59 protein-coding genes (1 of these 59 cut by a window edge) are annotated in these 53,545 nt (G+C 69.6%); 28 read left to right on the top strand and 31 right to left on the bottom strand.

The window, feature by feature from the left end; all coding sequences use genetic code 11:
• The 3 genes from ACO057_RS08375 to ACO057_RS08365 form a co-directional block, all read right to left on the bottom strand.
• Positions 1-1,241, bottom strand: partial view of an amidohydrolase family protein gene (locus tag ACO057_RS08375; protein ID WP_421990524.1) — the 5' portion only. The gene continues 244 nt to the left of window position 1, outside the view; the window shows 1,241 of its 1,485 coding nt (coding positions 1-1,241); its start codon is at positions 1,239-1,241; its stop codon lies off the left edge, out of view.
• Positions 1,242-1,381: 140 nt separating this feature from the next.
• Positions 1,382-2,125, bottom strand: a complete 744-nt coding sequence (locus ACO057_RS08370) for a siderophore-interacting protein (protein WP_421990522.1) — start codon at positions 2,123-2,125, stop codon at positions 1,382-1,384.
• A complete protein-coding gene (locus ACO057_RS08365) occupies positions 2,125-2,727 on the bottom strand; it encodes a PadR family transcriptional regulator (protein ID WP_421990520.1) in 603 nt (200 codons plus the stop codon). The genes ACO057_RS08370 and ACO057_RS08365 overlap by 1 nt, the downstream gene beginning before the upstream one ends.
• Before the next feature lie 262 nt (positions 2,728-2,989).
• On the opposite strand from ACO057_RS08365, the gene ACO057_RS08360 reads away from it, so the two are divergent.
• From ACO057_RS08360 to ACO057_RS08325, 8 genes are all read left to right on the top strand, one after another.
• Positions 2,990-3,448, top strand: a complete 459-nt coding sequence (locus ACO057_RS08360) for a GNAT family N-acetyltransferase (protein WP_421990518.1) — start codon at positions 2,990-2,992, stop codon at positions 3,446-3,448.
• Positions 3,449-3,524: 76 nt separating this feature from the next.
• Positions 3,525-5,228: a gamma-glutamyltransferase family protein gene (locus ACO057_RS08355; RefSeq protein ID WP_421990516.1), complete on the top strand. Its 1,704-nt coding sequence runs from the start codon at positions 3,525-3,527 to the stop codon at positions 5,226-5,228.
• A gap of 58 nt (positions 5,229-5,286) precedes the next feature.
• Positions 5,287-6,261 carry a zinc-binding dehydrogenase gene (locus ACO057_RS08350; RefSeq protein WP_421990514.1) on the top strand — a complete coding sequence of 325 codons (975 nt, stop codon included), beginning with the start codon at positions 5,287-5,289 and terminating at the stop codon, positions 6,259-6,261.
• Between the two features lie 2 nt (positions 6,262-6,263).
• Entirely contained in the window at positions 6,264-8,114 is a 1,851-nt protein-coding gene (locus ACO057_RS08345) for an ABC transporter ATP-binding protein (protein WP_421990512.1), read from the top strand.
• Between the two features lie 46 nt (positions 8,115-8,160).
• On the top strand, positions 8,161-9,153 hold the full coding sequence (locus ACO057_RS08340) for a hypothetical protein (RefSeq protein ID WP_421990510.1): 993 nt from the start codon (positions 8,161-8,163) through the stop codon (positions 9,151-9,153).
• Positions 9,154-9,584: 431 nt separating this feature from the next.
• Positions 9,585-11,087: an OprO/OprP family phosphate-selective porin gene (locus ACO057_RS08335; RefSeq protein ID WP_421990508.1), complete on the top strand. Its 1,503-nt coding sequence runs from the start codon at positions 9,585-9,587 to the stop codon at positions 11,085-11,087.
• Positions 11,088-11,222: 135 nt separating this feature from the next.
• Complete coding sequence (locus tag ACO057_RS08330; RefSeq protein ID WP_421990506.1) at positions 11,223-12,191, top strand: Bug family tripartite tricarboxylate transporter substrate binding protein; 969 nt, start codon at positions 11,223-11,225, stop codon at positions 12,189-12,191.
• Between the two features lie 19 nt (positions 12,192-12,210).
• Positions 12,211-12,813, top strand: a complete 603-nt coding sequence (locus tag ACO057_RS08325) for a GrpB family protein (protein WP_421990504.1) — start codon at positions 12,211-12,213, stop codon at positions 12,811-12,813.
• Between the two features lie 83 nt (positions 12,814-12,896).
• On the opposite strand, the gene ACO057_RS08320 is transcribed toward ACO057_RS08325, so the two are convergent.
• Positions 12,897-14,210 carry an MFS family transporter gene (locus tag ACO057_RS08320; protein WP_421990502.1) on the bottom strand — a complete coding sequence of 438 codons (1,314 nt, stop codon included), beginning with the start codon at positions 14,208-14,210 and terminating at the stop codon, positions 12,897-12,899.
• Positions 14,211-14,522: 312 nt separating this feature from the next.
• Between ACO057_RS08320 and ACO057_RS08315 the strand changes: the two genes are divergently transcribed.
• On the top strand, positions 14,523-15,746 hold the full coding sequence (locus ACO057_RS08315) for an alpha-hydroxy acid oxidase (protein ID WP_421990500.1): 1,224 nt from the start codon (positions 14,523-14,525) through the stop codon (positions 15,744-15,746).
• Between the two features lie 100 nt (positions 15,747-15,846).
• Here ACO057_RS08315 and ACO057_RS08310 read toward each other — a convergent pair whose 3' ends face one another.
• Together ACO057_RS08310 and ACO057_RS08305 are read right to left on the bottom strand one after the other, a co-directional pair.
• Entirely contained in the window at positions 15,847-16,146 is a 300-nt protein-coding gene (locus ACO057_RS08310) for a thermonuclease family protein (RefSeq protein ID WP_421990498.1), read from the bottom strand.
• Positions 16,147-16,281: 135 nt separating this feature from the next.
• A complete protein-coding gene (locus ACO057_RS08305) occupies positions 16,282-17,586 on the bottom strand; it encodes an NtaA/DmoA family FMN-dependent monooxygenase (protein WP_421990496.1) in 1,305 nt (434 codons plus the stop codon).
• A gap of 108 nt (positions 17,587-17,694) precedes the next feature.
• On the opposite strand from ACO057_RS08305, the gene ACO057_RS08300 reads away from it, so the two are divergent.
• From ACO057_RS08300 to ACO057_RS08290, 3 genes are read left to right on the top strand one after another with little or no spacing between them, the layout of a single operon-like run.
• Positions 17,695-18,054, top strand: a complete 360-nt coding sequence (locus ACO057_RS08300) for a hypothetical protein (RefSeq protein ID WP_421990494.1) — start codon at positions 17,695-17,697, stop codon at positions 18,052-18,054.
• 29 nt (positions 18,055-18,083) lie between these two features.
• The gene (locus tag ACO057_RS08295; RefSeq protein WP_421990492.1) at positions 18,084-18,416 is read left to right on the top strand and encodes a hypothetical protein; all 333 of its coding nucleotides are present in this window, start codon (positions 18,084-18,086) and stop codon (positions 18,414-18,416) included.
• Between the two features lie 52 nt (positions 18,417-18,468).
• On the top strand, positions 18,469-18,849 hold the full coding sequence (locus tag ACO057_RS08290; protein WP_421990490.1) for a hypothetical protein: 381 nt from the start codon (positions 18,469-18,471) through the stop codon (positions 18,847-18,849).
• A gap of 43 nt (positions 18,850-18,892) precedes the next feature.
• Here the strand turns inward: ACO057_RS08290 and ACO057_RS08285 are convergent, their stop codons facing one another.
• Together ACO057_RS08285 and ACO057_RS08280 are read right to left on the bottom strand one after the other, a co-directional pair.
• A complete protein-coding gene (locus ACO057_RS08285) occupies positions 18,893-19,681 on the bottom strand; it encodes an N-acyl homoserine lactonase family protein (protein ID WP_421990488.1) in 789 nt (262 codons plus the stop codon).
• A 36-nt stretch (positions 19,682-19,717) separates the two neighbouring features.
• Positions 19,718-20,050 (bottom strand): carboxymuconolactone decarboxylase family protein, encoded by a 333-nt coding sequence (locus ACO057_RS08280; RefSeq protein WP_421990486.1) that lies wholly within the window; start codon positions 20,048-20,050, stop codon positions 19,718-19,720.
• A gap of 164 nt (positions 20,051-20,214) precedes the next feature.
• On the opposite strand from ACO057_RS08280, the gene ACO057_RS08275 reads away from it, so the two are divergent.
• Positions 20,215-21,186: a Bug family tripartite tricarboxylate transporter substrate binding protein gene (locus ACO057_RS08275; protein WP_421990484.1), complete on the top strand. Its 972-nt coding sequence runs from the start codon at positions 20,215-20,217 to the stop codon at positions 21,184-21,186.
• A 7-nt stretch (positions 21,187-21,193) separates the two neighbouring features.
• On the opposite strand, the gene ACO057_RS08270 is transcribed toward ACO057_RS08275, so the two are convergent.
• Both ACO057_RS08270 and ACO057_RS08265 read right to left on the bottom strand, forming a co-directional pair.
• Positions 21,194-21,496, bottom strand: coding sequence for a Bug family tripartite tricarboxylate transporter substrate binding protein (locus ACO057_RS08270; RefSeq protein WP_421990628.1), 303 nt, complete (start codon positions 21,494-21,496; stop codon positions 21,194-21,196).
• Positions 21,493-22,140: a Bug family tripartite tricarboxylate transporter substrate binding protein gene (locus tag ACO057_RS08265; RefSeq protein ID WP_421990482.1), complete on the bottom strand. Its 648-nt coding sequence runs from the start codon at positions 22,138-22,140 to the stop codon at positions 21,493-21,495. The genes ACO057_RS08270 and ACO057_RS08265 overlap by 4 nt, the downstream gene beginning before the upstream one ends.
• A 238-nt stretch (positions 22,141-22,378) precedes the next feature.
• Here ACO057_RS08265 and ACO057_RS08260 point away from each other — a divergent pair, with 238 nt between their 5' ends.
• A complete protein-coding gene (locus ACO057_RS08260; protein WP_421990480.1) occupies positions 22,379-23,398 on the top strand; it encodes a cysteine synthase A in 1,020 nt (339 codons plus the stop codon).
• On the top strand, positions 23,395-24,114 hold the full coding sequence (gene cysE / locus ACO057_RS08255) for a serine O-acetyltransferase (RefSeq protein ID WP_421990478.1): 720 nt from the start codon (positions 23,395-23,397) through the stop codon (positions 24,112-24,114). Before ACO057_RS08260 ends, cysE begins: the two co-directional genes overlap by 4 nt.
• Here the strand turns inward: cysE and ACO057_RS08250 are convergent.
• Both ACO057_RS08250 and ACO057_RS08245 read right to left on the bottom strand, forming a co-directional pair.
• A complete protein-coding gene (locus ACO057_RS08250; RefSeq protein ID WP_421990476.1) occupies positions 24,111-24,377 on the bottom strand; it encodes a hypothetical protein in 267 nt (88 codons plus the stop codon). The genes cysE and ACO057_RS08250 overlap by 4 nt on opposite strands.
• On the bottom strand, positions 24,377-24,508 hold the full coding sequence (locus ACO057_RS08245) for a hypothetical protein (protein WP_421990474.1): 132 nt from the start codon (positions 24,506-24,508) through the stop codon (positions 24,377-24,379). The genes ACO057_RS08250 and ACO057_RS08245 overlap by 1 nt, the downstream gene beginning before the upstream one ends.
• A gap of 41 nt (positions 24,509-24,549) precedes the next feature.
• Here ACO057_RS08245 and ACO057_RS08240 point away from each other — a divergent pair, with 41 nt between their 5' ends.
• Positions 24,550-25,239, top strand: coding sequence for an aspartate/glutamate racemase family protein (locus ACO057_RS08240; RefSeq protein WP_421990472.1), 690 nt, complete (start codon positions 24,550-24,552; stop codon positions 25,237-25,239).
• Positions 25,240-25,243: 4 nt separating this feature from the next.
• Here ACO057_RS08240 and ACO057_RS08235 read toward each other — a convergent pair whose 3' ends face one another.
• Positions 25,244-26,263: an NADP-dependent oxidoreductase gene (locus tag ACO057_RS08235; protein ID WP_421990470.1), complete on the bottom strand. Its 1,020-nt coding sequence runs from the start codon at positions 26,261-26,263 to the stop codon at positions 25,244-25,246.
• Entirely contained in the window at positions 26,260-27,912 is a 1,653-nt protein-coding gene (gene aroB, locus ACO057_RS08230; protein WP_421990468.1) for a 3-dehydroquinate synthase, read from the bottom strand. The genes ACO057_RS08235 and aroB overlap by 4 nt, the downstream gene beginning before the upstream one ends.
• A gap of 108 nt (positions 27,913-28,020) precedes the next feature.
• Here aroB and ACO057_RS08225 point away from each other — a divergent pair, with 108 nt between their 5' ends.
• Positions 28,021-28,149: a hypothetical protein gene (locus tag ACO057_RS08225; RefSeq protein ID WP_421990466.1), complete on the top strand. Its 129-nt coding sequence runs from the start codon at positions 28,021-28,023 to the stop codon at positions 28,147-28,149.
• A complete protein-coding gene (locus ACO057_RS08220; protein WP_421990464.1) occupies positions 28,146-29,033 on the top strand; it encodes a tyrosine recombinase in 888 nt (295 codons plus the stop codon). Before ACO057_RS08225 ends, ACO057_RS08220 begins: the two co-directional genes overlap by 4 nt.
• Positions 29,034-29,082: 49 nt before the next feature.
• Here the strand turns inward: ACO057_RS08220 and ACO057_RS08215 are convergent, their stop codons facing one another.
• Positions 29,083-29,958, bottom strand: coding sequence for a helix-turn-helix domain-containing protein (locus ACO057_RS08215; protein ID WP_421990462.1), 876 nt, complete (start codon positions 29,956-29,958; stop codon positions 29,083-29,085).
• A 162-nt stretch (positions 29,959-30,120) separates the two neighbouring features.
• On the opposite strand from ACO057_RS08215, the gene ACO057_RS08210 reads away from it, so the two are divergent.
• On the top strand, positions 30,121-31,299 hold the full coding sequence (locus tag ACO057_RS08210; RefSeq protein WP_421990460.1) for an amidohydrolase: 1,179 nt from the start codon (positions 30,121-30,123) through the stop codon (positions 31,297-31,299).
• A 1-nt stretch (position 31,300) separates the two neighbouring features.
• Positions 31,301-31,894: a cysteine dioxygenase gene (locus ACO057_RS08205; RefSeq protein ID WP_421990458.1), complete on the top strand. Its 594-nt coding sequence runs from the start codon at positions 31,301-31,303 to the stop codon at positions 31,892-31,894.
• Positions 31,895-32,044: 150 nt separating this feature from the next.
• Here the strand turns inward: ACO057_RS08205 and ACO057_RS08200 are convergent, their stop codons facing one another.
• The 7 genes from ACO057_RS08200 to ACO057_RS08170 all read right to left on the bottom strand — a co-directional run bounded on the left by ACO057_RS08200 (position 32,045) and on the right by ACO057_RS08170 (position 38,223).
• The gene (locus ACO057_RS08200; RefSeq protein WP_421990456.1) at positions 32,045-32,821 is read right to left on the bottom strand and encodes a CHAP domain-containing protein; all 777 of its coding nucleotides are present in this window, start codon (positions 32,819-32,821) and stop codon (positions 32,045-32,047) included.
• Positions 32,822-33,190: 369 nt separating this feature from the next.
• Positions 33,191-33,541: a RidA family protein gene (locus ACO057_RS08195; protein ID WP_421990454.1), complete on the bottom strand. Its 351-nt coding sequence runs from the start codon at positions 33,539-33,541 to the stop codon at positions 33,191-33,193.
• A 42-nt stretch (positions 33,542-33,583) separates the two neighbouring features.
• On the bottom strand, positions 33,584-34,564 hold the full coding sequence (locus ACO057_RS08190) for a Gfo/Idh/MocA family protein (RefSeq protein WP_421990452.1): 981 nt from the start codon (positions 34,562-34,564) through the stop codon (positions 33,584-33,586).
• 14 nt (positions 34,565-34,578) lie between these two features.
• Positions 34,579-35,814 carry an MFS transporter gene (locus ACO057_RS08185; RefSeq protein ID WP_421990626.1) on the bottom strand — a complete coding sequence of 412 codons (1,236 nt, stop codon included), beginning with the start codon at positions 35,812-35,814 and terminating at the stop codon, positions 34,579-34,581.
• A 1-nt stretch (position 35,815) separates the two neighbouring features.
• Positions 35,816-36,214, bottom strand: coding sequence for a hypothetical protein (locus tag ACO057_RS08180; RefSeq protein ID WP_421990450.1), 399 nt, complete (start codon positions 36,212-36,214; stop codon positions 35,816-35,818).
• Between the two features lie 16 nt (positions 36,215-36,230).
• The gene (locus tag ACO057_RS08175) at positions 36,231-36,710 is read right to left on the bottom strand and encodes a hypothetical protein (RefSeq protein ID WP_421990448.1); all 480 of its coding nucleotides are present in this window, start codon (positions 36,708-36,710) and stop codon (positions 36,231-36,233) included.
• Between the two features lie 40 nt (positions 36,711-36,750).
• Positions 36,751-38,223 carry a SulP family inorganic anion transporter gene (locus ACO057_RS08170; protein ID WP_421990446.1) on the bottom strand — a complete coding sequence of 491 codons (1,473 nt, stop codon included), beginning with the start codon at positions 38,221-38,223 and terminating at the stop codon, positions 36,751-36,753.
• Positions 38,224-38,350: 127 nt separating this feature from the next.
• On the opposite strand from ACO057_RS08170, the gene bla reads away from it, so the two are divergent.
• From bla to ACO057_RS08155, 3 genes are all read left to right on the top strand, one after another.
• Complete coding sequence (gene bla / locus ACO057_RS08165; RefSeq protein ID WP_421990444.1) at positions 38,351-39,199, top strand: class A beta-lactamase; 849 nt, start codon at positions 38,351-38,353, stop codon at positions 39,197-39,199.
• Positions 39,129-40,031, top strand: coding sequence for a response regulator transcription factor (locus ACO057_RS08160; protein ID WP_421990442.1), 903 nt, complete (start codon positions 39,129-39,131; stop codon positions 40,029-40,031). The genes bla and ACO057_RS08160 overlap by 71 nt, the downstream gene beginning before the upstream one ends.
• A 147-nt stretch (positions 40,032-40,178) precedes the next feature.
• Positions 40,179-41,462, top strand: a complete 1,284-nt coding sequence (locus ACO057_RS08155; RefSeq protein WP_421990440.1) for an amidase — start codon at positions 40,179-40,181, stop codon at positions 41,460-41,462.
• 1 nt (position 41,463) lies between these two features.
• Here the strand turns inward: ACO057_RS08155 and ACO057_RS08150 are convergent, their stop codons facing one another.
• The 3 genes from ACO057_RS08150 to ACO057_RS08140 are packed head-to-tail and all read right to left on the bottom strand — an operon-like array spanning position 41,464 to position 44,808.
• Positions 41,464-42,891, bottom strand: coding sequence for a UdgX family uracil-DNA binding protein (locus ACO057_RS08150; RefSeq protein ID WP_421990438.1), 1,428 nt, complete (start codon positions 42,889-42,891; stop codon positions 41,464-41,466).
• Positions 42,891-44,123 (bottom strand): putative DNA modification/repair radical SAM protein, encoded by a 1,233-nt coding sequence (locus ACO057_RS08145; RefSeq protein ID WP_421990436.1) that lies wholly within the window; start codon positions 44,121-44,123, stop codon positions 42,891-42,893. The genes ACO057_RS08150 and ACO057_RS08145 overlap by 1 nt, the downstream gene beginning before the upstream one ends.
• 46 nt (positions 44,124-44,169) lie before the next feature.
• Positions 44,170-44,808 (bottom strand): hypothetical protein, encoded by a 639-nt coding sequence (locus ACO057_RS08140; protein WP_421990434.1) that lies wholly within the window; start codon positions 44,806-44,808, stop codon positions 44,170-44,172.
• A gap of 112 nt (positions 44,809-44,920) precedes the next feature.
• Here ACO057_RS08140 and solA point away from each other — a divergent pair, with 112 nt between their 5' ends.
• Positions 44,921-46,102 carry an N-methyl-L-tryptophan oxidase gene (gene solA, locus ACO057_RS08135; RefSeq protein ID WP_421990432.1) on the top strand — a complete coding sequence of 394 codons (1,182 nt, stop codon included), beginning with the start codon at positions 44,921-44,923 and terminating at the stop codon, positions 46,100-46,102.
• Positions 46,103-46,170: 68 nt separating this feature from the next.
• Here solA and ACO057_RS08130 read toward each other — a convergent pair whose 3' ends face one another.
• A complete protein-coding gene (locus ACO057_RS08130; RefSeq protein WP_421990430.1) occupies positions 46,171-47,133 on the bottom strand; it encodes a hypothetical protein in 963 nt (320 codons plus the stop codon).
• A gap of 56 nt (positions 47,134-47,189) precedes the next feature.
• Between ACO057_RS08130 and ltnD the strand changes: the two genes are divergently transcribed.
• The 3 genes from ltnD (at position 47,190) to ACO057_RS08115 (ending at position 48,626) form a co-directional block, all read left to right on the top strand.
• Positions 47,190-48,101, top strand: coding sequence for an L-threonate dehydrogenase (gene ltnD, locus ACO057_RS08125; protein WP_421990428.1), 912 nt, complete (start codon positions 47,190-47,192; stop codon positions 48,099-48,101).
• Between the two features lie 64 nt (positions 48,102-48,165).
• Positions 48,166-48,330, top strand: a complete 165-nt coding sequence (locus ACO057_RS08120; protein ID WP_421990426.1) for a hypothetical protein — start codon at positions 48,166-48,168, stop codon at positions 48,328-48,330.
• 35 nt (positions 48,331-48,365) lie between these two features.
• Positions 48,366-48,626, top strand: coding sequence for a hypothetical protein (locus ACO057_RS08115; protein WP_421990424.1), 261 nt, complete (start codon positions 48,366-48,368; stop codon positions 48,624-48,626).
• Here the strand turns inward: ACO057_RS08115 and xth are convergent.
• On the bottom strand, positions 48,562-49,326 hold the full coding sequence (xth, locus tag ACO057_RS08110) for an exodeoxyribonuclease III (RefSeq protein ID WP_421990422.1): 765 nt from the start codon (positions 49,324-49,326) through the stop codon (positions 48,562-48,564). The two genes, ACO057_RS08115 and xth, sit on opposite strands and share 65 nt — an antisense overlap.
• A gap of 44 nt (positions 49,327-49,370) precedes the next feature.
• Positions 49,371-49,718, bottom strand: coding sequence for a HesB/IscA family protein (locus ACO057_RS08105; protein ID WP_421990420.1), 348 nt, complete (start codon positions 49,716-49,718; stop codon positions 49,371-49,373).
• An 81-nt stretch (positions 49,719-49,799) separates the two neighbouring features.
• Here ACO057_RS08105 and ACO057_RS08100 point away from each other — a divergent pair, with 81 nt between their 5' ends.
• The gene (locus ACO057_RS08100) at positions 49,800-50,948 is read left to right on the top strand and encodes a deoxyguanosinetriphosphate triphosphohydrolase (RefSeq protein ID WP_421990418.1); all 1,149 of its coding nucleotides are present in this window, start codon (positions 49,800-49,802) and stop codon (positions 50,946-50,948) included.
• Between the two features lie 72 nt (positions 50,949-51,020).
• On the opposite strand, the gene ACO057_RS08095 is transcribed toward ACO057_RS08100, so the two are convergent.
• The 3 genes from ACO057_RS08095 to ACO057_RS08085 form a co-directional block, all read right to left on the bottom strand.
• Positions 51,021-51,521, bottom strand: coding sequence for a hypothetical protein (locus tag ACO057_RS08095; protein ID WP_421990416.1), 501 nt, complete (start codon positions 51,519-51,521; stop codon positions 51,021-51,023).
• A 245-nt stretch (positions 51,522-51,766) separates the two neighbouring features.
• Positions 51,767-52,396 (bottom strand): tyrosine-protein phosphatase, encoded by a 630-nt coding sequence (locus ACO057_RS08090; protein ID WP_421990414.1) that lies wholly within the window; start codon positions 52,394-52,396, stop codon positions 51,767-51,769.
• 25 nt (positions 52,397-52,421) lie between these two features.
• Positions 52,422-53,534, bottom strand: a complete 1,113-nt coding sequence (locus ACO057_RS08085; RefSeq protein ID WP_421990412.1) for an S-(hydroxymethyl)glutathione dehydrogenase/class III alcohol dehydrogenase — start codon at positions 53,532-53,534, stop codon at positions 52,422-52,424.
• Positions 53,535-53,545: the final 11 nt, after the last annotated feature.

Genomic DNA, 53,545 nt, shown 5'->3' with positions numbered 1-53,545 from the left:
GGGATGAGTGAGCATTTCGCGACGCCCTCCATCAGCGAGACCGTCTGCCGCTCGCGCACCCAGTGGCGCATGAAGCGCGTGAAGCAGCCGGCCGAGCGCGGATGGGAGGTGGCCTCCGCCGGGAGCGGCCAGGCGTCGCCGGTGTAGCTGCTGCCGTCGGGCATGGACCAGGGCATGGCGTCGGAGGCGATGGCGCCGCCGGGGAAGAGCACGGCCATGTCCAGCAGGTCGCGATGATGGGCGTTGGTGTCGACGTCGAGCACGTGCCAGAGCACGAGGCTCGAGGGCTCCTCTGCCTGGGCGGCGAGCACCTCCGCGCGGTCGCGGAAGCGATGGCCGTCGGTCACGCGCTGGATGCTGTCATAGCCCATGCCGTTGCGCTCGATGAACTGCGGATCGGCGAAGAAGGCTGCGGCCATGACGGTCGAGCCGGTGCCGTAGGGATAGGCCTCCAGTGTGATCGGCAGGCCCTGTTCGATGGCCTTGCTGACGATCGCCGCGCAACGCTCGATGTCCGTCTTGGACGAGCTGTTGAAGTGGCAGATGTGCATGTGGCAGCCGGTGGCGCCGGCATAGCCGATGAGGCGGATATAGGCCTCGGCCGCGCTCTCGGGATCGATGCGCGACATATAGGCGACATGGGTGAAGGTGGGCACGTTGCGCCCGGCGGCGAGCTGGCACACGGCCGTCAGTTCCTGCACGCCCGCGCCGGGGGCATAGGCGTTGAGGATGCCCACGCCGATGCCGCCCTCGTCGAGCCCGCGCGCGATGCGCTCCAGGATGCCGTCCACCTCGGGCTCGGAGGCGATGTTGTCCATCCAGCGGCGGTCGCGCATGGCGCGGCCGAAGGCCTCCAGCGAGGATTCCTCGTTGGAGCCGGTCATGGAGCCGATGCGCGCGAAGGCCCAGTTGGTGGCCGCGCCGTAGTTCAGCACGCGCCCTGCCTTTTCCTGGCGCTTGTACCAGGCGCCGACCGGCAGGACGCCGGCCTCGAGGTCCAGCACGGTGGTGCAGCCGTCGAAGGCCTGCATGCGGTCGGCGGGCACGGACTGGCCATGGGCGTGCAGGTCGATGAAGCCCGGCGCGACCACGAGGCCGGTGGCGTCGATGACGCGTTCCGCGCCACCCAGGCCGGTGCCGACGGCGACGATCCTGCCGTCCATCAGCGCGACATCGGCGATGGCGTCCATGCCGCTCGCCGGATCCACCACGCGTCCGCCGCTGATCACCATGCCTGCCATTGCGCTGCTGTCCCACTCATGTGCCGGCGGCCCTCAGCGGACCGTCTTTCGCGAGGGAGTAGAGGCAGCTTCGCGCCGGGGCGCAATCGCCGGCGCAGATCGAATGCGCGGCGGTCCGGACCGCGCTGCCGCTTGCGCGCTCAATCCTCGATGCGCTCATGCGCGTCGGCCACGCCGCGCAGCCAGTAGCCGGCGGCCTTCACCCAGGCCTTCGGATGGCCGAGCGTCTCCACCACATGGCGGCGAAGGGCACGGGCGGCCGTCGCCTCGGCGGCGATCCAGACGAAGCCCTCGCCCGGGGGCGAGGCGAAGCCCCGCATCGCGGCCAGCAGCAGCCCGGCATCGTCCGTGGAGGCACCGCGCGCGATCCAATGGCCGGTCCAATTGGCGGCGGTCGCGAGATGCTGCGCGTCGTCCATTTCCGGTACCAGCACGAAGCTCGTCACCGACACGCCCGGGCGCAGTTCCTCGATCCGCCGGCCGATGGCGGGCAGGGCGGTCTCGTCGCCGATCAGCAGGTACCAATCGAAATCATCCGGCACGACGGCCGAGCCGCGCGGTCCGGCGATCTGCAAGGAATCGCCGGGCCTGGCCGCCATCGCCCAGGCCGTGGCGGGGCCGGCCTCGTGGATCGCGAAGTCGAGGGTGAGCGTGCCGGCCTCGGGATCGAAGCGGCGCGGCGTGTAGTCGCGCATCTCGCCGTCGAAGAAGAGCTTCACGTGGTCGTCCGGCCCGGCGCTGACGAAATCGCGCAGCTCGGGCGAGGTGAAGACGAGGCGCAGCATATGCGGCGTCAGCCGCTCGGCCGAGGCGAGGGTGACCACCCGACGGCGCAGCTCGTGCCGCAGGCGGGTGATCTGGTGACGGGGCGTCGAGCCGTCCATCACAGGCGCTCGATCTTGCGGGCGGTCTCGTCGATCAGCGCCACGGCCTCGTGGATCTTCTCGCCGTCGAGCGTGCCGGTGGCCATCCGGTGCATCAGCACGGTGCGCAGGTTGTGCACGGCGCGGCGCAGCGGCATGGCGTCGAGGTGGTCGCGCGCCTGGCCGAGCGCGTCCAGCCGGGCGAAGAGCGCCTCCACCTCGGCCGCGCGTTCCGCCAGATGCTGCGCGCCTTCGGGCGTGACGGCGTAGAGCTTGCGCGCGCCATCCGTATGCTGCTCGGCGATGAGGCCCATTTCCGCGAGCAGGGTGAGCGTCGGATAGACGACGCCGGGGCTGGGCGCATAGGCGCCGCCGGTGCGCTCCTCGATGGCGCGGATGAGGTCGTAGCCGTGGCGCGGCGTCTCGGCGATGAGCTTGAGCAGGACGAGGCGCAGCTCGTCGCCGCCGAAAACGCGCTGGCGGCGTCCGCCGTCGCGCTCGCCTTCCATGTCCCAGCCGCCGCCGCGCCCGCCGAAGAAGCCGCCGCCCCGCCGCATGGCATGGCGCCCTTCGCCGTGGGAGGCGCAGCCGTCGTGATGTCTGTGATGTCTGGATCCGAACATCGGATATTCCTTCTGGAGTGGTTAAGATGTGACTAAGATATATCTTGATTGCATCTTTTCAAGATAAATTTGCGTCATCCTTGCGCCGCGCCGCGCCACCACCCCAAGCTGGGGGCCGCATGAACGCCTCGCTGCTTCTCCGACGTCGCGTCCCCGCTTTGCGCCTGCCGGCGCGGCGACGATGACGCGCGGCTGACGCGCCCATCGACAGGCCGCGCCCCCAGCGCGGCCTTTTTTGTGTCCGGACGTTCGGAGCTTTCCCATGACGAGACTGCCACCCCTGCGGCGCGCCACCCTCGCGGATGCCGCCGCCGCGCGCGCGCTCACCCGCTCGGCCTATGCCCAATGGGTCCCGCTGATCGGGCGCGAGCCCCTGCCGATGCGCGCGGATTTCGAGCGCGCCGTCGCCGAGCATCTCATCGATCTCTGGGAGGAGGAGGGCGAGCTGGTCGCGCTGATCGAGACCATCCCCCAGCCGGACCACCTGCTCATCGAGAACCTCGCCGTCCGGCCCGACCAGCAGGGAAGGGGTAGAGGCGTGGTTCTGCTGCACCACGCCGAGGCGCTAGCGCGCTCGCTCAGCCTGCCGGAGCTGCGGCTCTACACCAACCCGCTCTTCGGCGGGAACGTCGCCTTCTATGGGCGGCGCGGCTTCGAGGAGACGGAGCGCAAGGAGGTCGTGCCGGGCGGCGTGACGGTGTTCATGCGGCGATCCTTATAAGGAGAGGGCCGCGCCACAATCCGCTTGCGGTCGCCGACAGGCGGCGCAGTATCGCCGCCCGACCGGAGAACGCCCCATGAGCTTCGCCACCCGCCCGACCTTGAGCGGCCCCCGCCACGCGGTGAGCGCCGGCCACTACCTGGCCGCGACGGCCGGGCACGCCGTGCTGGAGGCCGGCGGCAATGCCGTGGATGCCGGCTGCGCGGCCGGCCTCGCGCTCGGCGTGCTGCTGCCCGACCTCGTGAACGTGGCGGGCGTGGCGCCGATCATGATCCGCATGGCCGATGGCAGGGTGGAGACCATCGCGGGTCTCGGCCATTGGCCGCGCAGCCTGCCGCCCGACATCTTCCTGCGCGAGCATGGCGGCGAGATCCCCAACGGAGTCCGCCGCACCGTCGTTCCCGCTGCGCCGGATGCCTGGATCACGGCTCTGGAGCGCCACGGCACCATGGGCTTTGCCGAGGTCGCGCAATACGCGATCCGCTTCGCCGCCGAGGGTTTTTCCGTATTCCCGCTGCTGGCCGACAGCATCGCTAACCATCGCGCTGACTATGCGAGCTATCCCTCCAACGCCGCGATCTTCCTGCCGGGTGGCGAGGTGCCGAAGGTCGGCGCGCGCTTCGTGCAATCCGACCTCGCGCGCAGCCTTACCTATATGGCCGACGAAGAACGGAAGGCGGCGGGGAAGGGGCGTCTGGCAGGGCTCGCCGCGGCGCATGCGGCCTTCTATCGCGGCGACATCGCGCGCGAGATCGTGGCCTTCCAGAAGCAGGAGGGCGGCTTCCTCTCGATGGAGGACATGGCCGGCTTCCGCTCGAAGATCGAGCCCGCCGTCATCCGGCCCTGGCGAGGCCACGAGGTGATGACCTGCGGCCCCTGGTGCCAGGGGCCCGCCCTGATCGAGGCGCTGCTGCTGATGGAGCGCGCGGGCTTCGCCGACATGGCGCATAACTCGGCCGACTACCTCCATCTGCTGACCGAAAGCGTGAAGGCCGCGATGGCCGATCGCGAATATCATTTCGGCGATCCCGACTTCGTCGAGGTCCCGCTCGAAGCCCTGCTCTCGGAGGCGCATCTCGCCACGCGCGTCGCGGCGATCGACCCGCGGCGCGCCTGTCCCGGCATGCCCGGCCCGGTGCTCAACAGCGGCACCGGCATCCATCCGCGCACGAAGGGCCTCGCGCCGATGGTGGAAGCCGACACCTCCTACGTCGCGGTGGTGGATCGCTGGGGCAATGCCTTTTCGGCCACGCCGTCGGACGGGTCGTGGAATTCGCCGGTGGTGCCGGGGCTGGGCCTCATCCCCTCCAACCGCGGCAGCCAGAGCCGGCCCGATCCGGCGCATCCCTGCGGCGTGGCACCCGGCAAGCGCCCGCGCCTCACGCCCAATCCGGCGATGGTGGTGACGCGCGAGGGCGATGTCATGCCCTTCGGGACGCCGGGCGGCGATGTGCAGATCCAGGCCATGTTGCAGGTCATGCTCAACGTGCTGCATTTCGGCATGGAGGTGCAGGAGGCGATCGAGGCGCCGCGCGTGGCCTCCTATTCCTTCCCCTCCTCCTTCGCGCCCTTCGAGTATTTTCCGGGCCGCCTCGCCGTCGAGTCCGGCGTGGACGCGGCCACGCGGGCGGAGCTCACGGCACGCGGCCATGAGGTGAAGGACTGGCCGGAGAGGACCTGGCTCGCCGGCAGCGTGGAGATGATCTTGACGGATAAGAAGGCCGGGCTGGTCCGCGCCGGGGCCGATCCGCGCCGTCCGGCCTATGCCATCGCGGGGTGAGTTTCGCCCGGAGGCGGAAGGGGCCAAGCTGGCGCCGAACCGTTCCGGAAGAGACACCATGAAAGCCGCCGTCGTCACCGCCCAGGGCCTCGCCCTCCAGGAGGTCCCCACGCCGAAGCCCGGCCCGCAGCAGATCCTGGTGAAGCTGCGCGCCATCGGGCTGAACCGCGCCGATCTCGGCGTCGCGGCCGGTCATGCGCATGGCGCGCAGGGCGGCATCGGCGCCATCCCGGGGCTCGAGGGCGCCGGCGAGATCGTCGAATGCGGTAGCGATGTCCCCAAGACGCTCCAGCCTGGCATGCGCGTGATGGGCGGCATGGCCGGCTCCTACGCCGAATACGCTTTGGCCGATTGGGGACGCGTGAGCCTCGTGCCCGATACCAACATGCCCTGGGAGGTCGCGGCCACGCTGCCCGTCGCGCTGCAGACCATGCATGATGCGGTGGTGACGCATGGGCTCTGCGCGCCGGGCAAGGCGATCATGATCCAGGGCGCCTCCTCGGGCGTGGGGCTGATGGGGATGCAGATCGCGAAGCTGATGGGGGCCAGCGTGGTCGTGGGCTCCTCGACCAATCAAGCGAAGCGCGCGCGGCTGAAGGAATTCGGCGCGACGCTGGCCGTCGACACCAACGACCCCGCCTGGGTGAAGCAGGTGCTGGACGCGACCGGTGGGCGCGGCGTGGATGCCGTGGTGGACCAGATCAGCGGTCCGCTCGTCGCCCAGACCCTGGCGGCGACGGCCATCCTCGGGCGCATCGTGAATGTCGGCCGGCTCGGCGGGGCCAAGGCGGAGTTCGACTTCGATCTGCATGCGGCGCGCCGCATCAGCTATATCGGCGTCACCTTCCGCACCCGCAGCACCGAGGAGGTGCGCGAGATCGTGCGCCGGATGCGCGAGGACCTCTGGTCGGCGCTGGAAGCGGGCAAGCTCGCTCTGCCGATCGACAAGGTCTTCTCGCTGGATCAGGTGGTCGAGGCGCTGGCGCATATGAAGGCGAACCAGCACTTCGGGAAGATCGCGATGGTCCCCTGAGCATGGCCGGCAGCGCGCCCCCCCGAACGCTGAAGGAGCGCGTGGGCGCGCTGCGCAACCTGCGTCCCTTCCTGGCGATGGTCTGGCGCACGAGCCCCGGGCTCACCGCCGCCTCGCTGACGCTCCGGCTGGTGCGCGCGCTGCTGCCCATCGCGACGCTCTTTATCGGCAAGCTCATCATCGACGACGTCGTGCTGCTGCTCCGCGAGCCTGAGCGTCCCGCGAGCTTTTCCTCCGCGTGGCATGACGGAAAGCTGGACTGGATCGCCTGGCTGCTGGCCGCCGAATTCGGGCTTGCCGTCGCCGCCGACCTGCTGGGCCGCGTGGTCTCGCTCGTCGACGGCCTGCTGTCCGAGCGCGTGACCAACGCCTCCAGCGTCCGCCTCATGGAGCATGCCGCCAGCCTCGACCTCGAGGATTTCGAGGATGCGGAGTTCCAGGATCAGCTGGAGCGCGCGCGGCGCCAGACCAGCGGCCGCATCACGCTGATGAACCTGCTCTTCAACCAGGCGCAGGACGTGGTGACGGTGGCGAGCCTCGCCGCCGGCCTTCTCGTCTTCGCGCCCTGGCTGATCGTGCTGCTGATCCTGGCGCTGGTGCCGGCCTTCCTCGGCGAATCCCATTTCAATTCGCAAGGCTATTCGCTCGACTTCGGCCGCACGCCCGAGCGGCGCGAGCTCGACTACGTCCGCCAGACCGCGGCCAGCGTGGAGACGGCCAAGGAGGTCAAGATCTTCGGCCTCCACGCCTTCCTGATCGAGCGCTACCTGGCCCTCTCGGCCGCCTTCTATGCCGCCAACCGCGCGTTGGCGCTGCGCCGGGCGCAATGGGGCGCGGTCTTCACCGCGATCGGCACGGCCGGCTACTACCTCGCCTATGCCTATATCGTCTGGATGACGCTGGCCGGCACCTTCTCCGTCGGCGACCTGACCTTCCTGGCCGGTTCCTTCCTGCGGCTGCGCGGGCTGCTGGAAGGGCTGCTCTCCGGCTTCTCGCTGATGGCGGGGCAGGCGCTCTACCTCGATGACCTCTTCGGCTTCTTCGAGACCCGGCCCGAGATCCTCTCGCCCGAGAACCCGCTGCCCGTCCCCCATCCCATCCAGGAAGGCTTTCTTTTTGAAGATGTCGGCTTCGCCTATCCCGGCGCCGGGCGATGGGCCGTTCGTCATCTCAGCTTCGCGCTGAAGGCGGGGGAGGTGGTGGCGCTCGTCGGCGAGAACGGCGCGGGGAAGACCACGCTGGTGAAGCTGCTGACGCGCCTCTACGACCCCGATGAGGGCCGTATCCTGCTGGATGGCAAGGATCTGCGCGACTACGATCTGGAAGCCCTGCGCGGCTGCATGGGCGTCATCTTCCAGGATTTCGTGCGCTACAACCTCACCGCCGGCGACAACATCGCCGTCGGGCGCATCGACGCCCGCGCGGACCAGTCCCGCATCGAGCGCGCCGCCGGGCGCAGCCAGGCCGATGAGGTCGTGGGCCGGCTGCCGCGCGGCTATGAGCAGATGATCGGCAAGCGCTTCCGCAATGGCGTCGAGCTCTCGGGCGGCGAGTGGCAGAAGATCGCCATCGCGCGGGCCTATATGCGCGAGGCCGAGGTGCTGGTGCTGGACGAGCCGACCGCCGCGCTGGACGCGCGCTCGGAATTCGAGGTCTTCCGCCGTTTCAAGGAGTTGAGCCAGGGCAAGACGGCCGTTCTGATATCGCACCGATTCTCCAGCGTCCGCATGGCCGACCGCATCCTCGTCCTGGCCGAGGGCAAGGTGGAGGCGCAGGGCACGCATGAGGAGCTGATCGCCCAGCGCGGCCGCTATGCCGAGCTCTTCGAATTGCAGGCTCAGGGATACAGGTAGAAACCCTGATGCGGAACGCAACGGAACGGGCGATAACAGCGGCCGCATGAGAATTTTCACCGCCCTCGCCACGCTCCTGTTTCTGGCCTGCCCTCTGGCAGGGCAGGCGGCCGTGCCGGCCTCGTCCTGCCCCGACATCCTGATCGGCGACAGCCTCGCCGTGGGCATGGGCCCCTATGCGCGGGCGGCCGGCTTCGAGGTCATCGCGCGGACGGGCATCGGCCTGCCCTGGCTGCGCGCGCAGAATCCGCGCTGCGCCCGCCGCATGGTGGTGGTGATCGGCACCAACGACCTGCGCGGCCTCGACCCCTGGTCGGCCGAGGCCTATCCCGGCCGGCTGGCCGCCATCATGGGCCGGTGGCAGGCGCAGGAGATCACCTGGGCCACCCCCGGCTGCTTCCCTCAGGACGACAGCCTGGAGCGCGGCAGCTCCGCGCTCGACCGGGCCCTGGCCCGCGAGCCGCTGGTCCGGGTCGGCTCAGGGCGCGACTACATGCATGTGCATTCCGGGCGTCCGGCGCGGTGCAGCTATCTTTCGGGCGACGGCATCCATCCCACGGGAGCGGGCTATCGCGCCTGGTGGGCGAGCCTGTCCCAGGCGATCGGCCCCACGCCCGATAGAGAGGACTATCGCGAGGCGCGGGCTTTCCCGCAGACCTATGCGCGGCGCCATTTCCGTTCGGCGCCGCAGGCCCATCTGGTCCGGCAGGGGCGCGCCGTCCCGGTGGCGCGTTCCGCCCGGACGACACGCTCCGTGCAGCAGGCCCGGACTGCCCGGCCTGGCCGTTCCGCTCAGGTGGCGCGCCAGAACACGCCGGCGCGGCCTGTTCAGCAGGCGCGGACGACACGCACGGCCCAGCAGACGCGCTCGGATCGCGCGACCCGTTCGGCGCAGCAACGGGCGCCTTCGGACCGGCAGATTCGATCCGCCCAGCAGGCTCGGCCCATGCCGCAAGCCCGCCCCCGTCATGACGCGCGGCAACTTCGGCTGCCGGCTCCGACGCATCAGGCGGCCGGCCCCCCGATCCGCCGGACCTGAGGGCCCGTTCGGGAACTCCTGCGGGATTTTTCCACGACCGACGAGCCATGTCCCGCGCCTTCTGGAAACGAGCATTCCTCGCGGTCCCTCCGCCGCCGCATTTCCTGAACATGCCCGGAGGCAATCCAGCGGGGAGCTAGTCGGAATTTCACAACCAACGCGTGTGCTCGACGGTCGGATACTCGCCGACTGAAATTGTCCGGACAAATTTCTTGCGTGTAAGGTGTATTTTCGTTAATTTATCCTAACCCATTACATTTCCATAAAAAAACGTCATTTGTTTATAACCAAGCATACATTGTTTGACGGTCATTCCCGGATCGCTCCCTCCCTAGTGTCCGGCCCGCATCACGGTGATGCGAGTTGGAGAGACAATGACAATGATGGTGCGATTGGGGCGGCCGGCTGTGCTTCTGGCCGGAGTAAGCCTGATGGCGATCGGCATGATGCAGCCGGCACACGCCCAGGATGCCGCGAGACTTCAGGCGATCGAGACGCAGATCCGCTCACTGCAGGGCGAATTGAACCGGATGCGGCGCGAATCCTCGCGCAGCGAGAGCGCCGCGCGCGCCGCGCGTGAGGAAGCCGCCGCCGCCCGGGCCGAAGCCAGCGCCGCGCAACGCAGCGCGGCACAGGCCGTGGCTGCCGCCCCCGCTCCGGCCGCCGCGGGAGCTTCCGCCCAGCCGCCGGTTCGCATCAGCATGTCCAACGGGCGTCCGACCTTCACCTCGGGTGACGGCCGCTTCTCGGCCTCGGTCGGCGCGGTGATGCATTTCGACATCGGCGGCTACATCCGCGACGGGCGGAGCAGCCCGGACAATCGCGGCGTCCAGAAGATGAACAGCTTCGGGACGAACCTGCGCCGGGGTCGGCTGCCCTTCACCTTCCGCTACGACGACTTCACGATGAACCTGACGCCCGAGTTCGGCGGCTCGCCAGACGGCAGCCCGTCGCTCTACGAGGCAAGCATCAACTGGAACCCGATGCGTCCGCTGATGATCTCGGCGGGTTACTTCAAACCGTCGCTGACGCTCAATGACTCGACGAGCTCCGCCAACATCCTGTTCATGGAGCGGCCGTCCATCGTCAACCTGGCCACCAGCATCGCGGGCAGCAGCGCGCGCTCCGCGGTCGGTGCCCGCTGGGCCGACCGCCGCTTCTTCGTGGCCGGCTACCTGACGGGCGGCACCTACGGCTCGCAGAGCGCCGAGCTGGCGACGCCCCAGCAGACGGGCGGTACCTTCCGCGTCGCCGGCCGCCCGATCGCGAGCCAGGACATGGACCTGCATCTCGGCTTCTCGACCTCGGCGGCCTTCGATCTCGGCCGTACCGCCTCCGGTCAGAGCCTCCGGCTGCGCGACCGCCCCGAGCTGCGCATCGACAACAACCGCCTGATCGACACGGGCTCGCTGGCGGCGGACAGCGCCTATCAGTGGGGTCCGGAGTTCGCGTTCCGCTACCGCAACTTCATGCTGCAGGGCGAATACATCCAGATCGGCGTAGACCAGTCCAAGGCCGGCGCCGCGCCTCGTCCCGACCTGAACTTCGAGGGCGGCTATGTCGAGGCGAGCTGGGTGATGACCGGCGAGACGCGCAACTACTCGACCTCGCGCGCGGCCTTCGACGGCGTGCGCCCCCGGCGTCCGTTCAACCTGCGCGACGGCGGCATGGGCGCCTTCGAGCTGGTCGGCCGCTACAGCGTCGCCGACCTGAACGACCACGTCACCCGCGGCCGCTCGGCAAGCTCCACGGGCGGCACCTATGGCGGCCGCCAGGAGGTGATCGGCCTGGGCGTCAACTGGTACCTGAACAACAACATGCGCGCGATGCTGCAGTGGAACAACGTGAACGTGGACCGGCTCAATGCCGCCGGCACCACGCAGATCGGCCAGCGCATCGACACGGTCGCGATGCGTCTGCAGGTCGTCTACTGACCTGCTGAAAGCCGCGGCCCGATCGTTCCCCGCCGGGCCGCGGCACCCTCCCGTTCCGTCTTCCCCGCGCCATCGGGATCGGACACGATGTCTTCCGCAGGGCGCGCAGAAGCCCGACGAGAGGAAAGAGTATCCATGTCCTACCGCCGCCGACAGATGCTGCCGCTGGCCGGCTCCGCCATCCTGGCCGCCCCCGCGATCGCGCAATCCGCCTGGCCCTCGCGGCCGATCCGCATGGTCATCCCCTATCCGCCGGGGGGCGCGAGCGACATCATCGCGCGGATGCTCGCGCCGCATATGAGCGAGCTGCTGGGCCAGACCCTCGTCGTCGAGAACCGTCCCGGCGCCAATGGCTTCATCGCCGGCGAGCACGTCGCCCGTAGCGCGCCCGATGGCTACACGCTGCTGATGGGCAATGCCGGGCCGAACGGCACGGGCCCGGCGCTCTATGGCAGCCGCACGCCCTATGACCCGATCCGCGATTTCTCGCCGGTGATGGCGGTGTCCGTCGTGCCGCTCGTCATGGGGATGAACGCCGCCGTCCCCGTGCGGACCTTCCCGGAATTCCTGGCCTATGCGCGCGAGCAGGGCGGGCGTCTGAGCTATGGCACGGCGGGCGTGGGCTCGGCCGGGCATATGGGCATGGAGCTGCTGAAGTCGCTCACCGGGATCGAGATGCAGCACATCCCCTATCGCGGCAGCGCCCCGCTGACCTCCGACCTCATCGCCGGCGTCGTGCCGCTGAGCTGCGACACCGCGCCCGTGCTGCTGCCGCATGCGGCGGCGGGGCGGGTGAGGGCGGTGGCCGTGACCTCCGCCCGGCGCGTCGCCGAGGCGCCGGACCTCGCGGCCGTGGCCGAGACGGTGCCGGGCTTCGAGGCCGTCAGCTGGGGCGGGGTGATGGGGCCGGCGAACCTGCCGCCGGCCATCGTCGAGCGGCTGAACGCGGCGCTGCGGACCTCGATGGACCGCATCGCCCCGCAGCTGCAGAGCCAGGGCATCCAGCCGCAGCGCGGCTCGCCCGCGGAATTCGGCGCCTATGTCGCCGGCGAGGTCCGCAAATGGGCCGAGGTCGTGCAGAAGATGGGGCTGCGGCCGGAGTGACGCGGCCTATGATCGGTCCATGACCTATGGATCGAGCCCCGCAATCCGCATTCTTGGCTATCGTTCCGATTGGCCGGCGCAGTTCCGCCGGTTGGCGCGAGGCATCTGGCAGGCTGCGCCGGCCGCCTCGATCATTCACCACATCGGCTCGACGGCCGTGCCCGGGCTGGCGGCAAAGGATGTGATCGACATCCAGCTGACGGTCGGGTCTCTCGCCGAGGTCGATTCCTCGGCGCTGCGGGCGGCCGGTTTCGAGCCGGTGCACGGGCTGGCCGACCATGCCCCGCCGGGTGCGCGGCTCGATGCAGCCGATCTGGCGAAGTTGTTCTTCCGGTCCACGACGAGGCCGGCCAATCTTCACGTCCGGGAACACGGCCGTTTCAATCAGCGTTATGCGCTGCTGTGCCGCGACTTCCTGGTATCGCACCCGGATGCCGCCAAGGCCTACGAGACGATCAAGAGGCGGCTCGCGGCGCGCTTTCCGAACGATGTCGACGCCTATTACGACATCAAGGATCCCGTGTTCGACCTCATCATGGCGGGTGCCGAGGAGTGGGCCGCGCGAACGGCATGGCGAGAGCCCAAACCCGATTTTTCCGGGGCCGATTTTTCCGGGGAATGACCGACGGGCCGCGCTCCCATGAGGGAGGCGATGCCGACCCGCGGCGCCGCCGTTCCCCAGGGAGCGACGGCACCGTTACACCTTCACCGCGGCGGGCTGTGCTCGTCGCGCATGTGGCCGTGCTTCTGCATGTCCGGCATGAAGCACACGGAGATCAGCGCCACCACCATCAGCGCGATCACGTACCAGGCGAAGCCGCCCTCCATGCCCGCGGCCTTGAAGCGCAGCGCGACATATTCCGCCGAGCCACCGAACAGCGCATTGGCGATAGCATAGGAGAAGCCGACGCCCAGCGCGCGGATCTCGGCGGGGAAGAGCTCCGCCTTCAGCACGCCGCTGATCGCGGTGTAGCAGCTCACGATCGCCAGGGCGCCGAGTAGCAGTGCGCCGGCCACCACGGGCGAGGAGGCGCTGCCCAGCGCGGCCAGCAGCGGCACCGTCGTCAGGATGCCGCCGATGCAGAAGACGAAGAGCAGGTTGCGCCGCCCGAAGCGGTCGGAGATGGCGCCGAAGATCGGCTGCATGGCCATGTAGCAAAGCAGCACCACGGCCATGAGGATGCTGACCGTCTTCACCGGGAAGCCGGCCGTATTGACCAGGAACTTCTGCATGTAGGTGGTGAAGGTATAGAAGGCGAGCGAGCCGCCCGCCGTCAGCCCCATTACGGTCAGCATCGCGCGTGGGTGCTTCAGCAGGGCGCGCAGCGAGCCGGCGTCCTTGTTGGCGCGGCTTTCCGCCGTGGTGGTCTCGTGGAGCGAACGCCGCAGATAGAGCGCGATGACGGCCGCCGCCGCGCCGATCAGGAAGGGAATGCGCCAGCCCCAGGCGCGCATCTCTTCCGTCGTCAGCGTGAATTCCAGCACGACGATCACCAGCACGGCGAGCAGCTGGCCGCCGATCAGCGTCACATACTGGAAGGAGGCGTAGAAGCCGCGGTTCTTCGAGGTCGCGACCTCGCTCATATAGGTGGCCGAGGTGCCGTATTCGCCGCCGACCGACAGGCCCTGGGCCATGCGCGCCACCAGCAGCACGATGGGTGCGGCGATGCCGATGGTCTCATAGGTCGGGATCACGGCGATGAGCAGCGAGCCGCCGCACATCAGCAGCACGGAGGTCAGCATCGAGAACTTGCGTCCCTTGCGGTCGCCGAGGCGGCCGAAGAGCCAGCCGCCGATCGGGCGCATCAGGAAGCCGATGGCGAAGACGGCCGCGGTGTTCAGAAGCTGGATGGTCGGGTCGCCGGCCGGGAAGAAGGCATGGGCGAAGTACAGCGCGGTGAAGGCATAGGCGTAGAAGTCGTACCACTCGACGAGATTGCCGGATGCCGCGCCGACGATGGCGCGGATGCGCTGGCGCATCTCATGGGGGCTGCCGGCGACGATGCCGCTGGAACTCATGGGGATTCCTCCGTGTGTGCCGGACCATTCCCTCAAGTCATTACGATGCGTGTAGGTTGTCGAACCTGGACTGTCACGCTGCGACGCAGCATGGATTCTGCGCGGTCCTGGACGGGGATTTGCGGATTTTCGCCTTGGGGCAGGGCCCGTTTGGCGAATTTTTATCGCGTACTTGCAATGGCTTGCCGTTCGCCTATTGGAAGCCGGCGGCGGGAGCCCCTGAACGGCGTTGCCTTGCCCCTCGCGCCAAGCAGGGCTCCTATGTCGCCTTGATGACAGGGCCGCCGAGCCCGGCCTGGGAGATTGCTGCCGATGCCCGATGCCCTTGAGACCGCCGGCCTGACGACGGCGCCGCCGCCCCCCGTCGCGGCGCTCGATGCGGAGGGTCTGCGTCTGCGCCGCCTCTTCCCGCACTACGACGCAATGCAGGCCCAGGCCCGCCGCCGCGCCCCGCGCTTCGCCTATGATTATGCCGCCAACGGCGTGGGCGCGGGCTCGCCCAACGTCGCGCACAACCGCGCCGCCATGGACGCCGTTCGCATCGTGCCGCGCTACGGCCTCGACGTCTCCGAAATCGACACGCGCGTCTCGCTCTTCGGGCAGGACTACGCCATGCCCCTCGGCGTCTCGCCCATGGGCAATCCGGGCATCGTCTGGCCGGGCACGGGCGCGATCCTTGCCCGCGCGGCGCAGAAGGCGCGCATCCCCTATATCGGCTCGACCGTCGCCAATGAGAGCATCGAGACGCTCGCGAGGCTCGCGCCCGACGTCTATTGGTTCCAGCTCTACGCCCTGCCGGCGCAGCAGCACCGTCTCTCGCTCGACCTCGTGCGCCGTGCCGAGGTGGCGGGGGCGCAGGTGCTGGTCGTGACGATGGACGTGCCCTGCCGGCCCAAGCGCGTGGGCGACGTGGCCAATGGCCTGGAGGTGCCCTTCCGCTGGCGGGCGCGCACGCTGCGCGACATCGCGCTCTCGCCGGCCTGGGCGCTGGAGACGCTGCGCCGGGGCCGCCCCGGCTTCGAATCCCTGCGCGCCTATCTGCCCGAGGGCGCGGGCATCTTCGACATCGCGGCCTTCGCCCAGCGCGAGATGGGCCAGGCCATCACCTGGGACGCCGTGGCGCGGCTGCGCGATGCCTGGCCGCGCGCGATGGTGGTGAAGGGCATCCTGCACCCCGACGATGCCCAGCGCGCGGTGGAGATCGGCTGCGACGGCATCCTCGTCTCCAACCATGGCGGCCGGCAGTCCGACGCGGCGCCGGCGGGTATCGAGATGCTGCCGGCGATCCGCGAGCGCGTGGCGGGACGCGCCAGGATCCTGCTGGACGGTTCGGTGCGCTCGGGGCTCGACATGCTGCGCGGCCTGGCGATGGGCGCGGAATTCACCTTCGCGGCGCGGGCCTTCCTGTGGTCCGTCGTGGCGATCGGGGAGGCGGGGGGCGACCATGCCGCGAACTCCTTCCTCGAGGAGTTGCGCAGCAATATGGGCCAGGTGGGCGTGACGACGATCGAAGAGGCGCGGGCCCTGCTGGGCTAGAGCATCACCCGATCAGACGGAATCGTCTGGTCGGGTAAAGATGCTCGAAAAAACAAAGAGCTAGAGACTTCGAAGTGAGCCCTTGCGAACGAAGAAGGCTCTAGCCGCACCAGCCTCCGCGCGGTCCGCGCCCGTAATAGGGACGGGCATGGCCTTCGCGGATCAGGACCTGCGCCAGGTCGCGCCTGCGATTGTCGCGAACGATGGCCAGGGTGCGGCGATAGCGGTCGCGGCCGTGGCGCTCCAGCACGATTCCGTTCGCCGTGAGCCGCTCCAGCCGCGCCTTGGCGGCGCGCGCGGCGCGGATCTCGCGAGGGCATTCGCCGCACATCTCGGGTGCGTCCAGGCCGAGCATGCGGATCCGCTCGTCACCGCAGCGGATCGTGTCGCCGTCGGTCACGCGGCAGCGGGACTGAGACTGAGACTGAGATTGGGCATGGGCGGGAGCGAGGGAAAGGAGAAGGGCGAAGGCGGCAAGGGCAAGTCTGTGCATTCGCCCGCATGTGCCGTCACGGCCCTCGCGCCGCCAGGGGGGCTAACCCGGGTTTCGCAGGTTCTCGCGCAGGGTCCTGCCGGCATATTCCCTGCGGAACAGCCCGCGCCGCTGCAGTTCCGGCACGACCATCCGTCCGAACTCCTCGAAGGTCGCGGGGAAGACGGTCGGCGGCAGGATGAAGCCGTCGCAGGCGCCGGAGGTGAACCAGTCCTCCATCAGATCGGCGATCATCTTCGGCGTGCCCGCCACCAGCGCGCGGGGCCGGCGCACGGCTTCGGCGAAGGTGATGCCCTTGTCCTTGGCCACCTGCATCATGCGGTCGCGATGGCCGGCGACGCCCTGGTTGCTGCCCGGCTTGTCGAGCGCGTCGGGGTTTTCGATCTTCGAGAGGTCGGCGACGACGGACCAGGAGCTGGAGGCGATCACCAGTTCCGGATCCACCAGCGATTCGAGATAGGCGGCCTTCTCCCTTGCGATCGATTCCGTCTCGCCCACCACCACGGTCATCGACGGCAGGACCTTGCATTCGGCGGGATCGCGGCCGATCGCCGCCATCCGCGCGTGGATATCGGTGCGGAAGGCCAGCGCGTCGGCCTTGGTCGCAGGCGTGGCGAAGAGCATCTCGCCCCATCGCGCCGCGAATTCGCGGCCGCGCGGCGAGGAGCCCGCCTGCATGATCGCTGGGCGCACCTGCGGGCTACGCGGGATGGAGAGCGGCCCGCGCACGCTGACGTACTTCCCCTTGTAATGCGCGTAGCGGACCTTCGCGGGATCGGCGAAGACGCCGCCGGCCTTGTCCAGCACCAGCGCATCCTCGTCCCAGCCGTTCCATAGCGCGTCGCAGGCCTCCATGACCTCGTCGGCCATGTCGTAGCGCTGGTCCTTGGGCGGCAGGCCGTCATGGCCGCAGTTCTGCGCCTCGAAATCGCGCGCTGTGGTGACGACGTTCCAGGCCGCGCGGCCCTTGCTCAGCAGGTCGAGCGTGCCGAGGTAGCGCGCGATCATATAGGCCGGCATGAAGCTGGTGGAGAGCGTGGCGCCGAGGCCGAGATGCTTCGTCACCCGCGCCATCAGCGGCAGCAGCGCCATCGGATCCATCAGCGAAAGCTGCCCGCCGCGGCCGAGATAGTCGTCGTAACTGTCCTTATACAGATCGGGGATGCCGAGGCCGTCGGCGAAGAAGCAGGCGTCGAAGCGCGCGGCCTCCATGGTTCGGGCGAGGCTTTCCCAGCGCTCGCCCTCGAAGAGGTCGTCCAGCGTGGCGGCGGGATGGCGCCAGGTGCTGGGATAGGAGGCCGAGGGGCCGGCCTTGAGATAGGCGACGAGGTGCATCTTCGAGGACATGCCGGCAATCCTAGGCCCGGGAGAGCATCCGTCTATGCCCGCCATCGCCAGCGCCGATTGGTGATCCGGCGCGCGGGTGCCATCCTCGCGCCGCAGCGGGATTCAGACATGCATCGAGCCATCGCCCTCACCGGTTTCGTTCTTTGCGGTGCCGTGTCGCCGGCGCTCGCCCAGGAGGCGAGCTATTGCGGCGGCGCGATCGTGGCGGAGCGCTTCATCACCAGCGTCGTGCCCGGCCCCGGCGGGCGGGCGAGCTATTCCGTCCTGTTGCGCAACACGCAGTCGCAGCCCCGGAATTTCCAGATGGTCGTGACTGGCAGCTTCCTCGGCCGCCCTCCGGCGGCGACGCAGACGCTGCGCGCGAATGCGGCCATGACCCTGGCGCTGGGCTATTCGCCGAACCTGCCCGGCGTCGCGCCGCTGCGGGGCGACCAGCTCGCCCAGGTCACGCGGGTCGCCTGCCTTTGAGGTTTCTGCCGGCGTGGGGAATCGCCCTGGTGCTGGCCACCCCTGCCGCGGCACAGGAGCCCGCAGCCGCCTATTGCGACGAAACCCTGCTGGTCGAGCGCTTCGAGACGCATGTGGACCCGCCACCCCGCGGCATCGTCACCTATTCGGCGGTGCTGCGGAACGCGCTCGACGTGGAGCGGAGCTTCGTGCTGGTCGTGACGGCGACGCTTTTCCAGCGCCCCACGGCGGCGCCGCGCAGCATCCCCGCCAGCGGCCGCCTGACGGTTCCGCTTGGCTACCAGGCCTGGCAGCCGGGGGTGGCAGCCCTGCGCGGTGACCGGCTGGCGCAGGTGACGCGTATTTCCTGCCTGCCCGGCTGAGCGCCTGGCCCGGTTGGCCTGCGGCTGTTCGAATGGCATGGTCCGCGGCCTGATGGAAACACCGCCGATGCTTCGCCATGCCTTGCTGTCCGGACTGATCCTTGCCGGCTCCGCCGCCCTGCTGCCGGCGCGGGCGCAGATGGCGACCTATTGCTCAGGTGCCATCCAGGCCCTGCGCTTCGACACGCAGCTGGAGCCCGGAGCGGGGGGGCGCGCGACCTATTCCGTTCTGCTGCGCAATTCGAGCGCGCAGGCCCGCAACTTCCAGCTGGTGGTGACCGCGCCGTTCCTCGGCCGCGCGGCGAGCGCGCCGCGCGCCATCGCGCCGGGGGCCACGGCCCATATCGCGCTCGGCTATCAGCTGAACCAGCCGGGCCGGCCCCCACTGCGCGCCAATGAGCTCGCCGAGGTCGTGCGCGTCACCTGCCAATAACGGGGGCCAATAGCGGGGCCGCCGGCTTGCTGGCCCGCGTTCCTTATGCAAGGGGTGCGAGGTCCAGCCGCACGGCGATGCCCTCCAGATCGGGGCTCACCGCGGGGTAGCGCTGCATCACCAGCGGGTCGTGCCCGGGAATGATATGCGCGGGCGAGCTCGCCGCCGCGCGCAGGCGATCGAAACCGTCCAGCATCTCGCCGACATGGAAGGCCGTGGTATAGGGCCGCCCGCTTTCCAGGTTCTCGTAGAAATGCGTGACGTCGGAGGCGAGCACGACGCTGCCCCGCGCCGTCGCCACGGAGACGAATTGCAGCCCCGCCGAATGCCCGCCGGTCGGGTGCAGGCGGATGCCTGGCCAGGGTTCCACCACGCCCTCGTGGAAGAGCACGCGCTCGGCATAGTTCATGCGGATGATGCCGGTGACATCCTCCACCTCGAAGGAATGGCGCAGCTGCTTGTGCCGCATGAAGTGGCCGCAAGCGTAGTGCAGCTCGGCCTCGCGCAGGTGGAAATTCGCCTGGGGGAAGCGGTCGAAATTGCCGACATGGTCGTAATGCAGATGCGTCAGCACGACGTCCGTCACGGCGGCCGCATCGATGCCCAGCAGCGCCAGGCTCTCGACCGGGCAGCGCAGATGCTCGCGGCCGCGCTTGCGAGCGACCGCGGCCGTGAAGCCCGTGTCGACGACGATCACGCGCGCGCCGTCGCGGATCGCCCAGACGAAATAATCCATCGGCATCGGCCCGTCATGCGGGTCGCCGCCGATGAAGTGCTGGTGGCGGCGCGCGTCGCGCCGGGCATAGCGCAGGGCGTAGATCTCATGGGTCATTGCTGGAGCCTGGATCTGGGATGGCGGCGCGCCTGCTCACGCCCCGCGCTTCTCGAGGACCTCGGTCAGCACCCGCGCGGCCGTCATCGAGGCGGGCCAGCCCGCATAGAAGGCCAGATGCGTGATGAGCCCCGCGAGCTCCTCCTGCGTCACGCCGTTGTCCAGCGCGCGGCCGATATGGGTGTTGAGCTGCTCGGGCCGATAGCTCGCGACCAGCGCTGCGACGGTCACCAGGCTGCGATCGCGCTTGGACAGGTCCTCGCGTTCCCACACCTCGCCATAGACGACGCGCTCGGTGAATTCGACGAGGGCGGGAACGGTCTTGCGGACGAGGTCGCGCTGGGCGGATTGCGGGATCGGCTTCTTCATTGGGTCGTACCTCCGGTTGGAGGAAAGCCTATGGCCGAGCGTCAGAAGGCAGCAAGCATCGTCGGTCTGCCCCGCAAATTTATTGCGGCCGCGGGGCCGGCGTGGTGGAGTTTTACTCAACGAGCCGGCCTGGACCGGCCCGACATACGGGGAAGGGATGCACCATGCGGGCAAGGCTTTGGCTCGGCTGTCTTCTGGCCTTCTGCGCCACCGACGCGATGGCGCAGGACTATCCGGCGCGAACCATCACCATGATCGTGCCTTCCGCGCCGGGCGGCACGCTCGATGCCCTGGGCCGGCTGATGGCCCAGGCGATGAGCCCGGATCTCGGCCGCGGCGTGGTGATCGAGAACGTCACCGGCGCGGGCAGCCTGGTCGGCATGCAGCGGATCGTCCGCTCCGACCCCGAGGGCTATGTCATCGGCTTCGGCAATGTCGGCTCGATGGCCGCCAATGTCGCCACCACGCGCGACCTCGGCTTCGATCCTCGAACGGATCTGACGCCGATCAGCATCGTCGCCAATGTGCCGATGGTGCTCGCGGCGAGCTCACGCTCGGGCGTGCGCGAGCTCGCCACGCTGATCTCGCGGATCCGCGAGCGCGGGGAGGGCGTCACCTTCGGCACGCCCGGCGCGGGTACGACGGGCCATCTCGCCCCGGCCTATCTCTTCACCCTCATCGGCTCCAAGGCGCTGCTGGTGCCCTATCGCGGCGCCGGGCCGGCGATGAGCGACCTCGCGGCCGGCACGGTCGATGCGATGATCGACCAGTCGGTGGCGCTGATTCCCGCGCATCAGGGCCGTACGGCGGTGGCGCTCGCCATCACCGGCCCCGTCCGCGCCGCGCAGATGCCCGACGTGCCGACCTTCGCGGAGGCGGGGCTTCCGGGCTTCGACATGGTGATCTGGAACGCGATCGCGGGACCGAGGGGAATGCCGCCCGCGGTGCAGCAGCGCCTGGTGCGGGCGATCGAGGCGGCGCTGGCCAGCCCGGCCGTGATCGCCCGCTTCGCCGATCTCGCCTCCACCATGCCCCCGCCCGAGCAGCGCGGGCCCGAGGCCATGCGCCGGCGCATCGCGGCCGATGTGGAGAGCTGGACGCAGGTGGTCCGCAGCTCGGGAATGGCGCTCCAATAGGCCTTGGTCAGTCCGCCTGCATGCCCGTGCGCTGGATGACCGGCGCCCAGCGGGCGGTGTCCGCGCGCATCTTGGCGGCCAGGGCCTCGGGGCTGCCCTCCACGGCCTCGATGCCCAGAGCGGTCAGGCGCTCGCGCACCTCGGCCAGCTGCAGCACCTGGACCACCGCCTGGTTGATGCGCGTCACGAGCGCGGGATCCGTGCCCTTCGGCGCCACGATCCCGTGCCAGCCCGCCACGTCCACTCCGGAGAGCCCGGCCTCGATCAGCGTCGGCACCTCGGGCAAGGCGGCGGTGCGCGTGCCGGTCAGACAGCGAGGCCGCGCAGCCGGCCGGACTGCACATGCTGCGTCACCGCGCCGATGTTGATCATCACGCCCTGGAGCGAGCCGCCCAGCAGGTCGTTCACGGCCAGCGAACCGCCGCGATAGGGCACATGGGTCCAGCGCGTCTCGGTGGCCTGCTGGATCAGCTCGGCGAGCAGGTGCGAGAGGCTGCCATTGCCCGGCGTGCCGACCGCGGCGGGAGCGGTGCGGCTGCGGGTGACGAAGTCCTCGAAGGAATTGGCGGGGAAATCGGCGCGCACCACCAGGATCTGCGGCACCGAGGTCGCCTGGGCGATGGGCGCGAAATCGTCGATGGGGTCGAAGGACAGCCGGCGGAAGAGCGACTTGTTGATGGACAGGCTGTCCGATCCGGCCAGCAGCGTCAGCCCGTCCGGACGCGCGCGCGCGACGAGCTCATAGCCGATATTGCTGCCGGCGCCGGGATGGTTCTCCACGACGATCTGGGCACCCAGGGCCGTGCCCAGATGGCGGGCGATGAGCCGGCCCACGATGTCCTGGCTGCCGCCGGGCGCGACGGGCACCACGAGGCGGATGGAACGATCGGACTGCGCCAAGGCAGGGGTGGCCAGAGCGAGGGCGGGAAGAGTGAGGAATTGACGGCGGATCACAGTGGTATTCTCCAGGGCGCGATGTTCAGGGATTTTCGGTTCTTCCGGAGGAACATCGCGCCGGGCCGGCCACATTAATTACGATCATGTAGTGTGGTATGGAGATTATATGATCTAACGTCAACGTGGATTTATCGGCCGCCTCCTGCGGTTTTCTGCATCCGCCCCCTGCGCTTCACGCATTGCTCGGGTCCATCTTCTTGTTTCACGTCGTCGTGTTGCTGATATCCTGAGCCTTATGAACGCATTGCACAGCTCCCCCGCCCGAGGCCTGCTCGGCGCCATCGGCAACACGCCGCTCATCCGCCTCGCGCGGGCCAGCGAGGCCACGGGATGCGAGATCCTGGGCAAGGCCGAATTCATGAATCCGGGCGGCTCCGTGAAGGACCGCGCCGGTCTCGCGATCATCGAGGGCGCCATCGCCAAGGGGCAACTCAAGCCGGGCGGCGTCATCGTCGAGGGCACGGCGGGCAATACCGGCATCGGCCTCACGCTGGTGGGCAACGCGCTGGGCTATCGCAGCGTCATCGTGATGCCGGAGACGCAGAGCCAGGAGAAGATCGACTTTCTCCGCATGATCGGCGCCGACCTGCGGCTGATCCCTGCCAAGCCCTATGCCGATCCGGGCAATTACGTGCATGTCTCGCGCCGCCTCGCCGAGGAGCTGAACGCGGCCCATCCCGGCAGCGCCGTCTGGGCGAACCAGTTCGACAATCTCGACAACCGCGAGGGCCATCGCCGGACCACGGGGGCCGAAATCCTGCGCCAGGCCGGCGGGCGCGTGGACGCCTTCACCTGCGCCTGCGGAACGGGCGGCACCCTGGCCGGCATCGCCTTCGCTCTGAAGGAAGCGGACCCCTCGACCCGTATCGTGCTGGCCGATCCGATGGGTTCGGCACTCTATTCCTGGAAGAAGACGGGCACCCCCGTGATGAGCGAGGGCGGCTCGATCACCGAGGGCATCGGCCAGTCGCGTGTGCCGGAAAACCTCGACGGCGCGCCGATCGACGATGCCCTGCAGGTCACCGATGCCGAGGCGCTGGAGCAGATCTTCGACCTCACGCTGAACGAGGGCCTCTGCGTCGGCGGCAGCGCGGGCATCAACGTCGCGGCGGCGGTGAAGCTGGCGCGCGAGATGGGGCCGGGCCACCGCATCGTCACGATCCTGTGCGACGGCGGCGCGCGCTACCAGTCCAAGCTGTTCAACCCGGCGTTCCTCCGCGGCAAGGGCCTGCCGGTGCCGAGCTGGTTGCCATGACCCTGGAGATCATCGAGCTCGGGCGCTCCATCCGGGCGCGCGACCCGGCGCGCCCTTCCTGGCCGGAGGTCGTCTTCTCCTATCCCGGCCTGCATGCGGTGCTGTGGCATCGCGCGGCGCATGCGCTGTGGCGCTGGGGGCTGCGCGGCTGGGGGCGGTTCTTCTCGCATCTGGGGCGCATGCTCACGGGGATCGAGATCCATCCCGGCGCGCGCATCGGGCGGCGGCTCTTCATCGACCACGGAATGGGCGTGGTGATCGGCGAGACGGCGACCATCGGCGACGACGTCACCATCTATCACGGGGTGACGCTGGGCGGGCTGTCGCTCAAGCCCGGCAAGCGCCATCCGGACGTGCTGGACGGCGCGATCCTGGGCGCGGGCGCGCAGGTGCTGGGGCCGATCATCGTCGGGCGCGGCGCGCGGGTCGGGGCGAACGCGGTCGCGGTGACCGATGTCGCCGACGGCACGACGGTGGTGGGCATCCCAGCGCGCTGCTCGGGGCCGGATTGTCCTGCCGGGACAGTGACGGTCGGCTATGGGCTTCCCGCGACGGAGATCGACCCGGTCGGCGAGCGGTTGGCCGCGCTGGAGGATGAGGTGCGCGCGCTGCGCGTCGCGCTGGAAGCGCGCGAGGAATCCGCGCTGGAAGCGCGCGGAGAGGCCGCGCTGGAAGCCCAAGGGGGGTCTTCGCCGGCAGCGTGGCGGGTGGGCTAGCCGCGAAGCAGCCGGCACAGCCGCGACAACAGTCCGGGCCGCGCCGGCACCGGGTCCCAGTCGCTATACCCCCGCAGCGTCTCCGGCAGCGTGGCGATGAGCTCGGCCGGGCCCTCGATATCCCAGATCACCACGCAACAGCCGCAACCCAACTGGTCCGATACATGGGTGAGGCGGTCGCGCGCATCCTCCAGCCAGGCTTCGGCGGCCTCAGCCTCGCCGGGATCGTCCACCGAGGCGATGATCGTGGCTCTCTTCAGCATCACAGGTGACGACACGGGCGCGCGCCCGGCAGGGCGACGGAAACGGCGGACGGCCCGCAAAGGGTGGGCATCCGCGTCAGCTTGATGCTGTTGCCGGATTGCGGGAAATCATCGAGGCGGTATCGGGTCATGGGCGCAGGTTAGGCCGCGCGGGGCTGACAGGGGAGCGGATATGGCGGGACACATCGGGATCGTAGGTTGTTCGGCCGAGGGCGCGGCGCTCTGTTACCGCACGATCTGCGTGGAGGGAGCGGAATTCTTCGGCCCGCACGGGCATCCGGAAGTCTCGTTGCACACGCATTCGCTGGCCGATTACGTGGCGGCGCTCGATGCCGGCGATATCGAGGCTGTGGGCCGGCTGATGCTGTCCTCGGCGGAGAAGCTGGCCAAGGCCGGGGCGGATTTCCTCATCTGCCCGGACAACACCATCCATCAGGCGATGAGCCACGTGCTGCCGCGCTCGCCGCTGCCCTGGCTGCATATCGCGGAAGTGGTGGCCGAAGAGGCCGTGCGGCGCGGATTTTCCCGGATCGGCCTCACGGGCACGACCTGGCTGGTGGAGAGCGAGGTCTATCCGGAGAAGCTTTCCGCGCGCGGGCTGGATTACCTGCGGCCGAGCGCGGAAGAGCGCGGCGAGATCGGCCGGATCATCATGGAAGAACTCGTGCGCTCCCGCTTCACGCCGGAAGCGGTGGTGTATTTACAGCGCGTGATGGCCCGCATGGGACGGGCGGGCTGCGACGCGGTGGTGCTGGGCTGCACCGAGATCCCGCTGATCATGAACGACGGGAACTCGCCGCTGCCGACGCTCGATTCCACGCGCCTGCTGGCACGGGCCGCGCTGCGCCGGGCCGCAGCGTAAGTCCTCAGTCGATCGCGATCACCAGCTTGCCGAAGTTCTGGCCCTTCAGCAGGCCGATGAAGGCCTCCGGCGCTTTCCGCAGGCCCTGCACCACGTCTTCCTTCCACACCAGCTGGCCGGACTTCATCAGCCCGAGCATCACGGCGCGGAACTGCGGATAGCGCTGCCAGCCCTTGTCGCTGACGATGAAGCCCTGGATCCGCAGCCTCTTGCGCACCACGGGGCCAAGGTTGGGCCCCGGCGGCGCGCCGGCCGCATCGGCGCCGGGCGCCTGATTGTACTGCGCGATCATTCCGCACATCACCATCCGGCCGAAGTCGCGCAGGCGCGGGAAGACCGCCTCCTGCACATGGCCGCCGACATTCTCCCAATAGACGTCGATCCCCTCCGGGCAGGCCGCGTCCAACTGGGCGTTGAGGTCGCCGCGATGGTCGAGGCAGGCGTCGAAGCCGAGCTCCCGCACCACGAAGGCGCATTTCTTCGCCCCACCCGCGATGCCGATCACCCGCGCGCCGCGCGCCTTGGCGATCTGCCCCGCCACCTGGCCCACCGCGCCCGAGGCCGCGCTGATCACCACCGTCTCGCCCGGCTTGGGCTCGCCGATATCCTCAAGGCCCACCCAGGCCGTCAGGCCCGGCATGCCCAGGACGCCGAGATTGGCCGAAAGCGGCGCCTCGTTGCAGTCGACCTTGCGCAGCTTGGCCGCCTCCACCACGCAAAAGCGCTGCCAGCCCGAGCCGCCCATCACCGTGTCGCCCGGGGCGAAATCCGGATGGTTCGAGGCCACGACCTCGCCCACGGAAAGCCCTTCCATCACGCCGCCGAGCTCGACGGGCTTGGCGTAGCTCTTCGCGTCGCTCATCCGGCCGCGCATATAGGGATCGAGGCTGAGGAAGCGCGCGCGGATCAGCACCTCGCCAGCGCCGGGGACGGGCACCGGCGTCTCCACGACCTCGAAATCCTCCGCCACCGGCTCGCCGGCGGGGCGGCGGCGCAGCAGGACCTGCAGGTTGTTCTCGCTCATGGCTCGCAGCCTTCCTCGGTCAGAAGGGCGCGGACGAGATCCTCGCTGACGCCCGATTCGGTGAACACATCGCCGGCCGCGCGCAGCAGCACGAAGCGCATGGCGCCATCGCGCGCCTTCTTGTCGGCCCGCATGCGCGCCATCAGCCGCGCGATGGAGAAGGAGCGGGGCAGGTCGGAGATCCGGACCGGCAGCCCCACCTCGCGCAGATGCTCGCGCACGCGCCCGGGCATCTCCTGCGAGCACAGGCCCATCCGCGCGGAGAGCTCGACCGCGAGGCCGAGCCCGATCGCCACCGCCTCGCCATGGAGGAGCTGTCCGCCATAGCCGCACTCGGCCTCCAGCGCGTGGCCGAAGGTATGGCCGAGATTGAGCAGCGCGCGGCCGCCTTCGGCCTTGGTCTCGAACTCGTCCTCGGTGACGACGGCCGATTTCAGCTTGCAGCTCTCCAGCACGGCATGGGCGAGTGCTGCCGGGTCGCCGCGCATGGCGGCCGGCCCTTCGGCCTCGCACCAATCCCACAGCGGGCCCTGGAGCAGGCCGTGCTTGGCCACCTCGGCCCAGCCGGCGCGCAGCTCACGGACGGGCAGGGTGCGCAGCACGGCGGTATCGGCCAGCACCAGCTTGGGCTGATGGAAGGCGCCGACGAGGTTCTTGCCGTGGGAGGTGTTGATCCCGGTCTTGCCGCCGACGGAGCTGTCCACCTGGGCCAGCAGCGTGGTCGGGCATTGCACGAAGGGCAGGCCGCGCAGCACCGAGGCCGCCGCATAGCCCGCGAGGTCGCCCACCACGCCACCGCCGAGCGCGAGGACGGTCAGGCGCCGGTCGGCCTGGGCGGAGAGGATCTGGTCCACCACGCGCTCGAACTGCGTGAAGGATTTGCTGGCCTCGCCCGCGGGGACGAGGATTTCGGCCGCGATGGTGAAGCCGGCATCGGCCAGCGATTCGCGCAGCGTGGGCAGATGCAGCGGTGCGACGGCCTGGTCGCTGACGATGACGACGCGGCGGCCTTCCAGGCGCTGGGCCATCTCGGCGCCGGCGCGGCGCAGCACGCCCTCGCCGATCACGATGTCATAGGCGTTGCGCGAGAGCGCCACGCGCAGGCGCTCGGGCGGGCGATGGGCCGTGATGGCGTCGGCGGCGCGGCGGGTGGTCACGTCGGGATGCTCGTCGGAACAGAAAAGGGTCACATCGGCCTCGGCATAGGCGGGGTGGCGTGCGGCCATCAGGCGCTCCAGCACCTCGCGTGGATCGGCATTCACGAACATCGGCCGGTGCTCCCGGCCGACGACACGGCGCAGGAGCGTGGAGATCCGGCATTTCAGCCAGACGGAAACCGCGCCGGAATCGCGCACGATCCGGCGCGTCCGCGGGTCGGCGAAGGCGCCGCCGCCCGTGGCCAGCACCACCGGCTCGGCCGCGTTCAGCAGACGGGCGATGACGCGGCGCTCCCCCTCGCGGAAATGCGCCTCGCCGTAGCGGGCGAAGATTTCGGCGATGGAGATGCCGGCAGCCGCTTCGATCTCCGAATCGGCGTCGCGGAAGCTCATGCCCCAATGGGCCGCCAGGCGGCGGCCGATGGAGGATTTTCCGGCACCAGGCATGCCGACCAGCACGACACTGCCTTTCGGCAAAGGTGGCAGGGGCATGGATGCGGTTTCAGACTGGGCGAGGTTGCGTGACACGGTCCGCGAAGGTAGCACAGCCTCCCATCCGCGCGAGGGGACGCGTTCATCGCCATGTTCCGACGGCCGTTATTGACGCTGATTCTGATCCTCATCCTCCTCGGCGGGGTTGGGCTGCTCGTCCTGGGCGCCTTTCCGCCCGCGGTGAACACGCTGCCCGTGGAGCGCAGCCTGCCCAACGACCGCTTCCAGGTGCGGTGAGCCACCACCTCGAGGCCTTCCTGGAGATGATGGCCGCCGAGCGCGGCGCCTCTCCCAACACGCTGCTCGCCTATCGCGCCGACCTCGTGGATGCGCTGGGCTTCCTCGGCCCGGACGCCGCGCGGGCGGATGCGGAGGATCTGCGCGCCTGGCTCGCGACGCTGGGCGGATTCTCCGCGCGAACCCAGGCGCGGCGGCTTTCCTCGCTGCGGCAATTCTACCGCTTCCTCGCCCGCGAGGGCCTGCGGACGGACGATCCGACCGAATTGCTCGATAGCCCCAAGGCGCCCGCCTCGCTGCCCAAGGCGATGAGCGAGGAGGACGTCTCGCGCCTGCTCGAAGGGGCAAGCCGGCTGCCCGTGAACCAGGCGGCCATCGCGACGGCGGCGATCGAGCTGCTCTATGCCTCGGGCCTGCGCGTGACCGAGCTCGTCACGCTGCCCGCCGGCACGCTGCATGCGGCCGAGCCCCTGGTGACGGTGCGCGGCAAGGGCGCGAAGGAGCGCCTCGTCCCCATCTCCCGCCGCGCGCGCGAGGCGGCCCAGGCCGCGCAGGAGAGCCTGACGCCGCGCGGCAAGGGCAGGGCGACCGCGCGCAAGTGGCTGCTGCCCTCGCGCGGCGCCAATGGCCATCTGACGCGCCAGGGCGTGGGGCTGCTGCTGAAGCAGGCCGCGCTGGCCGGCGGGCTCGACCCCGCGAAGGTCAGCCCGCATGTGCTGCGCCATTCCTTCGCGACGCACCTGCTCTCGCGCGGCGCCGATCTGCGCGCGCTGCAGATGCTGCTCGGCCATGCCGATATCGCCACCACGCAGATCTACACCCGCGTGCTGGAGGAGCGGCTGCGCGCCGTGGTCGAGGAGCACCATCCGCTCGCGCGGGCGTAGCCGGCCTGCGGTGCGGGACGCGCGACCGGGCGCGTCAGCCCCCCGTGCGTTAACCCCGGCTGGCGCGCACCATCTCGCGCACGCGGGCGGCGGCCTCGGCGCCCTTCATCGAGTCGCGCCACATCGCCTCGGCCACGCGTTGGTGCACGGCCACGGCTTCCTCGGCCGCGGTGATTCCCGCCACGCCCGCCGCGACGGAAGGGGGGGTGTCGGCCGGAATCGGCGAGGTCACCACATGCGCGCGATCGCGCCCGCGCAGCACCATGAAGGGGGCTGCGGGTTGCGGGCCGGTCGCGAGGCCGAGCTGCAGCCCGATCGGCACGCTCTCCATCACGGCGGCCATGGCCTCGGCCTCCTGCTGGGCGGCGATGCGCGCGCGGGTGCGGGTGGCCTCGGGGATGGGAAGGCCGCCGGCCACGCCCTCGGTCAGCATGGCGCGCAGGGCGCCCTCGCCGAGCACCGCGATCATGGTCGGCCGTTTCTGGGCGTAGAGGCGCTTGCGCGCCGTCAGCGCGCCCAGCCCCTGCTCGACCTGGGAGATGGCGGCGGCGCGCTCGGGGCCGGCCTGGATGGACTGGGTCCAGGCCTCGGCCACGGCGCCCTCCATCGCCTCGCCCGTGATGGGCCAGCAATAGGCGCCGCCGACGAGCAGGATCTGGTCGGCCTGCTCCTCCAGGCCGCGCAGGCGCTCCTGGAAGGCGGCCGGACGGGCGAAATATTCGATGCCAATGCCCAGCAGCGAGAGCGGGGAGACCTTGAGCAGCTCCGCCAGGCGGCGAATCGTCTCAAGCTTGATGACCTCGCCCTTTTCGTAGCGATAGAGCGCGGCGCGTGAGACGCCGAGTCGCGCGGCGATCTCCTCGGCGCGCATGCCCGATTCCATGCGGTAGGCACGCAACTGCTGGCCAATGTCAGCAAATTTCATGTTCTTGGGCCCATCATTCCGTTCCGCACAACCCTGAGGTGGTACGGCAATAGATACACAACCCGGTGTAACGAGATTGATCGTCGCCCTGCAAGACATGGATCAAAAATCGTCACGCGCTTTGGATACCCGATCTCGGCAAACCGGCCTAGGCTTCCTTCCATGGACCGAGACCTTCACGCCAGTGTCACAGCCTGGCGACGCCACCTCCACGCCAATCCTGGCCTGACCCTCGATGAGGGGGCCACGGCGGCCTTCGTCGTCGAGAAACTCCAATCCCTCGGCATTACCGAGATCGAGACGGGAATCGGAGGGCACGGCGTCGTCGCCACTCTCCGTCGCCCCCAGAACGGCAAGGGCGGGGGCGGCCAAGGCGGCAACCGCAGCGTCGGCCTGCGCGCCGACATGGACGCCCTGCCGATCCAGGAAGCCGACGAGACGCTGCCGCATCGCAGCCGCAAGCCGGGAGTCATGCATGCCTGCGGCCATGACGGCCACACCGCCGCGCTGCTGGGCGCGGCCGCGCTGCTCCAGGCCGACACGAGCTGGTCGGGCACCGTCCGCCTCGTCTTCCAGCCGGCCGAAGAAGGCGGCAACGGCGCGGTCAAGATGATCGCCGACGGCCTGTTCGAGCGCTTTCCGATGGATCGCATCTTCGGCTGGCACAACTGGCCCGGCCTGCCGGCGGGCACCGTCGGCGTGCATGAGAAGGCCGTGATGGCCGCCGGCGCGCGCTTCGACATCACCTTCGACGGCCATGCCGGCCACGCCGCGCTGCCGCACATGACCAAGGACCCGATGATCGGCGCCGGCCACGCCATCGTGGCGCTGCAGTCGATCGTCTCGCGCGAGGTCGACCCGATGAAGGCCGGCGTGGTCAGTATCACCATGGCGACCTCGGGCGAGGCGCAGAACCAGGTGCCGGCCCGTGCCGTCCTCAAGGGAACGGCGCGTTGGCTCGATGCCAGCGTGGGCGACCTGATCGAGACCCGGATGGCCGAGATCGCGCACGGCATTGCTGCCGCCTTCGGTCTCAAGGCGACCCTCAACTTCAATCGCGGCGTGCCGGTGACGGAGAATCATCCGGAAGAACGCGAGACGGCCGCCCTGGCCGCCGCCAGCGTGACCCAGGTCGTGCGCGGCCTGCCGCCGGCGATGACCGGCGAGGACTTCTCCTGGTTCCTCCACAATGTTCCCGGCGCCTTCGTCTGGATCGGCAACGGTCCCGCCGAGAATGGCCGCGAACTGCATCACCCTTCCTACGATTTCAACGATGATATCCTGCCCGCGGCCTCCGGTTTCCTTGCCGCGGTCGCCAAGCGGGCCCTGACGGAGGATTAAGATGACTGACATTTCTCGCCTGCGCGGCTTCATCCAGGACATGACGCGTCTCGCGGGCGAGGCGCCGGAGGAGGCGCGCTGGCTGCAAGAGGGCGGGGCGCTGCTGCAGGCCCTCGTCTCCAACGACGACTGGCTGCCCGACGCCCTGGCCGAGCCGGGGCCGACCTATCGCCAGTACCTGCTCCATTGCGATCCGCTGGAGCGCTTCAGCGTGGTGAGCTTCGTCTGGGGCATCGGCCAACGCACGCCGGTCCACAACCACAAGGTCTGGGGCCTCGTGGGCATGCTGCGCGGTGCCGAGGTGAGCACGACCATGCACCCCGAGCCGAGCCAGCCGATGCGCACGGGCCAGGTGGACCACCTCCGGCCGGGCGAGGTCGTGGGCGTGGGGTCGAGCGAGGAGGACGTCCATTGGGTCCAGAACGCGATCCCTGACCGGGCGTCGATCTCGATCCACGTCTATGGCGGCAATATTGGCGCGATCGAGCGGCACACCTTCGATCCGCAGACGAGCGCGCGGAAGCGCTTCGTGTCCGGCTATACCAATGACGTGGTGCCCAATCTGTGGGATCGCTCCAGCGAGCTGATCGCCTAGCCTTCGTCACGAAGACCTGAGAGGGGCGGGGGCGATGCCCTCCCCCTCGAGGGACACATCGAGCATCACGTCGTGGACACAAAAAAACGCGGCCGTCATGGACGGCCGCGTCGAAATGCGTGGCGCCGCAACCGCGGCGCTGGAGGCGCGTTATCGGGTGGTGCGAGCCTGGGCGACGCGAGCCGGCTGGGTGGCACGGGCGGAGGCGGCCGAAGCCTGCGTGCGGCGGGCGTTGCGGTTGGGCTGAGCGGACTGGGCGGGACGTGAGACGCGCCGAGCGGGCCGGATGTCGTTATGCGTCGTGTAGGACACCGGGCGGATCATGTCGTCCACGCCGGCGACGTAGCTGCTGGCCGCGCGGTTGTGAATGAAGCCGTCGGTCGGATACTCACGACCGAAATTCTCCGAGGTCCAGCCGACCTGCACGCGCACGCGCGTCCAGGAATTGTCGTGGGACACGTCCATGACGCGGACATTGTGCATGACCGTGCCGCGGCGGATGCCAGGACCGCCCCAGTTGGCATGGTCGATTTCGATGATCCGGGGCTGAACGATGCGCGAGACGACGGCCACGTGGCCCATGCGCATGCCGCCCGAACCGGGGAAAGAAAGGACGGAGCCGATCTGCGGACGCTGGCCGCGGGCGTAGCGGCCGGCCGCGTTCTCCCACCAGTTGCCGCCATTGCCGCTGATCTCCATGCCCGTCACGGAGCGGGCATAGGGAACGCAGGAGATGCCGCCGGAATATCCACCACGGGTCGCGCGTGCGGCGCGGTTGCCGGTGAAGTGAACGGCGCTGCGAGAAGGCTGCGGGCGCGACGAGCGGGCTTCGGAACGGCTGTCGCCCCGGGCGGCTTCGGCTTGCTGCGCGAAAGGCGCGGCGGCGAGCAAAAGACCCATGGCGATCGTGGCGATCCGAAGTCGCATGCGGTACCCTCCTGGTGCGGCACGCCCCAAATAAAATCCAGGAGGCGTGCAACCGGGGTATCGGCGGCATGCACCGCCAGCAACCCACCAAATCGACACATCGTGAAATCTGCCGTGATTCGTCCATCCGCGACCCGTTGCGATGGCAAAATCAGGAGGATGATCCTAGCTTCGGCGGCAACCGGGAGTTGCGCCACAGTGTTGCGGTAAATTTGCAACAGCCCAATCACGTCGGATTCGCGGGGTGAGGAATGGCCCGCAACAAGGCCGAGCTCATATTATTGAATAAGCATGAAAAAGGCGCCGGGCAGTGATGCCCGACGCCTCATGATCTGCCAGCCAGGAAGTTACTTGGCCAGCTACTGAATATTACTTGCAGGCGGTGACCATGATCTCGACCAGATGGCGGGGGTCCGCCATGTTCGCCTGCACGCAGGCGCGGGCCGGACGGCCGGCCTCGCCGAGCCAGGCCACGTAGACCTTGTTCATCGCGTCGCGGTCGCGGATGTCCTTGAGCCAGATCTGGGCCTGCAGCAGGCGCGTGTTGTCGGTGCCATTGGCCTCGAGCAGGGCGGTGATCTTGTCCACGACCTGCTTGGTCTGGCCGGTGATGTCCTGGCTCAGGTCGTCGGCGGTGATGCCGGCGCAATAGACGAAGTTGTGGTACTCGACCGCGCTGCTGAGAATCTGGTTGCTGCCGGTACGATTGATCTTGCTCATCTCGGGCTTCTCCTGCCGATGGATGGTTGTTGATTTAGCCGTTCACGCCGGGACCGCATAGGCGCTACCGGAGGCGGCGGCGCCGATCATGGTCTCGAAAACGGCCACGCCGTGGATCGCCTCGTCGAGCGGCAGCGGATAGGCCGGCCCGCCGGCGACGGCGGCCGCGAAGGCCTCCAGCTCGGCGCGCTCGATATCGGTGACGGGATAGTCGCGCGTCCACTCCTCGCCGCCCTCGCGGGCGCGGAAGAAGAGCTGCTCATGCCCGCGCAGCTCCACCAGCCCGTCCGAGCCGAAGAGGGCGCAGCGCCAGTAGCGCGTCGCGGCGCCCAGGGTGGCGAAGGTGCAGGTGGCGCCGTTCTCCAGCGTGGCGAGCATCGAGGTCGTGTCGTCGATGGTGTCGAGCACGAGCGCCTTGCTCAGCACGCGCACGTCGCGGAAGCGGCCGGCCAGCGAGATGATCAGGTCGATCATGTGGATGCCCATGCCGCCCATGCCCCCCAGCGGGCTCTCGGCGCGGTCCGCGCGCCAGGCCCCGGCCTGATAGCCGAAGCCGCCGGGGCCGCTGAACTGGCCCTCGACATGCAGCAGCGTCCCGAGCTTGCCCGAGGCGAGGAGCGACTTCATCTCGGCGACCGCCGGCAGGAAGCGGCGGTTGTGGCCGAGCGCCATCACCACGCCCGCCTTCTGGCAGGCCGCCACGGCGGCGGCGGCGCTGGCCTGGCTGAGGGTGAAGGGCTTCTCCACGAAGACATGCTTGCCCGCGGCGGCGGCGGCGATCACCTGTTCGGCATGCTGGGCATGCGGCGTGGCGAGCACGACGGCGCCGATGGAGCGGTCGGCCAGGATGGGCGCCAGGCTGTCATGCAGCACGATGCCCTTCTCGGCCGCATATCCGGCGGCCTTGGCGGGCGTGCCCGTGCAGCCGGCGACGAAGCGGATGCCCGCCTCGTTCTTGCCTTGGACGCTGTCGACCAGCGTGCGTCCCCAGCGGCCCATACCAATGATGGCGGCGTCGAGCATCGTACTCTCCTGAACTAGGACGGATTTTCCAGATGTCTGGCCCAGCCGCGCATCCGTGTCACGCCCCAGGCGGCGACACCCATGGCGCAGAAGGCCGCGACGAGCGTGGGAATGCGCATGCCGAAGACCTCGCCGGTCATGCCCAGCACCAGCGCGCCCAGGGCCGGACAGGCCCGGGTGATGAGGCCCCAGAGCGCCAGGGTGCGCCCACGCATGCGCGTGAGCGCGGCCGATTGCACCAGCATCTGCGCCGAGATGCCGTGCGCCGCGCCGCAGGCGCCATAGAGCGCGGCGCAGAGGACGGCGAAGGGGAAGTAGCTGGTCGCAGCGAAGCCCACGACGACCACGGCCTGCGCCGCCACGGCCAGCACCGCGATGCGCGTCACGCCCTGCAGCCGTCCGCGCGCGGCGATCGCCACGCCGCCGATCAGCGCGCCGACGGCGATCGCGGCCGTCAGCACCGCCAGGCCTCCCGCGCCCTGCTGGAAGATGCGATCCACGAAGGGCGGCAGCACCTCCTGCACGCCGCGCAGCAGGATCGCGCTGACGCCCGCGAAGGCCAGCACGGGTCCGATGCCCGGATGGCCGGCGGCATAGCGCAGACCTTCCTGCATCTCCGAAAGGAGCGAGCCCTCCGGCGGATGCCCCCGGCGATGGCCGGGGTTCACGCGCAGCATGGGCAGGGTCAGCGTGGCGATCGTATAGGCCGCGACGTTGCAGAGGATGGCGGGCACCACGCCCCAGACGGCGATCATCGGCCCCGCGATGCCGGGCCCCAGGAAGCGGGCGACGTTGAAGCAGAGCGAGTTGCAGGCGACGGCCGCCGGCAGGTCCGCCACGGGCACGAGGCCCGGCATCACCGCCTGACGGGCCGGCTGGGCGAAGCTCTGGGCGATGCCGCCGATCAGCTCGAAGGAGATCAGCACCCCGATGCTGATATGCCCCGTGGCCGTGAAGGTGGCCGTGCAGAGAGCCTCGGCCGCCACGACCATCTGCGCGATCATGGTCAGCTTCACGCGGTCCATCCGGTCGGCGACGGCGCCGGCGATGGGACTGAAGATGACGGCCGGCGCGAGGTCGGAGAAGGCGACCATGCCGACCCAGAAGGCCGAATGCGTGAGCTCCCAGGCGAGCCACATCACCGCGATGCGATGCATCCAAAGCCCGGTCCAGGAGGTCAGGCTCGCGGTGAAGAAGATCCGCGCGTCGCGATGGGAAAGGGCGCGCTGGAGCGCGCCGAAGGGTTTCAGGTCAGGACCTCGGGCGGCGGCGGGTGGCGGCGGGCGCGGCCGAATCGTCGGGCGTCGCGGCGGCGGGCGCGGTCGCGGCGGGCATGCTCGCCTGGGTGTTCGCGCGGATGCAGTCGTCGATCTCGCGGCCGAACTGGAACTGGCGGCCGAGGCGATCGGTCTGCATCGCCTGGCTGGAGGAGACGGTCTCCGAGCCGAGGCGGTTGTCGCGCTCGTCCTCGCGCATCAGCTGGCCGCGATCCTGGCGCTGGATGCGCCGCGCGGTCTCCTCGCGGCAGGCCTGGGCGACCTGGGGATTGGTGCGGACGGCGTCGCCGGGGCGTGCGGGCGCGACCAGGGGCGTGGTGCCGCAGGCAGCCAGAAGGAGGACCGGAAGGAGCAGGGCGGCGGGGCGCGGCATGTGCGGGCGGCTTTCGTCAGGCGGGCGGGGCGGCCCTGGGAAGTGTGCGCGACAACATGGCACGCATCGCCGCATCCTCGAAACGTCCCGTGGCGTCCAAAGGCGCCATGGCGGCGGCGGAGAGCAAAGCGGGATGGAATTCGGCCCCATCCGCCCCGATCGTGAACATCCCGCGCGTCCAGGGGGCCCGCCCCAGCAGCTCCACCAGCGCCAGCAGGCGCAGGCAGAGGGCCAGACCCGCGAGCGAATCGAGTCCGCAATGACGTGACATGGCCTCGGCCCAGCTGGCGGCGTCGGCATCGGTGAGCGCGATCTCGATCCCGTCGGGGAAGGCGAGCAGGCGCGCGGGTCCCCAGACCCCGGCATGGGCGGAAGCGCGCGCCACCTCCCAGGCGATCTCGATCGCGCCGGGCGAGACGGCGGGCAGCGCCCCGGCGGCGACGCCCACCTCATGTCGGAGGGCGCCGGAGGGCAGTTCGGTGGTGGTGACGGTCACCGCGGGAATGTTGCCCTTCGGGGCGCCGATTTACAGGGTTTCAGTGACCCGAAGCGGGCAGGGTCACGCCCTTGTCATGCAGGCCGAGGCGATCGACCAGGGTCTGGCTGGCCGCGTTCATGCCCACGATCTCGACCGGAATGTCGTGCTGGCGGAACTTGAGGACGACCCGGTCCAGCGCGTTGACGGCGGTGAGATCCCAGAAATGCGCGCTCTGGACATCGATGGTCACCGCGGTCAGCTCCTCGCGAAAATCGAAGGCCGAATGGAAAGCCTCGGCCGTGGCGAAGAAGATCTGGCCCGTGACGCGATAGATGCGCGCGCCCCCGTCCAACTCGGAGGTCACGGCGAAGAAGCGCGAGACCTTCTGGGCGAAGAACAGCCCGCTCAGCACCACGCCGACCAGCACGCCCTGGGCGAGGTCATGCGTCCAGACCACGACCACCACGGTCGCGACCATCACGATGCTGGAGCTGGTGGGATGGGTGAAGAGGCTCTTCAGCGAGCCCCAGCGGAAGGTGTTGATGGAGACCATCACCATCACCGCCACCAGAGCGCCCATCGGGATCTGCGCGACCCAAGGGCCGAGCACGACGCAGAGAAAGAGAAGAAACGCACCCGCCCAGAAGCAGGAGAGCCGCCCGCGCCCGCCCGAGGAGACGTTGATCCCCGACTGGCCGATCATCGCGCAGCCCGCCATGCCGCCGAAGAAGCCCGTCACGAAATTGGCGAGGCCCTGGCCGCGGCATTCGCGGTTCTTGTCCGAGTCCGTGTCGGTCATCTCGTCGACGATGGCCGCCGTCATCAGGCTCTCCAGCAGGCCGACCATCGCGAGCGTCAGCGAGTAGGGCAGGATGATGCGCAGCGTCTCGAGGCTCAGCGGCACGTCGGGCAAGGCGAAGGCGGGGAATTCAGTGGGCAGCGCGCCCATGTCGCCGACCGTGCGCAGGTCGAAGCCGAAGCTCATGGACAGCACCGTCATCACGATGATTGCGACGAGCGGCGAGGGGACGGCCTTGGTCAGCCGCGGCAGCAGATAGATGATGGCCAGGCTCGCCAGCAGCATGACGTAGGTGGGCATGCCCCGGCCGATGAGCTCGGGCATCTGGGCCAGGAAGATCAGGATCGCCAGCGCGTTCACGAAGCCCGTGATGACCGAGCGCGAGACGAAGCGCATCAGGTCGCCCAGGCGCAGATATCCGGCGATGATCTGGAGCACGCCCGTCAGCACCGTCGCGGCCAGCAGGTACTGCACGCCGTGGTCGCGCACGAGGGTGACCATGACGACCGCCATCGCCGCGGTGGCCGCCGAGATCATCGCCGGGCGCCCGCCCGCGATGGCGGTGATCACCGCGATGCAGAAGGAGGCGTAGAGGCCCAGCTTCGGATCGACGCCAGCGATGATAGAGAAGGCGATGGCCTCCGGGATCAGCGCGAGAGCGACGACGGTGCCCGCCATCAGGTCGCGCGTGATGTTGGGCGACCATTCGGCGCGCAGTCGGGAGAGGGACATGGGGAGCTTTCGGGAGCAGGCCGGCCGCGCGACGCACGATGACCGCCCAAGCCTAGGAGGGCGAATGTTGCGGCGCAACCTCGCGCGGGCCACGCCAGGGGTGTAGGGAAGGGGAGAGGAGAATGCCATGTCATATTCCCTGCCCCGTCGTGGGCTTGCCGCGCTGAGCGCGCTCATCGCCGCACCGGCTCTCGCGGCCGAACAAGACGCCCTGTCACAGCTGGAGCGACGCGAGGGCGGCCGCCTGCATGTTTTCGCGCTGGACACCGGCTCGGGCCGCAGTCTGGCCCACCGCGCGGAGGATCGCGTGCTGATGTGCAGCACCTTCAAGGCCCTGCTGGCCGCGGCCGTCCTGGCGCGGGTGGATGCCGGCGAGGAGCGGCTGGACCGCCGCGTGGACTACAGCCCGGCGGACCTGCTCGAATACGCCCCGGTCGCGCGGGAGCATGTGGCCCAGGGCGGCCTGCCGGTCGCGACGCTGGCCGAGGCCACGGTCGGGCTCAGCGACAACACGGCCGCGAACCTGCTGCTGCCCTCGCTCGGCGGCCCCGTCGGGCTGACGCGCTGGCTGCGCGGGATCGGCGATCCGCTGACGCGGCTCGACCGCAACGAGCCGAGCCTCAACCGTCCCCTGGGCGAGATGGACACCAGCACCGCCCGTCAGATGGCGATGACGCTGCGCCTGATCCTGCTGGGCGAGGTTCTCTCCCCCGACTCGCGCGAGCGGCTCGAGGGATGGATGGCCGCGAGCCCGACCGGCCGTGCCCGAATCCGCGCCGGGCTGCCGGAGGGATGGCATGCGGCGGACAAGACGGGGACGGGCGGGAGCTGGGCCAATGTGGTGGCGCTGCTTCGCCCGCCGGGGCGCGCGCCGCTGGTGGTGGCATTCTTCTACGACAGGGCGGATGCTACAGGCCCGAAACGAGATGGTGTTCATCGCGAGGTGGGGCGTATCATTGCCGCCTGGCCCGGATAACTGCGGCATTGATGGCGATGCGATATCACCCGCCGGTGTCTGTATTCCGGGCAGCCCTGTTCTTCAGTCGGGACTAGCATGTATCAGTGCCGCGGGAGTAGGATCGCTGCGGGTTGGGTACCATCAACAGGAATCAGAAATGACAACGGGGCCCGCTGAGCAGCCCATATTGATCATCGAGGACGACATTGCGCTTGCGACGGAAATAGCCGACGCGCTGATGGCGTTCAATTATCCGACCCTCGTGGTTCATGATTGGGACGCGGCCATGGCTGCGGTCGCCAAGATCGCGCCGGGCCTGATTCTCATGGATCAAATGCTGGGGCGGGTGGATACCTTGTCACGCATCCATCAGATTCGCCCGGTGACCGACGCGCCGATCGTCATGCTGACGGGCAATCGCGTCGAGGCCGATCGCATCATCGCCCTCGAGCTCGGGGCCGATGATTTCCTGAGCAAGCCCATCTCGTCGCGCGAGCTGCTGGCGCGCGTGCGCGCGCATCTGCGGCGCGGCACCGTCTCCTCGGAGCGAAAGGCGGCCTGGCGGATCGAGCCCAGGGAACGGCGCATCTACACCCCCGCCAATGTCGCGCTGGAACTGACGGCGACCGAGTTCGAGCTCGTCCTCGTCCTCTCCCGGCAGGTCGGCGAGCCCATCAGCCGCGACGCGCTCAGCCGCGAGGTGCTCTCGCGCCCCTATCGCGCGGAGGATCGCTCCATCGACAATCTGATCTATCAGATCCGCCTGAAGATCCGCGATGCGGGCGGCGGGGATGTCATCCTGGCGGCGCGCGGGCGCGGCTACTACTTCACGGGCTTCGCGGAAGCCTGAACTCTCCGGGCGCGCCCGGAGAGTATAAAGATTCGGCGATGAACCCCGAAGGTGGCGATGATCGCGCCACTCCGGTCGTTGCGGGCATCCGGGCGCGTGATTTTCCTCGGTTTGCGCCGGGAAAAATCCGCCCTAGCCTTCACCTCCATGACCGATCCCTCGACCCTCTCCGCCTCCGAAGCCGCCGCGCAGATCGCCGCCGGCAAGCTCAGCGCCAGCGCCCTCGCCGAGGCCATGCTCGCGCGCATCGCCAAACGCGAGAAGGTGCTGCAGGCCTTCGCGCATCTGAAGCCGGCGCTGATGCGAAAGCAGGCGGCCGAGGTGGATGCGGCGATCAAGGCGGGCCGGCATCTGCCGCTCGCGGGACTGTTCTTCGGCGTGAAGGACGTGCTGGACACCTTCGATCAGCCCTCGCAATACGGCTCGCCCATCTGGGCCGGACACAAGCCCAAGAGCGACGCGGCCTGCGTGGCGCTCGCCCGGCGCGCGGGCGCGGTGCTCGCCAAGACCGTTACGACGGAATTCGCCACGCGCCATCCGGGACCCACGACCAATCCCCACAATCCGGCGCATACGCCGGGCGGTTCGTCCTCCGGCTCGGCGGCGGGCGTGGGGGCGGGCGTGCTGCATCTCGCCTTCGGCACGCAGACCGCGGGTTCCATCATCCGCCCGGCCGCCTATTGCGGCGCTGTCGGCTTCAAGCCGAGCTGGGGCACCTTCCACCGTGCCGGCATGAAGGTGATGAGCGAGAGCCTCGACACCATCGGCATCATGGCCCGCAACGTGCCGGACATCGCGTTGGGCATGACGGCGCTGACCGGCTTCGACCATTCCATCGCGAAGCCCTCCAAGGCGCCGCGCCTCGCGCTCATCCTGGGCCCGACCGCGAAGATGGCCGCGCCCGAGACGCTGGAGCTGATGGAGAAGGTCGCCTTCGCCGCACGCGCCAAGGGCGCGACGGTGACGCCCGTCGAGCTCGGCGGCCCCTTCCTCGAGGCGCTGGCGCTGCACCCGCATGTCATGCAGATGGAAAGCGCCGAGGCGCTGGGCTGGGAGCTGGACCATGCGCGCGAGGGCCTGAGCGACGTGCTGCGCGACCGCATGGAATGGGGTCTCTCCGAGCCGCGCGCCAAGCTGGCCCAGGGCCGCGCCACCTTCGCCGCCGCGCAGGCCGCTTTCCCCGCCGCCATCGCCGGCTATGACGCCGTGCTGACGCCCTCGGCCCCCGGCGAGGCGCCCGCCGGTATCGCCGCCACGGGCGATCCGGCCTTCAACACGCTCTGGACGCTGCTGCACACGCCGGCCGTTACCGTGCCGGCGGGGGTGGGGCCGAAGGGCCTGCCGCTCGGCGCGCAGATCGTGACCCGGCGCGGCGAGGATGCGGCGGCGCTCATGTGGGGCGAATGGCTGCACCAGGCCCTCCAGGGGTGATTTAGCCGGCGGCGCTGAGCCAGTCGCGCGCGGCCGCCAGATCCTCGTGGAAGCGGGCGGTTTCGCGCCCGCGGGCCGCCGCATCGGGCAGGCGCAGCAGATAGGAGGGATGGACGGTCGCGATCATCGCGCGGCCCGGATCCAGCGCATGCACCCGCCCGCGCAGATCGGCCAGCTTCGGCGTCTGGCCCGTCAGGGCAGCGACGGCGGTGCGGCCCATCGCCACCACTAGCCGGGGCTGGATCAGCTGGATTTCCTGGTTCAGCCACCAGCGGCAATGCTCCACCTCGCCGGCATCGGGCGACTGGTGGATGCGGCGCTTGCCGCGCAGCTCGTATTTGAAGTGCTTCACCGCATTGGTGACATAGGCGGCCGAGCGATCGAGGCCGGCCGCGCGCATCGCGTCGTCGAAGACCTGTCCGGCCGGGCCGACGAAGGGGCGGCCCTGAAGATCCTCCTGGTCGCCCGGCTGCTCACCCACGATCATAAGCTTGGCCTGATCCGGGCCTTCTCCGAAGACCGTCTGCGTCGCCTGGCAATGCAGTGGGCAGCGCGTGCAATTGCGCGCTTGCTCGCGCAGCCCGGCGAGACCCTGGCTCGGAAGTTCCGGCTCGACGGGCGCACGCGCCTGGAGGCGGGCGTGGAAGGCGGGCGCCTCGCGCAGGATCTGCTCGGCCATGGCGGCCACGCGCGCCGGCGCGCCGGCGATGAGCTCGGGGATGAGCGCGGCTTCGGGCAGGTTGGCCCAGTACTTCTTGGGCATCTCGGCCATCATCGCCTTCACCTTCAGCCGCGCCGGGTTGAAGATGTTGCGGTAATAGGTGAGCCACAGCGCATCGGTGGGGTCGGACAGGTCCGGTTTCGGCGCAGGCTCCTCGCTGGTCCGCAGCGTCTCGCCCGTGAGCGAGGCGGAACCCCTGGGCGTCAGGATCATCCAGTCCATGTCGGCGAAACGCCGCGCGAAGAAGGGCGCCGTGCGTGCGACGATGTGATGCTCGGGTTCGAACCAGGCGACGAAGCGGCGGCGCGCGCCCTCGGGCGCGGGCGTCTCGCGGAAGCGGACGAAGGCCGTCATCTTATGCGCGTCGCGGCGCACCGCCTTCTCCAGCCGACGCGCGGCCACGACGTCGCGGTCCATCGCATCGGAGAGCAGATGCGGCTCCACCTGCAGCCGCGCGATCATGCGGTAGAGCAGTTCGTGCCGCGCCGGGTCGCCATGGCAGATCACGGCCCTGGCGAGCTCCAGGAAGGAGGGCGGCACGCGCGGGGAAGGGGCCACGGGCGGCGGCGGGGCCTCCTCGCCGAAGAGGCCTTCCTCGCTTTGCCGCCAGTCCACCTCATGCGGCGCGACACCGCCCAGCAGCAGCGTCCGCGCCGCGTCGCGCCACTCGGCGAAATCGGCGGCGTGGCGCAGGCGGATGGTACGCATCACAGCAGGATCAGCTGCTCGGCCGCCGGGCGCATCAGCGCGCCGAGATCCGCGCGGTCGATCAGATGGCGCGGCGTCCAGTCGGCGGTCGCGATGAAGGGCCGCACCTTGCGCAGCGAGATGCGCAGCCGCGCCAGATCGTCCAGCCGGATGCCGCGGTGCCGCCGCGCGGCCAGGATGGCGTTCACCGCCTTCACGCCGAGGCCGGGGACGCGCAGCAGCATCTCGCGCGCCGCGCGGTTCACATCGACCGGGAATTGCTCGCGCCGCGCGAGCGCCCAGGCGAGCTTGGGGTCGATGTCGAGATCGAGCATGCCCGCGGGCTGCGCCGCCGTGATCTCCTCGATGCCGAAGCCGTAGAAACGGAAGAGCCAGTCGGCCTGGTAGAGCCGGTGCTCGCGCATCAGCGGCGGCTTCTGCGGCGGCAGGCGCGAGGAGGCGTCGGGGATGGGGCTGAAGCCGGAATAATAGACGCGCCGCAGCCCGTAGCTGCCATAGAGCCGGCCGCTGGTGGCGAGGATGGTCGCGTCGCTCGCATCGTCGGCCCCCACGATCATCTGGGTGGACTGCCCGGCCGGGGCGAAGCGCTGGCGCTTCTTCGTGCGCATCGTCGGTTCGCTCTTCTCCTCGATCTTCGTCCGCAGCCCCGCCATGGCGCGGCGGATGCCGGCGGGGCGCTTCTCGGGCGCGAGGCTCGCGAGGCCCGCATCGGTCGGCATCTCGACATTGATGGAGAGCCGGTCGGCATAGAGCCCGGCCTCCTCGATCAGGGCCTGGGAGGCCTCGGGGATGGTCTTGAGGTGGATGTAGCCGCGAAAACCGTGGGTGGTCCGCAGCTCGCGCGCGATGCGGACCATCTGCTCCATCGTGTGGTCGGAGGAGCGGATGATGCCCGAGGAGAGGAACAGCCCCTCCACATAATTGCGCCGGTAGAATTCCATCGTGAGCCAGACGACCTCCTCTGGCGTGAAGCGGGCGCGCTGCACGTTGCTGGAGGAGCGGTTGATGCAATAGGCGCAGTCATAGATGCAGAAGTTCGTCAGCAGGATCTTCAGCAGGGAGATGCAGCGCCCGTCCGGGGCATAGGCGTGGCAGATGCCCGCGCCCTCGGTCGAGCCCAGCCCACCCGATCGCGCCGAATCCCGGCGATCCGTGCCGCTGGACGCGCAGGAAGCGTCATACTTCGCCGCGTCCGAAAGGATGGCGAGGCGTTCGGAAAGCGTGAGCTGCATGGCATTTGTTCACTAAATGTTCCATACTGGAAGATCAAGCAAAATGTCACCCCGTGGGGCGCTTGGCGGCGCGCGACGGCCGCGTCGAAGCCCCCGGCATGCCCCGCCGATAGGCGATGCCCAGCTCGGCCAGCTGCTCGGGCCGCAGGCTGTTCAGCACCAGCATCCGTCCGGGTGAGGCCTCCGTCAGCACGCCGATCTGCAGGTCGTTCATCCCGAGCTGGCCGAGATAGGCCCCCACCAGCGCATTGCCCGAGCTGCTGACCCGCCCCGCGCCCCGGCCGCGCGGCGGGGCGGAGGAGGCCGCGTGGAAGCCCACCCGCCCACCCTCGCCGATCCAGCGCTGGCTGCCGGCCAGCCAGATCAAGCCGCAGGACGAGAAGCAGTTCGCCCGGTTCGGCACCACCGTCTCGAGCCGGTGGGCGCGGATGAACCGGCCGATCGCCAGGCCCGACTGGATGAGGCCGCCGGGGCTGTCGAGGAAGACGAGCGGCCGCCCGCCGGCCTCGGCGACGGCCAGGGGGAAGGCGGCCTCCGTCGCCTCGAGGATGGGGCCCGAGATCAGCACGACCAGGCGTCCACCGAAGCGCTCGATGGAGACGCGCGGCGCCTCCTCCGATGGCGGCGCCACGGCGGAAGCGCCCGGGGCCAGGAGGAGCATCAGGAGCAGCAAAGCGAGGCGCATGGAGACACCCTAGAACAGGTCTTGGCCTCTCGCACCACGATCCGCATGGGCGGCGGGCAAGGGCCAGGCTAGGCTAGGCTCCGCGCCCGCCCTGCCAGGAAGAAGCCTGCCCATGACCGCCATCACCACCGCGGACGTCGTCGTCATCGGGCTCGGTGCCTTCGGCAGCGCCACGCTCTATCAGCTGGCGAAGCGCGGCGTGAAGGCCATCGGCATCGACCGGTTCCACCCGCCCCACACGCTCGGCTCCACCCATGGCGAGAGCCGCATCACGCGCATGGCCGTGGGCGAGGGCGCGGCCTATGCGCCGCTGGTCATCCGCTCGCACGAGATCTGGCGCGAGCTGGAGCGCGAGGGCGGCGGCGATCTTTTCTCCCAGGTCGGCGGCCTCATCCTGTCGGGCCGGGAGAGCACGACGCGGCATCACGGCCGCGACGACTTCGTGTCCAGCAGCATCGCCGTGGCCGAGCGATTCGCCATCCGGCACGAGGTGCTGAACGCCGCCGAGATCGGCCATCGCTTCCCCCAGTTCGGCCTGCGCGGCGACGAGCGGGGCTATTACGAGCCCGAGGCCGGCTGGGTCTCGCCGGAGCAGACCGTGGCGACGCAGCTGCGGCTCGCCGAGCGCCGGGGTGCCAGGCTGCGCCTGGGCGAGACGGTGCTGGAATGCCGCCAGAACGGCGAGAGCGTGCGCGTCGTGACCGACAAGGGCGTGGTCGAGGCTGGCCGCTGCGTCATGACGGCGGGCGCCTGGATGCCCGGCCTGGTGCCGCCGCTGCGCCCGCTGGCCCGCGTGCAGCGCCAGGCGCTGCATTGGTATGCCCCCGCCAATCCAGCCGATTACGGCGGCGACCGCTTCCCGATCTTCATCTGGATCCATGGCCCGAGCGAGGCCGATTCCTTCTACGGCTTCCCCGCCTCGGCGCAGGATGGCGGCGTGAAGGTCGCGACCGAGACCTATGCCCGCGACGACGATCCCGACACGGTGGACCGCGAGGTCGCCGCCGAGGACAGCCGCAGCATGTACGAGGCCCATGTGAAGGGCCGGCTACTGGGCGTCACGCCGCGTCTCCTGCGCGCGGCGTCCTGCCTCTACACGGTGATGCCGCGCGCGCATTTCTTCGCCGATACGCTGCCGGGAGAGGATCGCATCCTGGCGGTCTCCGCCTGCTCCGGGCATGGCTTCAAGCACTCGGCCGGCATGGGCGAGGCGCTGGCGCAGCGCGTGCTTGGCGAGGCGGGGCTGGACCTCTCGCCCTTCGGCCTGGACAGCTTCGCGTCGGCGGCCGGGTAGGGGGCTGTGCGGCGCGGCGCGCTTCTTGGCTTGCCCGCTCCCGCCACAGTCGCCGCCGCTCCCGAACCTCAGCGCAAACGCCGCCAGGTCGCCGGCGAGCAGCCCGCGATCTGTGCCGCGAAGCTGTCCCCGCTCACCGTGCCCGTCACCGACACCGCGCGCCCGCCTTGCGGCAGGCTGGGCGTCCCTTCCGGGGCGAGCTGGATCGTCCCGTTCCGCTGCCGCGATCCCTGCATCCGGAACGACCCGCGCGGCGCCGCCGCGCCCTGCACGGGCCCGAAATCGAACTTTGCCAGCAGACGGCTCGCATTCTCCTCGCGCACCGACATGCGTGCCGCCACGGTCTCCTTGCCGCACTGGTACTGACCGACCCAGATCCCGGCGAAGCTGCCCGGCGCGCCCGCGGCCGTCGTCGTGCCGCCGCCGGGGCCGTCCGGCGCGGCGGGCATACGCCCCGCCGTCTGCCGCACGGCAACGCCGTTCTGCTCGAATTGCTGGGGCTTCACCACCACGATCTGGTTGGGCGGCGCGGCGGTGAAGAGTCGGATGGCGCCGTCATTATAGCCGAGCCGGCTGAGATAGGCCCCGATCACCGCATTGCCCGCGCTGCTGACCTGACCCGGCCCGCCCTGCTGCGCGATATAGGCCGCGTGGAAGCCGATCCGCGCGCCCAGGCCGATATGGCGCTCGGTGCCCGCGAGCCACATCAGCGAGCAGGCCGAGAAGCAGCCGGAGCTGTCGGGCACATAGGTCTGGAGACGGTTCTCGCGGATGTAGCGGCCGATCGCGAGGGCCGGCGTCAACGCGCCGCCCCCGCTGTTCAGCACCACCCGCGCCCCGCGATTGGCGGCGGCCGCGGCGGTGAAGGCGCCCTCGGTCTCGGGCGAGATCCGACCCAGGATCACGATGCTGGTGGTGGCGCCGTCGCGCGCGACATAGACGCGTCCGGGCGGAAGGGCGGTCTGGGCAAGGAGGGTCGTGGGCGGCAAGCTGACCAGAAGGCCGGCCAGGATGAGGCGGGACTTTCGCATGCCTGGGAAGTTATGGCCTGGGCGGCCCGCGGGGCAAGGGTGGGGGAGGATCTGGCATGAAATGCGCGGTGATCGGACTCGGCAGCATGGGGGGCGGCGTCGCGGCCAGCGCGCTGCGGGCGGGGCTGGAGGTGACGGGCGTGGATCCGAGCGAGGCGGCGCGCCAGGCCTTCGGCAATCGCGCCGTGGCGCGCGGCGCGGATCTCGACGCGGGGCAGGCGGCGGTGCTGGTGCTCACGGTGAATGCGGCCCAGGCCGCGGCCGCGCTCTTTGGAGAGGACGGCGCGGCGCAGCGTCTGGCTCCCGGCGGCGTGGTGATCTGCTCGGCGACGATGGCGCCGGGGGACGCGAGGAAGCTGGCGGCCCAGGCATCGGAATTCGGACTGCTCTACCTCGACGCGCCGGTCTCCGGCGGGGCGGTGGCCGCGCGCGAGGGGCGGATGACCGTGATGGCCAGCGGCTCCGAGGCGGCCTTCGCGGCGGCCGGGCCGCTGCTCGACGCCGTGGCGGTCCAGGTCTGGAACCTTGGCGCCGAACCGGGACAGGGGGCGGCGATGAAGGTCGTGCACCAGTTGCTCGCGGGCGTGCATATCGCGGCGGCGGCCGAGGCCATGGCGCTGGCGCTGCGCGCGGGGCTCGATCCGCACACGGTCTATGGCGTGGTGAACGGCGCGGCGGGCGCCTCGTGGATGTTCAAGAACCGGATGGCGCATGTGCTGGCGGGCGACGACACGCCGCTCTCGGCGGGCGACATCTTCGTGAAGGATTTGGGGCTGGTGGAGGCGATGGCGCGGGAATCCGCGCTGCCCGTGCCGCTGGCGGCCCAGGCCTTGCAGCTCTTCGTGGCGCAGCGGGCGATCGGCCAGGGCAAGCGCGACGACGCCTTCGTGCTGCGCGTGTGGCAGGCCATCGCGGGCTTCGCGCTGCCCGGCGAGGAGGGGGGCGCGGAGGCGCGAAGGCCTGAATAGAGGAGAGAACAAAGCATGAAGATTCCGCTTGCCTGGTCGGAATGTTCATGTTTTGATCATGCCCATGAGCACGACCTTTCCCTCCGACGACCTGCGCATTCCGCCCATGCCGCGGACCAACCGGACCAAGGCCGGGCCTCCCCTGCCGATCATGTCGGCGCAGCTCGCCGTCTCGGCGGGGCTGGGGTTCTTCCTGGCCTGGGTGCTGGCGCGCTTCGTGATCGGCTGATGGACGGGCGCATCGCCGCGTGCTGCCCTGGCGGCATGAGGCCTGCGCTGATCCTGCTGACCGCGACGCTGCTGACGGGCTGCGGGCTGCATGCCCGATCGCCCGGCCAGCGGGTGACGGCGCCCGACCCGACCGTCTATCCGGCCCCCGCCGAGGGCATGGGGCGCTACCTCCCCTGGGCGTCAGGCTGGAACGACCGGCCGCCGATGGTCGTCGGCGGCCCCTTGCGGATCAGTCCGCCAGATCGATCCACACCGGAGCGTGATCCGACGGGCTTTCCTCCGACCGGGCGGTGAGATCCACGCCGCAGCCGACGAGCCGCTCGGCGAGCTCCGCCGAGAGCAGCGCGTGGTCGATGCGCAGGCCGCGATTCTGTTCGAAGGCCGCGCCGTAGTCCCAATAGGTGAAGGGCGCGTCCTTGGGGTGCAGCGCCAGGAGCGCGTCGGTCAGGCCGAGATGGGTCAGCGCCTGCCAGCGCGCGCGCGATTGCGGATGCACCAGCGCGTCCATCGGCGGCAGGGCGCCGGGCGCGAGATCGCGGTTCGTCGGGCAGACATTGTAGTCGCCGAGGATCACCAGCGGCTCGAAGGCATCGAGATGGGCGGCGGCCCAGTGGCGCAGCCGGTCCATCCAGCGCCACTTATAGGCGATGCCCTCCTCGCCGCCGCTATTGCCGTTGGGCAGGTAGATCCCGGCCGCGACGATGCCGTCCTTGCGCACGGCGATGAAGCGGGCGTGGTTGTCCGCATCCTCGCCCGGCAGGGCTTCGGCGATGACCTCGAAATCTCCGCGCCCGACCACGGCCACGCCATTGCGCCCGCCATGCTGGCCCACGGATTTACAGCGATAACCCTCGGCCTCAAGTGCAGGGAATTCCTCGTCCTTGCACTTGGTCTCCTGCAGGAAGACGAGGTCGGGCTCGTGCCGCGCCAGGAAGCGGCCGAGATGGGGCATCCGGCGGCGGATGGAATTCACGTTGAAGGTGGCGAGGCGCATGGCGTCTTGTGGCGTCAGACCGCGCCTGGGGCAAGCGCCGTGGTTTAGACCGCGAAGCTCACGCCGCAGCCGCAGCCGCTGGTCGCCTGGGGATTGCGCACCACGAAATGCGAGCCGATCAGCGCCTCGTGCCAATCCAGCTCCGACCCGGCCAGGAAGTCGAGCGAGACGCCGTCCACATAGACATGCGTGCCCTCGACCGTGACCACGAGGTCGTCCTCGCCGGTCTTTTCCTCCAAGTCGAAGCCATATTGCAGCCCCGAGCAACCGCCGGCGGAGACGCTCACGCGCAACCCGGCGCCGGTGCGGCCCTGGCGTTCAGCGATGGCGGCGATCTCCTCCGCGGCGCGGGGAGTGACGTTGAAGGCACGGATCTGGGTACCGTCGGGCATGAGCGGGCTCTCCTTGATGGGTAATGTAGGCCCGACGTATCGGGATTTCCACCTGCGCCCGCGCCTGATAACCCTGCGGGCATGGCAGAGAACCTCGCGCCCTGGGCGGTCACCACCACGCGCGGCCGCCTCTACCCCGAGCCGGAGGACCCGACGCGCAGCCCCTGGCAGCGCGACCGCGACCGGGTCATCCACTCCCGCGCCTTTCGCCGCCTCCAATACAAGACCCAGGTCTTCGTCTTCCACGAGGGCGATCATTTCCGCACCCGGCTGACCCACAGCATCGAGGTCGCGCAGATCGCCCGCAGCCTGGCGCGCCGCCTCCGACTCGAGGAGGACCTCGCCGAGGCCCTGGCGCTCGCGCATGACGTCGGCCACCCGCCCTTCGGCCATGCGGGCGAGGAAGCGCTGAACACGGCCATGCGCCCCAGGGGCCTCTTCGACCACAACGCCCAGAGCCTCAAGCACGTGACCCTGCTGGAGCGGCGCTATGCCGGCTTCGACGGGCTGAACCTCACCTGGGAGACGCTGGAGGGGCTGGCCAAGCACAATGGGCCCGTGCGCCGGCCGGCCTCCTACCTCCTGCAATACAACGCGAAGCATGACCTGGAGCTCGGCACCCATGCCAGCGCCGAGGCGCAGGTCGCGGCCCTCGCCGACGACATCGCCTATAACAACCACGACCTGGAGGACGGCATTCGCGCCGGGCTGTTCCGGATCGAGGAGGTGGCGGAGCTCGCTTTGCCTGGTGGCGCGCTGGCGCAAGCCCGCGCCGCCCATCCGGACATGCCGGCCGACCGGGCCGCCCCGGAGATGGTGCGCCGCGTGATCTCGGCCATGGTCAACGACGTGACGGCGGAGGCGGAACGCCGCATCGCGGCCCTGGCGCCGGCCAGCGCGCAGGACATCCGCATGGCGTCAGCCCCCGTCGTGGCCTTCAGCGAGGAGATGGCGCGCGCCAATGCCGATGTGCGGGTCTTCCTGCGCGAGCGGATGTACCGCCACTTCCGGGTGAACCGGGCGACCCAGAAGTCCAAGCGGGCGCTGCAGATCCTGTTCCAGCTGCTTCATGGCGGCCCGCAGATGCTGCCCGACGCCTGGCGCGCGCGAGCGGGCGAGGCGGGGACGGCCCAGGCCGCCGAGACGGTCTGCGACTACATCGCCGGCATGACCGACCGTTTCGCGCTGGAGGAATACCGCCGGCTCACCGACCCGCATGTGGGGGGCTGAGCGCGGCAGGGCTCCAGACAAAGTTCCGCCCGCGAACCTTGCGGCCGCGGGCGGAACAAGGCGTGACTTGTCTTAGCGGTTGGGCTGAACCACCGGATCGACACCCGGAGCGAGCGTCCCGGGGGCGCGCGGCGCGACATTGCGCTGTCCACGACGGCCGGCGACGGCGCCCTGCGGGGCCTGCTGGCCGGGCTGGACGTAGGTGATGATCGGGCGGCCATTGGCGTCCGTGCCCGTGACGACCGGCGTGCCGGCCGGAGCGAGATCGCCCTGACCCGGACCAATGTGCGCGACGACCGGACGGCCATTGTCGGTGCCGATGATGACCGGGGTGCCGGCGGAGGTCGGCGGGCTCACGCGTGGCCCGAGGGTCACGAGCTGGTCGCTGCCGTTGATGTTCATGCGAATCGCCGTGCCCGGGGGCGTGTTGCGCACAGCGGAGGGAGGAGCATAGCCCACGACGCGGCCCGTGTTATCGAGCAGCGGGAACATCTCCGAAAAGCCCTGTTGCTGGCCCGTGGTTTCGCAGGCGGCGAGAGCGAGCATCGCGCCCATTGCGAGAAGCGGCTTCATTTTCGACATCGTTTCTGTTCCCAAACCCTGCACTATCGGGGACGCGGCGGCCGCAGGTATCCACCGCCCGTCCTCTGTAACCCTACCATCTCAGGCTATCATCAAGTTTTCGCGACGATATGGTCACAGCGGCCCACGATAGTGCCGAGTGTCCCATCCTTCACGACGCCTAAGCCATTGTTTGTGCTTGCAGTGCTGGCTGTGACTTTTTTGCCGCAGTGCGGCCGCTTCGAATGGCCGGCGGGTTACTCGCGCCGCAGCACCTTGTCCGTGATCCAGCTCGCCACGGGCTGGGGCTGGAAGGCGGCGCGGAGCGCGGCCTCGTCATATTCCGTCGTCAGCCAGGTCTCGAAGCCGAGCCCGCGCGCCTCGGCCTCCGCATAGGCCGCGAAGAAGGCGTCCAGGATCCCGGTCCGCGCCGCCGCCACATGGCCGTGGCGCAAAGTGAGCTCGCGCGCGGCCGTCGCCGCATCGCGGCCCTGGATCAGGTGCCACACGCCGGCGGCGAGGCCCGTGCGGTCCGCGCCCGACTTGCAGTGGATGAGGATGGGCTCGGGCAGGGTCCGGTAGAGCTGGATCAGCCGCAGCAGGCGGTCCTTATGCGGTGCGCCGCGGCTCTCGAAGGGCTGGTCGGCATGGGTGAGGCCGAGCCGCGCCGCCTCCTCGCGGCCCAGCGCGTCAGAGCCGCACTCCCGCCGATGGCCGCGCAGGTTAATGACGCTGCGGATGCCGTGCCGCTTCACCGCCTCGGCCAGCTGCCAGGGCAGGGGGTGGTTGGAGCGGTACAGCCGGCCGCTCTCGACCACGCCCCAGTTGCGCCAGCCGATGCGCAGGAAGGCGTGGTCCACGAAGAGCGAGTTGATCCAGGTCGTCATGCGGCCGGATGTGGCCGCATCCGGATCAGAAGACAACCACGCTGCGGATGCTCTCACCCGAATGCATGAGGTCGAAGCCCTCGTTGATCTTCTCCAGCGGCATCACATGGGTGATGAGCGGGTCGATCTGGATCTTCCCCTCCATGTACCAGTCCACGATCTTCGGCACTTCCGTGCGGCCGCGCACGCCGCCGAAGGCCGTCCCGCGCCAGTTGCGCCCGGTGACCAGCTGGAAGGGCCGCGTCGAGATCTCCTGGCCCGAGGCGGCCACGCCGATGACGATGGAGGTGCCCCAGCCGCGATGCGTGCATTCCAGCGCCTGGCGCATCACATTCGTGTTGCCGATGCACTCGAAGCTGAAATCGGCCCCGCCGTCCGTGAGGTCCTGGATGGCCTGGACCACCTTGTCGCGCCCGACCTCGTCGGGATTCACGAAATGGGTCATGCCGAAGCGGCGCGCCATCTCCTGGCGGGCGGGGTTGATATCCACGCCGATGATCTTGTCGGCGCCGACCATCCGCGCGCCCTGGATGACGTTCAGGCCGATGCCGCCCAGCCCGAAGACCGCGACATTGGCGCCCGGCCAGACCTTGGCCGTGTTGGTGACGGCGCCGATGCCCGTCGTCACGCCGCAGCCGATGTAGCAGATCTTCTCGAAGGGCGCGTCCTCGCGGACCTTGGCGAGCGCGATCTCGGGCAGGACCGTGAAGTTCGAGAAGGTGCTGCAGCCCATGTAGTGCATCACATCCGTGCCCTCGCAGCGGAAGCGGCTGGTGCCGTCGGGCATCACGCCCTTGCCCTGGGTCGCGCGGATCGAAGTGCAGAGGTTGCTGCGCTGGCTGAGGCAGGTTTTGCACTGCCGGCATTCGGGCGTGTAGAGCGGAATCACATGGTCGCCGGGCTTCAATGACGTCACGCCCTGGCCCACCTCGCGCACGATGCCCGCGCCCTCATGGCCGAGAATCGCGGGGAAGAGCCCCTCGGGATCCAGGCCGGAAAGCGTATAGGCGTCGGTGTGGCAGATACCGGTCGCCATGACCTCCATCAGGACCTCGCCGGCCTTGGGGCCGGAGATGTCGACCTCGCCGATGACGAGGGGCTTTCCGGCCTGGAAGGCGATGGCCGCGCGTGACTTCATGGTCTGTCCTT

Source organism: Roseococcus sp., assembly GCF_965227005.1.
Classification (GTDB): Bacteria; Pseudomonadota; Alphaproteobacteria; order Acetobacterales; family Acetobacteraceae; genus Roseococcus.
Note: the sequence above shows the minus strand (reverse complement) of the source record. Positions and strands in the feature narration are given on the sequence as shown.

Coding starts and splice junctions, on each gene's coding strand:
- ACO057_RS08280 (WP_421990486.1), bottom strand. CDS start 20,050: ATGAAGAAGCCGATCCCGCAATCCGCCCAGCGCGACCTCGTCCGCAAG.
- bla (WP_421990444.1), top strand. CDS start 38,351: ATGTCATATTCCCTGCCCCGTCGTGGGCTTGCCGCGCTGAGCGCGCTC.
- ACO057_RS08360 (WP_421990518.1), top strand. CDS start 2,990: ATGACGAGACTGCCACCCCTGCGGCGCGCCACCCTCGCGGATGCCGCC.
- aroB (WP_421990468.1), bottom strand. CDS start 27,912: ATGCCCCTGCCACCTTTGCCGAAAGGCAGTGTCGTGCTGGTCGGCATG.
- ACO057_RS08170 (WP_421990446.1), bottom strand. CDS start 38,223: ATGTCCCTCTCCCGACTGCGCGCCGAATGGTCGCCCAACATCACGCGC.
- ACO057_RS08130 (WP_421990430.1), bottom strand. CDS start 47,133: ATGCGAAAGTCCCGCCTCATCCTGGCCGGCCTTCTGGTCAGCTTGCCG.
- ACO057_RS08325 (WP_421990504.1), top strand. CDS start 12,211: ATGACCTATGGATCGAGCCCCGCAATCCGCATTCTTGGCTATCGTTCC.
- ACO057_RS08350 (WP_421990514.1), top strand. CDS start 5,287: ATGAAAGCCGCCGTCGTCACCGCCCAGGGCCTCGCCCTCCAGGAGGTC.
- ACO057_RS08095 (WP_421990416.1), bottom strand. CDS start 51,521: ATGAAGCCGCTTCTCGCAATGGGCGCGATGCTCGCTCTCGCCGCCTGC.
- ACO057_RS08205 (WP_421990458.1), top strand. CDS start 31,301: ATGACTGACATTTCTCGCCTGCGCGGCTTCATCCAGGACATGACGCGT.
- ACO057_RS08370 (WP_421990522.1), bottom strand. CDS start 2,125: ATGGACGGCTCGACGCCCCGTCACCAGATCACCCGCCTGCGGCACGAG.
- solA (WP_421990432.1), top strand. CDS start 44,921: ATGACCGCCATCACCACCGCGGACGTCGTCGTCATCGGGCTCGGTGCC.
- ACO057_RS08340 (WP_421990510.1), top strand. CDS start 8,161: ATGAGAATTTTCACCGCCCTCGCCACGCTCCTGTTTCTGGCCTGCCCT.
- ACO057_RS08315 (WP_421990500.1), top strand. CDS start 14,523: ATGCCCGATGCCCTTGAGACCGCCGGCCTGACGACGGCGCCGCCGCCC.
- ACO057_RS08345 (WP_421990512.1), top strand. CDS start 6,264: ATGGCCGGCAGCGCGCCCCCCCGAACGCTGAAGGAGCGCGTGGGCGCG.
- ACO057_RS08195 (WP_421990454.1), bottom strand. CDS start 33,541: ATGAGCAAGATCAATCGTACCGGCAGCAACCAGATTCTCAGCAGCGCG.
- ACO057_RS08155 (WP_421990440.1), top strand. CDS start 40,179: ATGACCGATCCCTCGACCCTCTCCGCCTCCGAAGCCGCCGCGCAGATC.
- ACO057_RS08180 (WP_421990450.1), bottom strand. CDS start 36,214: ATGCCGCGCCCCGCCGCCCTGCTCCTTCCGGTCCTCCTTCTGGCTGCC.
- ACO057_RS08140 (WP_421990434.1), bottom strand. CDS start 44,808: ATGCGCCTCGCTTTGCTGCTCCTGATGCTCCTCCTGGCCCCGGGCGCT.
- ACO057_RS08105 (WP_421990420.1), bottom strand. CDS start 49,718: ATGCCCGACGGTACCCAGATCCGTGCCTTCAACGTCACTCCCCGCGCC.
- ACO057_RS08320 (WP_421990502.1), bottom strand. CDS start 14,210: ATGAGTTCCAGCGGCATCGTCGCCGGCAGCCCCCATGAGATGCGCCAG.
- ACO057_RS08120 (WP_421990426.1), top strand. CDS start 48,166: ATGAGCACGACCTTTCCCTCCGACGACCTGCGCATTCCGCCCATGCCG.
- ACO057_RS08150 (WP_421990438.1), bottom strand. CDS start 42,891: ATGCGTACCATCCGCCTGCGCCACGCCGCCGATTTCGCCGAGTGGCGC.
- ACO057_RS08215 (WP_421990462.1), bottom strand. CDS start 29,958: ATGAAATTTGCTGACATTGGCCAGCAGTTGCGTGCCTACCGCATGGAA.
- ACO057_RS08245 (WP_421990474.1), bottom strand. CDS start 24,508: ATGACCCGATACCGCCTCGATGATTTCCCGCAATCCGGCAACAGCATC.
- cysE (WP_421990478.1), top strand. CDS start 23,395: ATGACCCTGGAGATCATCGAGCTCGGGCGCTCCATCCGGGCGCGCGAC.
- ACO057_RS08145 (WP_421990436.1), bottom strand. CDS start 44,123: ATGCAGCTCACGCTTTCCGAACGCCTCGCCATCCTTTCGGACGCGGCG.
- ACO057_RS08240 (WP_421990472.1), top strand. CDS start 24,550: ATGGCGGGACACATCGGGATCGTAGGTTGTTCGGCCGAGGGCGCGGCG.
- ACO057_RS08365 (WP_421990520.1), bottom strand. CDS start 2,727: ATGTTCGGATCCAGACATCACAGACATCACGACGGCTGCGCCTCCCAC.
- ACO057_RS08190 (WP_421990452.1), bottom strand. CDS start 34,564: ATGCTCGACGCCGCCATCATTGGTATGGGCCGCTGGGGACGCACGCTG.
- ACO057_RS08335 (WP_421990508.1), top strand. CDS start 9,585: ATGGCGATCGGCATGATGCAGCCGGCACACGCCCAGGATGCCGCGAGA.
- ACO057_RS08355 (WP_421990516.1), top strand. CDS start 3,525: ATGAGCTTCGCCACCCGCCCGACCTTGAGCGGCCCCCGCCACGCGGTG.
- ACO057_RS08085 (WP_421990412.1), bottom strand. CDS start 53,534: ATGAAGTCACGCGCGGCCATCGCCTTCCAGGCCGGAAAGCCCCTCGTC.
- ACO057_RS08290 (WP_421990490.1), top strand. CDS start 18,469: ATGGAAACACCGCCGATGCTTCGCCATGCCTTGCTGTCCGGACTGATC.
- ACO057_RS08100 (WP_421990418.1), top strand. CDS start 49,800: ATGGCAGAGAACCTCGCGCCCTGGGCGGTCACCACCACGCGCGGCCGC.
- ACO057_RS08200 (WP_421990456.1), bottom strand. CDS start 32,821: ATGCGACTTCGGATCGCCACGATCGCCATGGGTCTTTTGCTCGCCGCC.
- xth (WP_421990422.1), bottom strand. CDS start 49,326: ATGCGCCTCGCCACCTTCAACGTGAATTCCATCCGCCGCCGGATGCCC.
- ltnD (WP_421990428.1), top strand. CDS start 47,190: ATGAAATGCGCGGTGATCGGACTCGGCAGCATGGGGGGCGGCGTCGCG.
- ACO057_RS08160 (WP_421990442.1), top strand. CDS start 39,129: ATGCTACAGGCCCGAAACGAGATGGTGTTCATCGCGAGGTGGGGCGTA.
- ACO057_RS08250 (WP_421990476.1), bottom strand. CDS start 24,377: ATGCTGAAGAGAGCCACGATCATCGCCTCGGTGGACGATCCCGGCGAG.
- ACO057_RS08285 (WP_421990488.1), bottom strand. CDS start 19,681: ATGACCCATGAGATCTACGCCCTGCGCTATGCCCGGCGCGACGCGCGC.
- ACO057_RS08115 (WP_421990424.1), top strand. CDS start 48,366: ATGAGGCCTGCGCTGATCCTGCTGACCGCGACGCTGCTGACGGGCTGC.
- ACO057_RS08235 (WP_421990470.1), bottom strand. CDS start 26,263: ATGAGCGAGAACAACCTGCAGGTCCTGCTGCGCCGCCGCCCCGCCGGC.
- ACO057_RS08090 (WP_421990414.1), bottom strand. CDS start 52,396: ATGACGACCTGGATCAACTCGCTCTTCGTGGACCACGCCTTCCTGCGC.
- ACO057_RS08305 (WP_421990496.1), bottom strand. CDS start 17,586: ATGTCCTCGAAGATGCACCTCGTCGCCTATCTCAAGGCCGGCCCCTCG.
- ACO057_RS08210 (WP_421990460.1), top strand. CDS start 30,121: ATGGACCGAGACCTTCACGCCAGTGTCACAGCCTGGCGACGCCACCTC.
- ACO057_RS08330 (WP_421990506.1), top strand. CDS start 11,223: ATGTCCTACCGCCGCCGACAGATGCTGCCGCTGGCCGGCTCCGCCATC.
- ACO057_RS08275 (WP_421990484.1), top strand. CDS start 20,215: ATGCGGGCAAGGCTTTGGCTCGGCTGTCTTCTGGCCTTCTGCGCCACC.
- ACO057_RS08300 (WP_421990494.1), top strand. CDS start 17,695: ATGCATCGAGCCATCGCCCTCACCGGTTTCGTTCTTTGCGGTGCCGTG.
- ACO057_RS08260 (WP_421990480.1), top strand. CDS start 22,379: ATGAACGCATTGCACAGCTCCCCCGCCCGAGGCCTGCTCGGCGCCATC.